The organism is Demequina sp., assembly GCF_049841215.1.
GTDB lineage: Bacteria > Actinomycetota > Actinomycetes > Actinomycetales > Demequinaceae > Demequina.
The window spans coordinates 56234-113437 of sequence record NZ_JASGEO010000021.1; the positions used below are offsets into that span (position 1 = coordinate 56234).

53 protein-coding genes and 1 pseudogene (2 of these 54 only partly in view) are annotated in these 57204 nt (G+C 66.8%); 11 read left to right on the top strand and 43 right to left on the bottom strand.

Annotated elements, in window-relative coordinates:
• The 3 genes from QM618_RS10400 to QM618_RS10410 form a co-directional block, all read right to left on the bottom strand.
• Positions 1–825, bottom strand: the 5' portion of a protein-coding gene (locus tag QM618_RS10400) for a PQQ-dependent sugar dehydrogenase (RefSeq protein WP_428098342.1). Its footprint begins 153 nt before the window's first position; only the first 825 of its 978 coding nucleotides appear in the window; its start codon is at positions 823–825; the stop codon falls past the left edge of the window.
• Positions 826–834: 9 nt separating this feature from the next.
• The gene (locus tag QM618_RS10405) at positions 835–1407 is read right to left on the bottom strand and encodes a hypothetical protein (RefSeq protein WP_428098345.1); all 573 of its coding nucleotides are present in this window, start codon (positions 1405–1407) and stop codon (positions 835–837) included.
• A 106-nt stretch (positions 1408–1513) separates the two neighbouring features.
• Positions 1514–1984, bottom strand: a complete 471-nt coding sequence (locus QM618_RS10410) for a winged helix-turn-helix transcriptional regulator (protein ID WP_428098349.1) — start codon at positions 1982–1984, stop codon at positions 1514–1516.
• Positions 1985–2059: 75 nt separating this feature from the next.
• Here QM618_RS10410 and QM618_RS10415 point away from each other — a divergent pair, with 75 nt between their 5' ends.
• Positions 2060–2572 carry an SRPBCC family protein gene (locus tag QM618_RS10415; protein WP_428098352.1) on the top strand — a complete coding sequence of 171 codons (513 nt, stop codon included), beginning with the start codon at positions 2060–2062 and terminating at the stop codon, positions 2570–2572.
• Between the two features lie 181 nt (positions 2573–2753).
• Here the strand turns inward: QM618_RS10415 and QM618_RS10420 are convergent, their stop codons facing one another.
• Together QM618_RS10420 and QM618_RS10425 are read right to left on the bottom strand one after the other, a co-directional pair.
• Entirely contained in the window at positions 2754–2927 is a 174-nt protein-coding gene (locus tag QM618_RS10420) for a hypothetical protein (protein WP_428098355.1), read from the bottom strand.
• A gap of 474 nt (positions 2928–3401) precedes the next feature.
• The gene (locus QM618_RS10425; protein ID WP_428098358.1) at positions 3402–4112 is read right to left on the bottom strand and encodes a hypothetical protein; all 711 of its coding nucleotides are present in this window, start codon (positions 4110–4112) and stop codon (positions 3402–3404) included.
• A 419-nt stretch (positions 4113–4531) separates the two neighbouring features.
• Here QM618_RS10425 and QM618_RS10430 point away from each other — a divergent pair, with 419 nt between their 5' ends.
• Positions 4532–5896, top strand: coding sequence for an ATP-binding protein (locus QM618_RS10430; protein ID WP_428098362.1), 1365 nt, complete (start codon positions 4532–4534; stop codon positions 5894–5896).
• Positions 5897–6046: 150 nt separating this feature from the next.
• Here the strand turns inward: QM618_RS10430 and pheT are convergent, their stop codons facing one another.
• The 7 genes from pheT to infC all read right to left on the bottom strand — a co-directional run bounded on the left by pheT (position 6047) and on the right by infC (position 13317).
• The gene (gene pheT, locus QM618_RS10435; protein WP_428098365.1) at positions 6047–8674 is read right to left on the bottom strand and encodes a phenylalanine--tRNA ligase subunit beta; all 2628 of its coding nucleotides are present in this window, start codon (positions 8672–8674) and stop codon (positions 6047–6049) included.
• A 1-nt stretch (position 8675) separates the two neighbouring features.
• Complete coding sequence (gene pheS / locus QM618_RS10440; protein ID WP_428098368.1) at positions 8676–9764, bottom strand: phenylalanine--tRNA ligase subunit alpha; 1089 nt, start codon at positions 9762–9764, stop codon at positions 8676–8678.
• Positions 9765–9899: 135 nt separating this feature from the next.
• Entirely contained in the window at positions 9900–10355 is a 456-nt protein-coding gene (locus QM618_RS10445; RefSeq protein WP_428098372.1) for a hypothetical protein, read from the bottom strand.
• Positions 10356–10913: 558 nt separating this feature from the next.
• A complete protein-coding gene (locus tag QM618_RS10450) occupies positions 10914–11750 on the bottom strand; it encodes a TrmH family RNA methyltransferase (RefSeq protein WP_428098375.1) in 837 nt (278 codons plus the stop codon).
• Between the two features lie 9 nt (positions 11751–11759).
• Complete coding sequence (rplT, locus tag QM618_RS10455; protein ID WP_428098378.1) at positions 11760–12143, bottom strand: 50S ribosomal protein L20; 384 nt, start codon at positions 12141–12143, stop codon at positions 11760–11762.
• A 12-nt stretch (positions 12144–12155) separates the two neighbouring features.
• Positions 12156–12353, bottom strand: a complete 198-nt coding sequence (gene rpmI, locus QM618_RS10460) for a 50S ribosomal protein L35 (RefSeq protein ID WP_428098381.1) — start codon at positions 12351–12353, stop codon at positions 12156–12158.
• A 43-nt stretch (positions 12354–12396) separates the two neighbouring features.
• Positions 12397–13317, bottom strand: a complete 921-nt coding sequence (gene infC, locus QM618_RS10465) for a translation initiation factor IF-3 (RefSeq protein WP_428098740.1) — start codon at positions 13315–13317, stop codon at positions 12397–12399.
• A 135-nt stretch (positions 13318–13452) separates the two neighbouring features.
• Here infC and QM618_RS10470 point away from each other — a divergent pair, with 135 nt between their 5' ends.
• The 5 genes from QM618_RS10470 to QM618_RS10490 are packed head-to-tail and all read left to right on the top strand — an operon-like array spanning position 13453 to position 16436.
• Positions 13453–13797: a DUF1844 domain-containing protein gene (locus QM618_RS10470; protein ID WP_428098384.1), complete on the top strand. Its 345-nt coding sequence runs from the start codon at positions 13453–13455 to the stop codon at positions 13795–13797.
• A 3-nt stretch (positions 13798–13800) separates the two neighbouring features.
• Positions 13801–14442, top strand: a complete 642-nt coding sequence (locus QM618_RS10475; RefSeq protein ID WP_428098388.1) for a hypothetical protein — start codon at positions 13801–13803, stop codon at positions 14440–14442.
• Complete coding sequence (locus tag QM618_RS10480) at positions 14439–15200, top strand: trypsin-like peptidase domain-containing protein (RefSeq protein ID WP_428098393.1); 762 nt, start codon at positions 14439–14441, stop codon at positions 15198–15200. The genes QM618_RS10475 and QM618_RS10480 overlap by 4 nt, the downstream gene beginning before the upstream one ends.
• A complete protein-coding gene (locus tag QM618_RS10485) occupies positions 15197–15718 on the top strand; it encodes a hypothetical protein (RefSeq protein ID WP_428098399.1) in 522 nt (173 codons plus the stop codon). Before QM618_RS10480 ends, QM618_RS10485 begins: the two co-directional genes overlap by 4 nt.
• On the top strand, positions 15711–16436 hold the full coding sequence (locus QM618_RS10490; protein ID WP_428098403.1) for a S1 family peptidase: 726 nt from the start codon (positions 15711–15713) through the stop codon (positions 16434–16436). Before QM618_RS10485 ends, QM618_RS10490 begins: the two co-directional genes overlap by 8 nt.
• On the opposite strand, the gene QM618_RS10495 is transcribed toward QM618_RS10490, so the two are convergent.
• The 9 genes from QM618_RS10495 to dnaE all read right to left on the bottom strand — a co-directional run bounded on the left by QM618_RS10495 (position 16433) and on the right by dnaE (position 27568).
• Positions 16433–17164 carry an SseB family protein gene (locus QM618_RS10495; protein ID WP_428098406.1) on the bottom strand — a complete coding sequence of 244 codons (732 nt, stop codon included), beginning with the start codon at positions 17162–17164 and terminating at the stop codon, positions 16433–16435. The two genes, QM618_RS10490 and QM618_RS10495, sit on opposite strands and share 4 nt — an antisense overlap.
• 51 nt (positions 17165–17215) lie before the next feature.
• The gene (gene priA, locus QM618_RS10500) at positions 17216–17959 is read right to left on the bottom strand and encodes a bifunctional 1-(5-phosphoribosyl)-5-((5-phosphoribosylamino)methylideneamino)imidazole-4-carboxamide isomerase/phosphoribosylanthranilate isomerase PriA (protein WP_428098409.1); all 744 of its coding nucleotides are present in this window, start codon (positions 17957–17959) and stop codon (positions 17216–17218) included.
• Between the two features lie 41 nt (positions 17960–18000).
• A complete protein-coding gene (gene hisH, locus QM618_RS10505) occupies positions 18001–18657 on the bottom strand; it encodes an imidazole glycerol phosphate synthase subunit HisH (protein WP_428098412.1) in 657 nt (218 codons plus the stop codon).
• A complete protein-coding gene (locus tag QM618_RS10510) occupies positions 18654–19130 on the bottom strand; it encodes a hypothetical protein (RefSeq protein WP_428098416.1) in 477 nt (158 codons plus the stop codon). Before QM618_RS10510 ends, hisH begins: the two co-directional genes overlap by 4 nt.
• Positions 19130–19729: an imidazoleglycerol-phosphate dehydratase HisB gene (gene hisB, locus QM618_RS10515; RefSeq protein ID WP_428098421.1), complete on the bottom strand. Its 600-nt coding sequence runs from the start codon at positions 19727–19729 to the stop codon at positions 19130–19132. Before hisB ends, QM618_RS10510 begins: the two co-directional genes overlap by 1 nt.
• The gene (locus tag QM618_RS10520; protein ID WP_428098426.1) at positions 19726–20835 is read right to left on the bottom strand and encodes a histidinol-phosphate transaminase; all 1110 of its coding nucleotides are present in this window, start codon (positions 20833–20835) and stop codon (positions 19726–19728) included. Before QM618_RS10520 ends, hisB begins: the two co-directional genes overlap by 4 nt.
• A gap of 41 nt (positions 20836–20876) precedes the next feature.
• On the bottom strand, positions 20877–22562 hold the full coding sequence (locus QM618_RS10525) for a hypothetical protein (protein ID WP_428098429.1): 1686 nt from the start codon (positions 22560–22562) through the stop codon (positions 20877–20879).
• Between the two features lie 136 nt (positions 22563–22698).
• Positions 22699–24003, bottom strand: coding sequence for a histidinol dehydrogenase (gene hisD / locus QM618_RS10530; protein WP_428098433.1), 1305 nt, complete (start codon positions 24001–24003; stop codon positions 22699–22701).
• Between the two features lie 22 nt (positions 24004–24025).
• Positions 24026–27568 (bottom strand): DNA polymerase III subunit alpha, encoded by a 3543-nt coding sequence (dnaE, locus tag QM618_RS10535; RefSeq protein ID WP_428098438.1) that lies wholly within the window; start codon positions 27566–27568, stop codon positions 24026–24028.
• A 260-nt stretch (positions 27569–27828) separates the two neighbouring features.
• Here dnaE and hrpA point away from each other — a divergent pair.
• Positions 27829–31581, top strand: a pseudogene (gene hrpA / locus QM618_RS10540) (ATP-dependent RNA helicase HrpA).
• Here the strand turns inward: hrpA and QM618_RS10545 are convergent.
• From QM618_RS10545 to mraZ, 21 genes are all read right to left on the bottom strand, one after another.
• Positions 31578–32126 (bottom strand): GNAT family N-acetyltransferase, encoded by a 549-nt coding sequence (locus tag QM618_RS10545; protein ID WP_428098441.1) that lies wholly within the window; start codon positions 32124–32126, stop codon positions 31578–31580. The pseudogene hrpA and the gene QM618_RS10545 overlap by 4 nt on opposite strands.
• A gap of 87 nt (positions 32127–32213) precedes the next feature.
• A complete protein-coding gene (locus tag QM618_RS10550) occupies positions 32214–33131 on the bottom strand; it encodes an RluA family pseudouridine synthase (protein WP_428098444.1) in 918 nt (305 codons plus the stop codon).
• Positions 33124–33684 carry a signal peptidase II gene (gene lspA / locus QM618_RS10555; RefSeq protein ID WP_428098449.1) on the bottom strand — a complete coding sequence of 187 codons (561 nt, stop codon included), beginning with the start codon at positions 33682–33684 and terminating at the stop codon, positions 33124–33126. Before lspA ends, QM618_RS10550 begins: the two co-directional genes overlap by 8 nt.
• Entirely contained in the window at positions 33681–34133 is a 453-nt protein-coding gene (locus QM618_RS10560) for a TraR/DksA family transcriptional regulator (RefSeq protein ID WP_428098453.1), read from the bottom strand. The genes lspA and QM618_RS10560 overlap by 4 nt, the downstream gene beginning before the upstream one ends.
• A 116-nt stretch (positions 34134–34249) precedes the next feature.
• The gene (locus QM618_RS10565) at positions 34250–35458 is read right to left on the bottom strand and encodes a DivIVA domain-containing protein (protein WP_428098457.1); all 1209 of its coding nucleotides are present in this window, start codon (positions 35456–35458) and stop codon (positions 34250–34252) included.
• 90 nt (positions 35459–35548) lie between these two features.
• Entirely contained in the window at positions 35549–35833 is a 285-nt protein-coding gene (locus QM618_RS10570) for a YggT family protein (RefSeq protein ID WP_428098461.1), read from the bottom strand.
• Positions 35834–35849: 16 nt separating this feature from the next.
• The gene (locus tag QM618_RS10575) at positions 35850–36302 is read right to left on the bottom strand and encodes a cell division protein SepF (protein ID WP_428098465.1); all 453 of its coding nucleotides are present in this window, start codon (positions 36300–36302) and stop codon (positions 35850–35852) included.
• 52 nt (positions 36303–36354) lie between these two features.
• Positions 36355–37104 carry a polyphenol oxidase family protein gene (locus QM618_RS10580; RefSeq protein WP_428098468.1) on the bottom strand — a complete coding sequence of 250 codons (750 nt, stop codon included), beginning with the start codon at positions 37102–37104 and terminating at the stop codon, positions 36355–36357.
• Between the two features lie 10 nt (positions 37105–37114).
• A complete protein-coding gene (gene ftsZ / locus QM618_RS10585; RefSeq protein ID WP_428098472.1) occupies positions 37115–38272 on the bottom strand; it encodes a cell division protein FtsZ in 1158 nt (385 codons plus the stop codon).
• A 125-nt stretch (positions 38273–38397) separates the two neighbouring features.
• Positions 38398–39411: a cell division protein FtsQ/DivIB gene (locus QM618_RS10590; RefSeq protein WP_428098476.1), complete on the bottom strand. Its 1014-nt coding sequence runs from the start codon at positions 39409–39411 to the stop codon at positions 38398–38400.
• Entirely contained in the window at positions 39408–40736 is a 1329-nt protein-coding gene (murC, locus tag QM618_RS10595) for a UDP-N-acetylmuramate--L-alanine ligase (RefSeq protein ID WP_428098479.1), read from the bottom strand. The genes QM618_RS10590 and murC overlap by 4 nt, the downstream gene beginning before the upstream one ends.
• Complete coding sequence (gene murG, locus QM618_RS10600) at positions 40733–41848, bottom strand: undecaprenyldiphospho-muramoylpentapeptide beta-N-acetylglucosaminyltransferase (RefSeq protein WP_428098482.1); 1116 nt, start codon at positions 41846–41848, stop codon at positions 40733–40735. The genes murC and murG overlap by 4 nt, the downstream gene beginning before the upstream one ends.
• Complete coding sequence (locus tag QM618_RS10605; protein ID WP_428098486.1) at positions 41841–43061, bottom strand: FtsW/RodA/SpoVE family cell cycle protein; 1221 nt, start codon at positions 43059–43061, stop codon at positions 41841–41843. Before QM618_RS10605 ends, murG begins: the two co-directional genes overlap by 8 nt.
• Positions 43061–44422 carry a UDP-N-acetylmuramoyl-L-alanine--D-glutamate ligase gene (murD, locus tag QM618_RS10610; RefSeq protein ID WP_428098489.1) on the bottom strand — a complete coding sequence of 454 codons (1362 nt, stop codon included), beginning with the start codon at positions 44420–44422 and terminating at the stop codon, positions 43061–43063. The genes QM618_RS10605 and murD overlap by 1 nt, the downstream gene beginning before the upstream one ends.
• Positions 44419–45507, bottom strand: coding sequence for a phospho-N-acetylmuramoyl-pentapeptide-transferase (gene mraY, locus QM618_RS10615; protein ID WP_428098494.1), 1089 nt, complete (start codon positions 45505–45507; stop codon positions 44419–44421). The genes murD and mraY overlap by 4 nt, the downstream gene beginning before the upstream one ends.
• Positions 45504–46877 carry a UDP-N-acetylmuramoyl-tripeptide--D-alanyl-D-alanine ligase gene (locus QM618_RS10620; protein ID WP_428098497.1) on the bottom strand — a complete coding sequence of 458 codons (1374 nt, stop codon included), beginning with the start codon at positions 46875–46877 and terminating at the stop codon, positions 45504–45506. Before QM618_RS10620 ends, mraY begins: the two co-directional genes overlap by 4 nt.
• On the bottom strand, positions 46874–48451 hold the full coding sequence (locus QM618_RS10625) for a UDP-N-acetylmuramoyl-L-alanyl-D-glutamate--2,6-diaminopimelate ligase (RefSeq protein WP_428098503.1): 1578 nt from the start codon (positions 48449–48451) through the stop codon (positions 46874–46876). The genes QM618_RS10620 and QM618_RS10625 overlap by 4 nt, the downstream gene beginning before the upstream one ends.
• Before the next feature lie 2 nt (positions 48452–48453).
• The gene (locus QM618_RS10630; RefSeq protein WP_428098506.1) at positions 48454–50238 is read right to left on the bottom strand and encodes a peptidoglycan D,D-transpeptidase FtsI family protein; all 1785 of its coding nucleotides are present in this window, start codon (positions 50236–50238) and stop codon (positions 48454–48456) included.
• A complete protein-coding gene (locus QM618_RS10635) occupies positions 50238–50714 on the bottom strand; it encodes a hypothetical protein (protein ID WP_428098509.1) in 477 nt (158 codons plus the stop codon). The genes QM618_RS10630 and QM618_RS10635 overlap by 1 nt, the downstream gene beginning before the upstream one ends.
• Positions 50711–51685, bottom strand: a complete 975-nt coding sequence (gene rsmH, locus QM618_RS10640; RefSeq protein ID WP_428098514.1) for a 16S rRNA (cytosine(1402)-N(4))-methyltransferase RsmH — start codon at positions 51683–51685, stop codon at positions 50711–50713. The genes QM618_RS10635 and rsmH overlap by 4 nt, the downstream gene beginning before the upstream one ends.
• 103 nt (positions 51686–51788) lie before the next feature.
• Positions 51789–52247, bottom strand: coding sequence for a division/cell wall cluster transcriptional repressor MraZ (gene mraZ, locus QM618_RS10645; RefSeq protein ID WP_428098519.1), 459 nt, complete (start codon positions 52245–52247; stop codon positions 51789–51791).
• Between the two features lie 196 nt (positions 52248–52443).
• Between mraZ and QM618_RS10650 the strand changes: the two genes are divergently transcribed.
• From QM618_RS10650 to QM618_RS10660, 3 genes are read left to right on the top strand one after another with little or no spacing between them, the layout of a single operon-like run.
• Positions 52444–53469 carry an AAA family ATPase gene (locus QM618_RS10650; protein ID WP_428098522.1) on the top strand — a complete coding sequence of 342 codons (1026 nt, stop codon included), beginning with the start codon at positions 52444–52446 and terminating at the stop codon, positions 53467–53469.
• Between the two features lie 13 nt (positions 53470–53482).
• A complete protein-coding gene (locus QM618_RS10655) occupies positions 53483–54763 on the top strand; it encodes a DUF58 domain-containing protein (RefSeq protein ID WP_428098525.1) in 1281 nt (426 codons plus the stop codon).
• The gene (locus QM618_RS10660) at positions 54760–56964 is read left to right on the top strand and encodes a transglutaminaseTgpA domain-containing protein (RefSeq protein WP_428098528.1); all 2205 of its coding nucleotides are present in this window, start codon (positions 54760–54762) and stop codon (positions 56962–56964) included. Before QM618_RS10655 ends, QM618_RS10660 begins: the two co-directional genes overlap by 4 nt.
• Here QM618_RS10660 and QM618_RS10665 read toward each other — a convergent pair.
• Positions 56909–57204: the 3' portion of a DUF3040 domain-containing protein gene (locus QM618_RS10665; RefSeq protein WP_428098530.1), read on the bottom strand. 85 nt of this gene lie beyond the right edge of the window; 296 of the gene's 381 nt are visible here — the last part of the coding sequence; its start codon lies off the right edge, out of view; its stop codon occupies positions 56909–56911. The two genes, QM618_RS10660 and QM618_RS10665, sit on opposite strands and share 56 nt — an antisense overlap.

Consider the following 57204-nt stretch of genomic DNA (forward strand, 5'->3'; position numbering starts at 1 on the left):
GTACTCGGGCACGTTGAGGCCGAGCTGGCCGGTCTCGTCGTCGAAGGGGTAGGGCTGGTTGTCCATCTGGTTGACGCCCGCGAACAGTGTCGTATCAGGGGCGATGGCGAGCGCGAAGCCGTTGCGCACTCCCCTGGCGACCACCTTGTTGCCGTCTCCGTAGATGCTCGCCTGCCAGATGGTGGCGCGCTCGGGGGTCTGCTCGCGGCTTTGGGGGTCGCGGTTGTCCTCCGAGCCGAGGCTGTAGTAGACGATGTCGCCGCTGATCGCGATGCCCTTGGAGCCGTGGCCGGAGGTTGGGAGGTCGCCGACGATGGTGCGCGGGTTGGTGGCGTGACCGTTGGCGTATTCGTAGGTGACGATCTTGTCGCCCTCGCCCACGACGAGGTACTTACCACTCAACGCGAAGCCGAGGCCCTGGGGATTGTTGAGGCCGGTGATTATTGCCTCTTGCTTAGGGGCTTTGCCATCTTCTGTTGGGGTGAGGCGCGTGACGGTGCCGCCCTTGCCGTTGCTCACGAGCAGGCTGCCGTTGGGGTCCCATGCGGCGATCCGCGCGCCCGGAATGCTGGCCCAGACCTCTGCGGTCCAGCCTTGCGGGAGTTTGATGGATTGGCCTTCTGCTGAGCCGGGGTTGGTGCCTTCGGCGACGGTTACCTGGACTGAGACCAGTTGCCCGACGCTGGGGCTGGGTGGTGTGGTGGTAGTCGTATGCGCGACACGGGTCTCGCTCGGCGTCGGATCGGGGGTGCCGATGGGATCCGGAGTGCACCCCACCAGACCCACAAGCGTCATCAGAGCCAGTGCCATCGATCGTATGGCCATGTTCCGAGGCTACTTCTCGCCCGCGCCAACCCGCTTGTGCCAGAGTGCGAAGTCGAAGTCGAGAGTCAGCAACGCCAACGGCCAACGCCCCATGCTGGCCAACACACGTAGGCCGATCGGGGGTTCAAGGTCACCTTCGGGCCACGGCGACTCGCGCGAAAGTATCAGCGCGCGCTTGAGGGCTCTGCGATTTCCATCCTGCATCGTCCACATCACCCTCATGAGAGCCTCGATCGCTGCAACCTGACGACTCCTGTTGTGATCAGTACCGATTCGGGTGGCACCGACTGCGATCCACATCGCGAGTGCCCCATAGCGTCGAGCAGGCAACTGAACCGCGAGTTCCGTCGAGGTCGTGAACACGCGTAGCTGCCAGCCGCCGAAGCCAGAGAGAGGGGTCGGCATCACGATCCAGTTTCCAGACCTCATCAACTCTGCACGGGCTCGTGCTGCTGCCGCCGCGAAAGCCGCGCGCTTCTTGGCCCGCCGATCGACGAATACGCCGATGGCGAAGACAAGCGCCGCAACTAGTGGCGCGCATATCGTCGCTACTAGGGCCGCACCCTGCAGTCCGTTACTCATGCCCGCAATTCTTGATCAACGAACTGACATGCCCTTGACCGCTCTGTCCACTGGCGCGGGCAACGTCACCAGCAACCCGATCACGGCGCCCTCGCCGACGGCACCCCTAGGCGCTGAGCGGCCCCCGCCGCGAAGCCACGTACTCGGCGGGCATGCCGGGACCAAGTCGGATACCGACGTCCTCAGGCGCCACCACTCCACACGCTCCACACACCGCAGCAGTGTGCACATCTCCCCCGCACCCCGCGTGCTCGTACAGAATCGGCGGCTCGATCTCCGACGCCCACTCGTCACCCCACTCCGTCAGCGCGATGAGCGAAACTGCCAGCGCGCGGCCCTTGGGCGTCAGCGCATAGCCGCCATCAGCGTCGGGCGCCATAATGCCGGCCGCAACGAAACCCTCCAGCCGGGACGCGAGCACGTTGGTCGCAATGCCGAGGTTGTGCTGGAAGTCGCCAAAGCGCGTCACGCCGGCGAAGATCGCGTCGCGCAGGATGAGCAGGCTCCACCGCTCCCCCACGTCCTCGAGCGCGCGGGCGATGGAGCAGATCTGGGTGTCGTAGGTCTTTCCGAGCATGCGGCCGACTCTACCACTTGCATCATGCAAGTGGCCGGACTAGGGTCGATGAAACCACCAGCCAAGGAGCCCCTCATGTCCGCAGACTTCACCCGCACCATCACCGTCGACGCCACCCCGCAGCAAGCGTTCGACGCGATCAACGACGTCACGGGCTGGTGGGGCCGCATCACGGGCCGCACCACGAGCGTGGGCGACGAGTGGGTGTACGTGGTCCCCGGCCTGCACTACAGCGGCATGCGTGTCACGGAGCTTGAGCCTGGCCGACGCGTCGCCTGGCTTGTCACCGGCAGTTACCTGGACTTCGTGGAAGACCACCAAGAATGGAATGACACGACGGTCACTTTTGACATCGCGGAGACGGACTCGGGCACGCAGGTCACGTTCACGCACGCGGGGCTCGAGCCGAGGGTGGAGTGCTACAAGGTGTGCTCGGACGCGTGGAGCATGTTCATCGCGGGGAGTCTGAAGGACTTCATCAACACGGGCGTGGGGAAGCCGTATGTGTTTAGCGGGGCTGAAGCGTTGAGTGCGGATGATCATCAGGAGCTGCACGATGAGGTTCAGGCGTCCGCTGCGATGGAGTGACATGCGGATCAGCCCGGCTAGAGCGGGCAGCCATCCTCACAAACTGCGTGGCAAAGTCACTGGTCGCCGAGCCGAGGCTGTAGCACACGGTGTCGCCGCTGATCACGATGCACTCGGGGCCGTGGCCCGAGGTAGGGCGGTCGCCGACGATGGTGCGTGGGTTGGTGGCCTTGCCGTTGGCCTACTCGTAGGTGACGATCTTGTCGCCCTCGCCCAGGACGAGGAACTTGCCGTTAAGTGCGAAGCCGAGGCCCTGGAGGTTGTTGCGACGGCCAAGGATGGTCTCTCGCTTGGGCGTCTTGCCGTCTTCTGTTGGGGTGAGGCGCGTGATGGTGCCTCCTTTGCCGTTGCTCACGAGGAGGCTGCCGTCTGGGTCCCAGGCGGCGATGCGCGCGCCCGGGATCTTTACCCGGACCTCGGCCGTCCAGCCACCGGCGCGTTTGAGGGATTGGTCTTCGGCTGAGCCCGGGTTGGTGCCGCTGGCGAGGTTAGTGGGGCGAGGACTAATTGACCGACGCTGGGGTTATGTGCGGCGGTAGCCGTCGGCTCGCCAACGGTAGCGACGGGACTCGGCGTCGCCGATTGCAAATGGCCCGGCGGCAACGCACATGCGCTCAGCATCAACGTTAGGGGGCAAACGCGGCGATTCTCGCGAGCATTCTGCAGACTACGCGGCGCGACGTCGCCATCCATGTGAGTAGAGCGCTAAGTGGGCTGAGCCGGATGGTCACACGAGGACCCCATCGCCGATGTCCGCATGCCCCAGTTGTGCGGCAGTGCGAAGAGTTTCGTTGCACCACTTCAAGGGAAGCGCGGCGACTTGCGCACTCTAGGAGGTCAGCGAGGTGACCACCATCGTCAGGCCCGCCCCGAGCAACGCCGAGGTGATCGACCCGACGATGGCGACGAGCCAGGCGCTTCGGCGAGTGAGGGACAATTCGCGACTCTCGCGCCGCAAGTAGGGATAGAGCCACGTCCGCGAGTTGCGGCTGGAGGGTTCGATGAGCGACAGGAGCGCCAGGAACAGACCTACGCCAATCGCCGTAAGCGGGAGGACCCACACGACGCTCCACTCCACGTCTCTGTCAGTCGCAAGGCGCACCCCGACAATGAAAACGAGGGCGATCAACGCGACCACGGTGAAGAGCCAGCCAGTCATCGCCCACGTTTGAAGAAACGCGAGGCCACCGTTGAGGCGCCGCGGAGCCAATAGTGATGCGCATTCTTCGGCGGCAGTTTGGGCCTTCACGTTTGATCGACGCCACTGCGAGCGCGAGTGCTGGCGAGTAAGCGAGAGCTTTAGGTCCCCCTGAAACGCCACGATCCTTACTGACCGGAGTTCCTTCGGCGTTGCGTCCTTCAGATCGATGGCCGCGTCAGCTTCGCTATCTCCGGCCAAGAGACTTGGCGCACCATGCTGCCGCTGCAGGTGGTCGAGGACGTCTTGCAAGTCGTCGAGATACAGACGCAGGGTCCCAAGGTTTCGCATTTCCCAATCCGACGGCGGGGCCGGTCGGGTCGGCATACGCTTCAGAGCCATGTCCACATACTGCCGCAACGGGCGGAACCAAGTACGACGGTGCGAAACGCAACTGGCCGCACGCGTGGCCAAGCTAAGGAATTGCTCTGTTAGCAAGACACGTTCGCGGTCCTGCCAGGGCAGGAGCCCGAATCGCGACCGTGGTGCGAGAACTCGGTACAGATCCGGCCTGGACCGAACGGGCAACCACCCTCGCGTACTGCGGGCGGACGCACCCTGACCAGGTGGTTGCGCCTTAGGGGAGCTCACGGCGAGCATGCTCGGGACGGCGCCGCGAAGTCTCGTGAGGTTGTATTGATGAGTTGGTCCCTTGCCGAAGTCCATATGCCCCAGGCTGCGGGAGAGTACGGCGAGTTTCGACGCGTTACTTCAGCTGCAGTAGATACACTCGGCCTGAGGTCGACGCCGAGGGGGTCACGTTGGAAACTGCTCGCATTACGGGAGCGGCTGTCGCGCAACTTGGCCGACTCCACGAGGGGCCGTTCTTCGATCGCAAGTCGATTCGCATCGCGCCGGGCAAGTTGACTAGGACGGCAAGCGCGTTTGCCAACACCGACGGGGGCGACCTCATCATCGGGATTGAAGATGACGGCTCCTGGTCTGGCGCGCCAGACATGGAGGCACTCAACGGTCACCTGCAGGCACTCGAAGCGCTCTTCCCCTACGGAACCGAGTGCATGTACACCTTCCTTCAGAATACCGACGACAGTACCTACGGCCTCCTAGTGACGGTCTCGAAAGCCCGCGAGATCAAGGAGGCATCGGACGGCAAGGCATACGTGCGCCGCGGCGCCCAGTCGCTCCCTGTGAGCGATCTTGCGCACTTGAAGATGCAGAAGGGCATCACGTCGCTTGAGACCGCGACGTTGAACTACGCGTATCAAGACTTAGTCGTCTCTCCCGTCGCGGTCGATTTTGCCAAGAGCGTGGTCCCCACGACCGAGCCAGAACCTTGGCTGCGCAAGCAGAGTCTCATCGTGAACGACCTACCCACGGTTGCCGGCACGCTCCTGTTTCATGAGGAGCCCCAGATTCACTTGCCCAAGTCGTCGCTCAAGCTCTACAGGTATACGACGAGCGACACCGAAGGTTCTCGCGACCACCTTGCCTACGACCCGATCTCAATCGATGGCTGCATCTACGACCAAGTTAAGGCAGCCGTCACGGAGACCGTCCGGCAGGTTGAAACGATCCCGACGCTCGACGCGAGCGGGCTCAAGGCAATCAAGTACCCAGATGAGACCGTTCACGAGATCATTACGAACGCGCTGATTCACCGGGACTACTCGGTCAACGACGACGTGCACGTACGCGTTTTTGACAACCGCGTTGAGGTGCAGAGCCCCGGATCTTTGCCGGCGAACATCACAGCGTCCAACATCCTCGATGAGCGGTTCTCGCGGAACCCCGTCATAGTCCGTCTTCTCAACAAGTTTCCGGATGCGCCAAACAAGGACGTTGGCGAGGGCCTCAACACCGCATTCGAAGCCATGCGCAAACTCGACCTGCGCGAGCCTGAGATTCGTGACACGGGAACATCGGTAATCGTCGTCATTTGGCACGAGACTCTCGCCTCGCCCGAGTCGCGCATCGTCGACTACCTGCGGAAGAACAAGACCATCAATAACTCGCAGGCTCGCGCACTACTGAATCGTCCGGAGGCCGAGAGGACGATCCGGCGTTACTTCGAAGCGCTAATTACGGCCGGCGAAATCGAGCGGGTTCCGCAGAGCTCGGGCCGGGGCGCGAAGTACCGCCTGGTGTCCGCTGAACCGACGGACTAATCCTCAGAGGCGACACCCCTGCAAACGCGAATGACCGAGTTGATTGACGACTTGCCGCGTTGCCCGCCAAGGTGCCACCACATGTCGCGACAGAGGCGACGCGTGCGGTCAGAGCGTTTCGCGTAGTAGCCGGCAAACTGTTCCGCGGCGCTACCGCAGCGCTGCCCCAAACTCGTCCGTAGCCGCTGCGATGAGCGCCGTTCGCACGGCCAGCACCTCGTCGCCCGACAAGGTCCGATCAGGCGCACGCATCACCACGTTCACCGCCACAGACTTCTTGCCCTCGCCGACCTGTGCACCCTGGTAGACGTCGAACACCCGCACGTCCTCAACGAACTCGTGACCCGCGCGCAGCACAGAAACCAAGTCACCGGCCGTCACGGACACATCCACCACAAACGCGAAGTCCTCCTTCGCGAGCGGGTGACCAGCCACGGGCGTAGCCGAGGCAATCACCCCAGCAGACGCCGCCACCAACGGATCCAGCACTAGCTCAAACGCTACCGTCCGCGCCGACAGACCCAAGTCCTCGAGCACGCGCGGGTGCAACTCTCCCGCCACGCCCACCAGCCCAAAGCCCTCCGCGAAGAACGCCGCGCACCTGCCGGGGTGCCACGGCGCAAACTGCTCGGGCGCCACCGTGACCGGCACACCAACCGCAGATGCCACGCGCTCCACGGCGGCCACAGCGTCGGACCATTCAAAGGGAACCGCAGGCCCAGACCAATCAGCTGCCAACCGGGCACCGGTCATGATGCCGCCCACCCGGCGCGGCTGATCGCCAAGCGCCGCATCCAGCCTGGCAATGTCGTCGGGCTCGATCGTGTCGCCCTGGTACGTGCCAGAGATGTCGCCGATGCGCGACGCGCGATACACCCGTCCCACCTCGTAGATGCCCACATCCTGCGCACCACGCGAGAGGTTCACGCGCAGCGCGTCAACCAGAGTCGCCATGATCGACGTCCGCAGCAGCGGCTGCTCCGCCGAGAGCGGATTCGCCAGGCGCACCACGTCGCGGCGGATGTCGCCCTCGGGAATCTGCAGCTCGTCCAGCCGCGCGGGCGACATGAACGGGTACGTGAGCACCTCGGTCAGCCCGGACTCCGCGAGCGTGCGCGCCACCGTGTGCCGCACCCGCTGCTCGTGCGTGTAGCCGCGCCCGGGAGGCGCCACCGGCAGCACCGACGGCACGTTCGCATACCCGTGCAGGCGGCCCACCTCCTCCACCAGGTTGATCGGTGCGACGAGGTCGCCGCGCCACGTTGGCGGCGTCACGAGCAGGCTCTCCGCGTCGCGGTCCACGACGCAGCCCACCTTCTCGAGCGACGCGACCACTGCCTCGGGGTCGTAGTCGACGCCCACGATCTCGCCGGGGAACGCAACATCCATCGCGATCGCCTTGGGCGGCACGGTGTTGTCGATGTCCGTGTAGACGTCCTCGATCACTCCCCCGCCGTACTGCTGCATGAGCGTGAGCGCGCGTTCGATCGCGATGGCCGCCAGCGCCGTGTCCACGCCCCGCTCGTAGCGCCGCGACGCCTCCGAGCCCAGCCGGTGCCGCCGCGCCGTGCGCGCGATCGTGATCGGATCCCAGTGCGCCGCCTCCAGCAGGATGTCCGTGGTGGTCTCGCTCACCTCGGTCTCGAGGCCGCCCATGACGCCGCCGAGCCCCACCGGGCGCGCGCCGTGACCGCCGGTACTGTCGCAGACGAGGATGTCCTCGAGGTCAAGGTTGCGCTCCACGCCATCGAGCGTGGTGAGCTTGTCGCTGCCCGACGCTCTCCTCACCACCAGCGGTGCCGTCACCTTGGCAAGGTCGTAGGCGTGCAAGGGGTGGCCCAGCTCGAGCATCACGTAGTTGGTGACGTCCACCGCGAGCGAGACCGAGCGCATGCCCGCCTGCTCGAGGCGGCGCTTCATCTCCTGCGGGGAGGGGGCGCTGGGGTCGAAGCCGCGCAGGATGCGCGCCGCGAAGCGGTCGCAGCCCACGTTGCCGCGGATGGGCGCGTTGTCTTCGATGCTGACTTCGAAGCCGCCCGACGCTGTGCCCGTCACCGCGATCGCGGCAGGGTCTCGGAACTCCTGCCCCGTCGCGTGGCTGTACTCGCGGGCAACACCGCGAATGGAGAAGCTGTAGCCGCGGTCGGGGGTGACGTTGATCTCGATCGTCGACTCGTCGAGGCCAAGTAGGTGCTTCGCATCCGCTCCCGGCGTCAACGGCATCATTGCCTGCGGCCGGTAGCCCATGCCGTGGTCAAGGGGCATTCGTTGGATTAGGGGCGTAGTCGAAGAAATGTTCAGGTACTCGGTGAGCACGATAATCCCCGCATGCTCATCACCCAGGCCGAGTTCGCGCGCCGAGCAAATCATGCCGTCGGAGATATGACCGTAGGTCTTGCGAGCGGATATAGCGAAGTCTCCCGGCAAAACGGAACCTGGGAGCGCAACCACAACGAAGTCGCCGACCGTGAAGTTATGGGCGCCGCACACGATTCCGCGTCCTGTCCAGTTGGCCTCGGATCCCGGCAACACCGCGCTAGCCATTTGCTCGTTGTAGGGACCAACGTCAACGTGACACCAGTTGATCGTCTTGCCATTCGACTGCCTCTCGGGCACCACGGATTGCACATAGCCGACGACGACAGGGCCGGAGACACCGCCGCCCTCGATGCCTTCTTCTTCAAGGCCAACCCGAGCGAGCGCGGCGGCCACCTGGTCCGCGCTTGCACCATTGAGGTCTACGGACTCTTCAAGCCACTTCAGGGGGATCTTGGGCATGTCAGACCTCCAGGCCAAACTGCTGAGAGAAGCGGACGTCGCCCTCGACCATGTCGCGCATGTCCTTGACTCCGTGACGGAACATGAGGGTGCGTTCGATGCCCATTCCGAAGGCAAAGGCGGTGTAGACCTCAGGATCGATTCCCGCAGCAATCAACACGTTGGGGTGCGTCATGCCGCAGCCGCCCCATTCAATCCACCCGGTTCCCCGGCACGTGCGGCAGTCGGGGTCGCTTCCGCCGCAGACAAAGCAGCGCAGGTCCATCTCTGCTGACGGCTCGGTGAAGGGGAAGAAGCTGGGGCGGAGTCTTGTGACCGCATCCGGGCCAAAGAGGCTGCGGGCGAAGGCGTCGAGGGTGCCCTTGAGGTGCGCCATCGTGAGGCCCTTGTCCACGGCCAGGCCCTCGATCTGGTGGAAGACCGGGGTGTGGGTGGCGTCGAGCTCGTCGGTGCGGAAGGTCTTGCCCGGGCACACCACGTAGATTCCGCGGCCCTCGTTGACCAGGGCGTCGCGGCGGGCGATGGCCGCGCGGACCTGGACGGGGCTCGTGTGCGTGCGCATTACCAGGCCGGCCTTTGGCGGGTCGATGAAGAAGGTGTCCTGCATCTCGCGCGCGGGGTGGTCGGGGTCAAAGTTGAGGGCGTCAAAGTTGAACCACTCGGCCTCGAGCTCAGGGCCATCGGCGACCTCCCAGCCCATCGCAACAAAGGTGTCGCACATGCGCTCCTGGAGCGACTCAAGGGGGTGACGGGCGCCGGCGAGTCCGCGGCGCACGGGAAGGGTGACGTCCACGGCCTCTTCCACGAGCACGCGCTCGTCGCGCTCTGCCTCGAGGGTGGTTGTGCGGGCGGCGAGCGCGCGCCCAATCTCGGCGCGAGCGGCGCCCATGTTCTGCCCTGCCGTGACCTTTTCCGCGGGCTCAAGCGAGCCGATCACACGGTTTGCCAGGGTCAATGGCGCCTTGTCGCCCGTGTGGGCCAGGCGCGCCTCCTTGAGCTCATCCAAACTGGAGGCGGCGGCGAAGGCGGCAACAGCGTCGGACACTGCCTGGGCGATTGCGGCGCTATCGAGGGGGTTTACGTCAGTCATTGGGGGCTTTCCTGCTGGGAATCTGCGGGGTTACGGCCGCCCGCGCGTGGGGGCATGGCTCGTCCTGTCAGGCCAGCAGGGTCTCTGCTGGCCTAGATAAAGGGCGAAAGTGCCGAGCGCGTCACGGGGGTAAGCCTATCCCCAGATGCCGATGCGGCCGGTAATGAGGGTCAAGATGACCGCCGCAGCCACGGTGTTGATGAGGGGCAGTGCGATGCGGAGGCCGCGCGGCATCTGCTGGTTCTTGACGCCCGGGATCCCCATGAAGAACAGAATCAGACCCAATACCAGCCCGAATGGAACCCAGATCAGCAGGATAAGGGGGGCGAAGATGGCGATGCGCTCGGGGAGCTGGACGCCGGCGCCCATGTCGTAGATCTTCTTGTCTTCAAGGTACAGGGCTTGAAAGCCAGGAATGAAGCCTTGTGACTTGATTTTTGCGGTACTTCCGTTGCGCAGCGGGACGCTCCACCCGCCCTTGGTGCGCTTGATGACCTCGCCGCCAACGCGGATCTTGTAGAAGATGCCCTGCGGATTCTCGAGCTCAACCGTCTGACGCGCGCCCGGCACGTCCAGGGGAACGATGTCCATGACTCGCGAGGGTACCAGCGGAGCGAAGGCACCTTGTACTCGGCGGCGGTCGCCGCTTGTGCTCGGCTGCCGTGGCCGCTTGTGCTCGGCTGCAGTGGCCGCTTGTGCTCGGCTGCCGTGGCCGATGCGCCCTCCGCCGCCGTGGCCGCGGGTCCTCGGCCGCCGTGGCCGATGCGCCCTGGCGGCAAGGAGCGCGTCGTAAGCGGCGTTTAGGACCTGTGCCGTACCGCCAGGAGGTTCTGGGGCGGGCGGGCGGGGGCGGGCCGTGGCCGCGTGTCCTCGGATCGGCGGTTGCTGCGTGTCCTCGGCGGCCGTGACGGTGGGTCTTCCGCCGTCGCGGCCGATGCACCCTCGGCCGCCGTGGCCGATGCGCCCTGGCGGTAAGGAGCGCGTCCTAAGCGGCGTTTAGGACCTGTTCCGTACCGCCAGGACGCACTGGGGGTAGATCGACGGTTCGGTTGGAGGTTCACACGCCTGCGTGCGGCGGTCGCGGGACCAGGCGCGCAGGGCGGGGCGGGTCGCGCAGGATCGGGCGGGGCGGCGGCGAGAGAGCTACAACTAGCGCTGAGCCCACGCCGAGGCGTAGAGGCACACGGCAGCGGCCGTGGCGAGATTGAGGCTCTCGGCGGCCCCGTGAATCGGGATGCGCACCGTGTGGTCCGCGAGTGCAGCCTCCTCAGGCGACAGGCCGTGAGCCTCGTTGCCGAACACCCAGGCGGTGGGCTCGGCGAGCAGCGCGCCACACGCGGGATCAGCTGGGTTGAGCTCCACGTCCCCCGTGCCATCCGTGGCCAGCACCGTAAGCCCAGCCGCCCCCACAGAAGAGACCACCTCGGCCAACGTCCCACCGCGCACCACCGGCAGGTGGAACAGCGACCCAGCAGTAGACCGCACCACCTTGGGGTTCGTGAGGTCCACCGATTCCCCCGCGAGCACCACACAGTCGGCACCAGCAGCATCGGCCGCCCGGATCACGGTGCCGGCGTTGCCGGGGTCACGGACGTCGGCCAGCACGGCCACCAAACGGGGCGCGCCAGCCAACGCAGAATCCAGCGACACCCCCTCGGTCGAGACAACTGCCAACACCCCCTGCGCATCCCCACTCATCGCCGCGAGCACCTCGTCCGACCCAAAGTGCACGTACACCCCCGCCTCCTCGGCAGAGGTGACGATGGAGCGATACCGGGCCGCAGCGTCGGGCGTGATGTAGAGGTCACGCACGCGAGAGGAGGCGAACCGCACAGCTTCGCGCACCCCCTGCGGGCCCTCTACCAGGAACAACCCGGCCCTGGAACGCGCAGAACGCCCCGCGAGGGCGGCGACTCGTTTGACCCGCTCGGCCCGCACGTTGGCGAGAAAAGCGGACGAGTCGCGCCCCACGGGGCGTTCTGTCATGCGCGAAAACTACGCCGCAGCGGGCGCGTTGACGTCGGAGGGAAGAGCCTTCTTCGCCACCTCAACGAGAGCGGCAAACGCAGCCTCGTCGTTCACCGCGAGCTCGGCGAGCATGCGGCGGTCAACCTCGATCTCCGCGGCCTTGAGGCCCTGGATGAAGCGGTTGTACGTGATGCCGTTGGCGCGGGCCGCAGCGTTGATGCGCTGGATCCACAGCTTGCGGAAGTCACCCTTGCGCTTACGGCGGTCGCCGTACGCGTAGACCATCGAGTGAGTGACCTGCTCCTTGGCCTTGCGGTAAAGGCGCGAACGCTGACCGCGGTAACCGTGTGCGCGCTCGAGAGTGCTCCGGCGCTTCTTCTGGGCGTTGACCGCCCGCTTAACGCGTGCCATTACATATCTCCCTTACTTGCCCAACAGCTTCTTGATCTTCTTGGAGTCAGCATCCGAGAGGATGTTGTCGACGGCCACGCGACGCTTGCGCGAGTTCGTCTTCTCCTGGAACTTGTGCACGTTCATCGCGGACGCGTGCTTCACCTTGCCCGTGCCAGTCAGCTTGAAGCGCTTCTTGGCACCGGAGTGCGTCTTGTTCTTGGGGCTCATTGGCTCCACCTTTCGCTTGGTCCCACCGGGGTGGGCACACTTGTTATTTGGCCGCTGGCTTCGCAGCCGGCTTTGGCGCGGGCTTCGCTGCCGCCTTCGCCGCAGGCTTAGCTGCCGGCTTGGGCTTTGGCGCCGCCTTTGGCTTGGGCGCTGCCTCCTCAGCAACGTCCGACGCTTCGGCAGGTGCCGCGTCCTCCGTCACCTCGGGCGCTGCTTCTGCCTCGGCTACCTCAACTGCAGGCTCGGCGACCTCGTCGGCCACCTCAGCCACAGCGTCGGCCGCCTTGGGCGCGCGCCGTGCCTCACGCTCGGCACCCGCGGCGGCCTTCTGGGCCTCGCGAGCCTTGCGCTGCTCTTCCTTGGCTTCCGCCTTCTTCTTCAGCGGGCCAAGGACGAGCGACATGTTGCGACCCTCTTGGTTGGGCGCGTTCTCCACCACGGCGAACTCCGCGACCTCGTCCGCGAGCTTCATGAGAAGCCGGCGGCCCATCTCGGGCCGGGACTGCTCACGCCCACGGAACATGATCGTGACCTTGACCTTGTCGCCGCCCTTAAGGAAGCGGATGACGTGGCCCTTTTTGGTCTCGTAGTCGTGCTCGTCGATCTTGAGACGGAAACGCATCTCTTTGATCTCGGTGTTCGCCTGGTTGCGACGCGCCTCACGCGCCTTGACTGCGGCTTCGTACTTGAACTTGCCGTAGTCCATGAGCTTGGCTACCGGGGGTCGCGAGTTGGGCGCCACCTCGACGAGGTCGAGGTCCGATTCCTGTGCGAGCCGGAGAGCGTCCTCAATGCGGACGATGCCAACCTGCTCCCCTGCGGGGCCGACGAGTCGGACCTCGGGGACCCGGATGCGCTCGTTGATGCGAGGCTCGTTGATGGTTGCTCCTTCTGTCTGATTACCAACAGACCGCAGAGCAAAAAAAGAAGCCCCTGCACGCGCAGAGGCCACCATCGAGATCACCGCCAAGCGCGCAAAAACCCACGCGCGCTAGCGCTGAAACCGAGACCCTGGCCCATCTAGTGGCCCGAGGGTGGGAGGTGAACTCCACTTGCGCGTCGCGAAAGCCGCGACCGGTCAATAGACAAGAATAGCACCATGAGCCCAGAAACAGAAGGCGTGGAATCCCTCACACGCGACCTCGCAGAGGTGTCTGCGGTGGAACTTATCACCACCGTAAGCGTTCACCTACTGAGCGCGGCCGCCTTGCGGTGCGGGCTCGCGGAGGACGGCGAGGAGTATCAGGACCTCGACGAGGCTCGCACCATCATCAACGCCCTTGCAGGGCTGGTGACGGCCGCGGCCCCCGACCTTGGGGACACGCACGCGCGCGCCCTACGGGATGGCCTCCGCAGCGTTCAGCTGGCGTTCAGGGAGGCGTCGGTCATTCCGGACGCCCCTGGTGATGGGCCTGGCGAGAAGTACACGGGAGCGGTGAGTTAGTAGATGGCTGAGCAGGAACGGCCCGACGCTGGCACGGGTGTGCCCGCAGACGCGCCTGTTCCTGCCCCCACCTTCCGCGCGGACAACCCAGAGCCGCAGACCATCACCATTCCGGTGGTGCTCCCCCTCAACCAGCACGCTCGCGTGTGGATGCTGCTTGCCGGCGTCTTGGGCATCATGCTTGTGGCCGCCGTGGTCATCATCGGCTACCTCTGGAACGTCAACGGCAAGTGGCAGGCCCAAGTCACGAGTCTCACCGCCACCGGCTACAGCCTTGGCGACCGCATCGCGGAGCACGAGCAGCAGATTCAGCAGCTCGAGGCCACCAACCAGCTCCTCTCCGATCAGCTGGGCACCGCGAAGGACAAGGTGCTGTCGCTGTCCAACGAGAAGGCGCAGTGGAGCGACGAGACCGCCTACGCCCAACAGCAGGTTGACCTCCTCAACGGCCAGGTGAGCACCGCACAGACCGTGATCACCCAGCTAGGGCGCTGCATTGACGCCGAAAAGCAGCTCGCCACCTACGTGGCCGCCGCCGAGGAGTACACGCCGCAGCAGCTTGATCAGTACCGCGCGAGCGTGGATGGCCTGTGCGCCGCCGCAGCGGCGGCCACCACCGACTTTCAGAACTCGCTCACCCCATGAGCACAGTTCGCGCGCGCAACGCTGCAGTGGCCGCCGCAGTGGGTGCCGTAGCCGCCGTCGCGGCCCTCACCATCACGGGCTGCGGGATCCTGCCGGCCGCGCCCAGCCCCGCCCCAACGGACTTCGTTCCGGAGGTCACCGCCTCCCGTGGCGACGCCTCTGGCGCCCTCTCCCCTGATGGCTTCAGCGCCGCTCAGCGCATGAGCGTGCGGGTGCGGAACATCGGCTGCGGGTTCCTCGCCACCGGCTCTGGCTTCGCGCTCGACGACCACACGCTCGTCACCAACCGGCATGTGGTGGACAACGCCAAGCACATCGAGATCTCCACGTACGACGGCCGCGTGGTGCAGGCCACCGCCGCCTCCGCCACCACCATCGCGGACATCGCGATCGTCACTACCAAGGAATCCATAGGTCAGTCCTACGCGGATCTCGCGAGCTCGGATCCCGTGGAGGGAGACGTCATCACCGTTGTGGGCTACCCCAGCGGCGGCCGCCTCACCACCACCTCTGGCGTAGTGATTGGCCCCACCTCTGATCCTCTTGGCCGTGCCGTTGGCCAGGTGCTCGCGTCCACGGCCCAGATTGAGTTGGGCTCTTCCGGTTCCGCCGTGTTCAACGCGGGCGGCCAGGTGGTGGGCGTCATCTACGCCAAGAACGACTCCGACCAGAGCTTCATTGTCCCCATCTCCACCCTTAACTCGCTTCTCGACGAGCCATCACTGCTCGTCCCCGAATCTGAAGGTTGCTCGTCGTGACGTTTGAAACCCCGCCCGACGCCGTGGTGGCGGAAACGCCTCAGCTAGCCAGGCCGTCGGGCAGGAAAGGCCTGGTAATTGGGCTTATCCTGGCGCTGGTTGGCGTGGTGGCACTCGGCGGCTTGAGCGCATACCTGTGGTCTGTGCACTCGCAGTACGTGGCGCAGAACGAGCAGTTGCGGGACGAGGCGGCGACGCTTGGCACCGACGTGGCCACGGAACGTGCGCGCGTGGAGCAGTTGCAGGCGCAGCTCGATGAGACGGCCGCGCAGCTCGAGACGGCCAAGGACACGATCAATGGGCTCGCGAACTCGGAGGCGCAAGCGGGCGATGATCGCCAGGCGCTCATCGACGTGGCGGATGGCCTGCAAGAGTGCGCCAGCGCGCGGCAAGACCTGATTGACCATCTCAACGAGAGCTACAAGTGGACCGCCGCGAGCCTTGCGCAGCGCGAGGCCGACATCACCACGTACTGCAAGAAGGTGACCAAGGCGTACAACGAGATCCTCGATGACTAGGCGCCTTGCCGCGATGGTTGTGGGGTGCCTGACGCTTGCGGGATGCTCCGCGCTGCCTCAAGGTCCCGACCCGCTTCCCTCCACCTTCATCCCTGATGTTGAGGCGAGTGCCGCCCCGGATGCAGACGTCGTTGGCGGCTTCACGGTGGCGGAGCGCGAGGCGCTTCGCGTGCGCGTGCGCACCTGTGAGAGCTACATGACGGGCACGGCCTTCGCCATCGACGAGACCCACGCGATCACCAACCGCCATGTGGTCGAGGGCGCCACCGACATCACGGTGACGGGATACGACGGGCGCTCGTACACGGTCAAGAAGTCCGTTCTCGCGCGCAACGATGACCTCGCGCTACTGACGATCGAGGAGACGTTCCCCAACATCGCCACCCTTGCCGAGGCGGAACCCTCGCACGGCGACGAGCTCACCATTGCCGGCTACCCGCTCGGCGAGGCGCTTGTGGTGCGCTCGGGGCCGTTCACGCGTGACGTCACGGACACCGTGGGGACGTCGGACGACATGGTCTACGAGATCCGCGTGGAGTCCCACCCCGGCAACTCCGGCTCCGGGGTGACCAACGAGGACGGGAAGATCGTGGGCGTGCTCTACGCGTCAAACGATGTGGACACGTCGTACGCCGTGAGCCTGCCCACCCTCAACAACTTCCTCGACAACCTCGACGACGCGCAGCGCAACAGCGCGGAGTGCGAGTCGCAGGGCTAGTACTGAGCGGCCTCGCTGAGGCGCAGCTCAAGGCTGTCGAGACGCTGAGCAACGATGTCGTTGTAGGAGAGTTCGCGCTGCACGCGACCCAGGATCGCGTCGAGTTCCGACTGCGTGAGGCCCGGTACCAGCCTCAGCACAACGGCAACCTCGGCGCCACGGCCGGGAGCAACATCAACCTCTTTGAGCAGGTGATCGAGCGTCACGGCCTGCGCCACGGCGTCCCTCACCTCGTCGTCGACGCGGCCCTCGATCACTGCGGGACGCCAATGCCCGCCTTTGCCGAGCGCCCACACCGCCGGGCGTGGGATGAGCACCGTCTCCATGCCGGGGTTGATGACAAGCGTGCTCCACTCTTCGGCGATGGCCGCGAGCGCCGCGCGCGGTCCCTCTGCCGGAATGGGCCGAGCCTTAGGGTTCCAAAGCCGCATCGCGTCCACGTCGGTAAATACGGGGAGAGCCGCCCTGCCGTCGGGCATTTGCACGGCGACCACACCGGTGGAGGCCACGGCATCTTGCTCAAGCCCGTGCTTGCCCACGTGCCGCTCCTCCCCCTGCGCGAACACGGGGATCAGCACGCGCGCGTACGCGAGCGCGTCCACGACGTCCGTGAGGGGCGCCTTGCCGCGCGAGTAGCGAATCAGCGATTGGGCAAGGCGAGCGTCCGCGGAGCCGTCATCGTCCGCGAATATCGACTCAGGAATGTCCTTGAGTTCGTCGTCGCTCATGGGGTGAAGCCTACGTCGTGGCGCCCACACCGGCGCCCAGAGTGTGGCGAATCAGCCAGCGATCTCGAGCGCCTGCGGCAGCGTGAAGTTGCCGTTGTAGAGGGCCTTGCCCACGATGGCGCCCTCGATGCCAAGTCCCGTGAGCGCGCGTAGGGCGGCGATGTCGTCGAGCGAGCTGATACCGCCCGACGCTACGACAGGGGCGTCGGTGGCGCCGGCGACGTCCTTGAGGAGTTCGACGTTGGGGCCGGAGAGCATGCCGTCCTTGTTGACGTCCGTGACGACGTAGCGGGCGCAGCCTTCACGGTCCAGGCGCGCGAGCACCTCCCAGAGGTCGCCGCCGTCCTTAGTCCAGCCGCGCGCCGCGAGCGTGGTGCCGCGCACGTCGAGGCCTACTGCAACGCGGTCGCCGTACTGGGCGATCGCGCGCGCCGTCCAGGCGGGGTTCTCGAGGGCCGCGGTGCCGAGGTTGACGCGCGTGCAGCCGGTAGCCATGGCGCGCGTGAGGGAGTCGTCGTCGCGAATGCCGCCGCTGAGTTCCACCCTGACGCGATCCTTGACCTGGTCGATGACGTCTTTGAGGAGGTCAGCGTTGGAGCCGCGCCCGAAGGCGGCGTCCAGATCTACCAGGTGGATCCACTCCGCACCCCCGGCCACCCAGTCGAGGGCCGCGCTGAGAGGGTCGCCGTAGCTGGTCTCGGAGCCGGCCTCGCCTTGCGTGAGGCGCACGGCCTGGCCGTCCGCAACGTCGACGGCGGGCAGGAGTTCAAGGCGAGGGGTCTCAGTCACGGGCATAACCCTAGGGCACGGGGCAGGCAGTGCCGGCCCTTCACGGGCTAGAGCCCGGTCACCCAGTTCTTGAGCAGCTGCAGCCCCGCGTCACCAGACTTCTCCGGGTGGAACTGGGTGGCGCTGAGCGGGCCGTTCTCCACGGCTGCGACGAAGGCATCTGACTGCTCCGCCGTGCCTGCGCGCGACCATGTCACGAGGGGTGCGGCAAACCGCCCCGTGTCTTCGGTGGTGCCGAGCGGGAACTCGCGGGCGCCGTACGAGTGGACAAAATAGAAGCGCTCATCCTCGACCCCCTTGAACAGGCGGGTGCCTTCCGGCGCCTCGACCGTGGCCCAGCCCATGTTGGGCACCACGGGAGCCTGAAGCAGTTCCACCACGCCGGGCCACTGGTCAAGACCTTCGGACTCAATGCCGTGCTCAACGCCCCGCTCAAACATGACCTGCATGCCAACGCAAATGCCAAGCACGGGGCGCCCACCCGCGAGGCGACGCCCAACGATCTGGTCGCCGCGGGCCGCGCGCAGCCCGTCCATGACCGCCGCGAACGCGCCAACACCGGGAACTACCAGGCCATCCGCATTCTCGGCCACCGCACGGTCCGCGGTGAGCGTCACGTCGGCACCCACGTGCTCGAGCGCGCGCGTTGCGGAGCGCACGTTGCCAAAGCCGTAGTCGAAGACGCAGACGGTGGGGGCGGTCACGGTTGCTCCTTCGCCTGGCGCTGGGCGTCCTTACTCAACCCGCGCAGCTCGCGGAAGGCCTTCACACGACCCATGCGCGCGTCAAAGACCTTGTCCGGGTGCACGGCAGCGAGGTCGTCCATCGTCTGCGATCCCGTGATGAGCGACACCACGGCGCCAGGTGCGTCGTCCAGGGCAAAGCCGGGGGCGAGCTTCTCCACGGCTACGCCCGCCTGCCACTGCGTGACCGAGATCTGCCCGGAACGGCGTTCCAAGGCAAGGATGGGCCGGTCCTTCACGAAGCCAGAGAGCACCTCTCCCGCCTTCTCCGTGGCGCCATCGGAGGTGTCATCGAGCACCGCAAAGGCGCCCGCAGACGTCTCCAGGACTCGCCCCTTCAGCCCATTCACCGCGCACACGGCCGCCAGCACGCGGCCGTTCGGGATGGGGGTGAACAGCGCGACAGTGTCAGATTCCGCCGGATCAAAACCCACTAGAGAGCACCCTTGGTGGACGGGACGCCCGTAACCCGAGCGTCGGGCGCCACTGCGAAGCGCAACGCGCGCGCCAAAGCCTTGAACTGCGCCTCGACAATGTGGTGCGGGTCGCGGCCAGCGAGCACGCGCATGTGCACGCAAATGCCGGCGTGGTGCGCGATCGATTCAAGCGCGTGCGCCGTGAGCGAGCCCGCGTAGTTGCCGCCAATGAGGTGGGTGGCCTGGCCAACCGGCTCGCCCGTGTGGACAAAGTAGGGCCTGCCGGAGACGTCGACAACGCACTGCGCCAACGCCTCATCCAACGGCACTAGAGCGTCACCAAACCGCGAAATACCAGCCTTGTCGCCTAGAGCCTCGCGAATCGCCTCGCCGATGCAGATGGCGACGTCCTCCACCGTGTGGTGCGAGTCGATGTGCACGTCACCGCTCGCCTGAACGGTGAGGTTCATAAGCGAGTGCTTGCCCAGCGCGGTGAGCATGTGGTCGTAGAACGGCACGCCCGTGTCGATGTTCGTCTCGCCGGAGCCGTCAAGATCCAACTCCACGAGCACCCTGGACTCGCTGGTCTCGCGCTCCACGCGCCCCGTGCGACTCATTGCGTTACCTCCGGCGTCGTTACTTCCAACAGCGCGCTGCGGAACAGCGCCATTTCTTGCGGCGTGCCGATCGACACGCGCAACCATCCTTCCGGACCGGTCACCCTGATGAGGACACCGCGCTCAAGCAGCCCCTGGAAAACGGCCTCGCGATCGGCGAGGGGCCCAAACAAGGCGAAGTTCGCGTCCGTGTCCGCCACGGTATAGCCCTGCTCTCGCAACCAGCCGACGGTGTCGTCACGTTCCGCTCGAATCTCGGCTACCTGCGCCTGCAGTTCCTTGTGGTGGGCAAGGGCGGCACGGGCCGTCGCCTGCGTCACGGCACTCAGGTGGTAAGGAAGGCGCACCACACGCAGCGCGTCCACCACGGGGGCGTGCGCGACGAGGTAGCCAAGACGCCCACCTGCCAGGGCAAACGCCTTCGACATGGTGCGGCTCACCGCCAGATTGGGGTATTCGGGGATGATGCTCGCCGCGCTCGGAACGCCTGCCCTGCGGAACTCCGCGTAGGCCTCGTCCACCACCAAAACGCAACCTTGCGGCACTGCTGCCGCAGCGTCGGCCAGTGCGCGCACCTCGTCAAGCGAGAGCGCCGTGCCGGTGGGGTTGTTTGGGCTTGCCACGATGACCATGCTGGGCGCGATGTCCGCGATCGCGGCCACGGCGGCGTCGATGTCGAGGGTGAAGTCCGCGCGGCGAGGCAGGGTCACGAAGTCGGTGATGGTGTCGCGCGCATACTCGGGGTACATCGAGTACGTGGGCGCGAAGCTGAGAACGCGGCGCCCGGGCCCGCCAAAAGCCTGGTGCAGGTGCAGCATGACCTCGTTGGAGCCGTTGGCGGCCCAGATGTTCTTGGGCTCCAGGAAGTCCACGTGGCTTTCCGCGGCGAGGTAATGCGCAAGGTCAACGCGCAGGGCCGTGAAGTCGCGGTCGGGGTAGCGGTTGAGGCCCTCCGCGGCCTTGCGGACCGCCGCCGCAATCGCGTCAACCACCGACTGCGGCGGGGCGTACGGGTTCTCGTTGACGTTGAGGCGCGCAACAACGTCCAGTTGCGGCGCGCCGTACGGCTCCAGGCCAACGAGTTCGTCGCGCAAGGGCAGGGTCATGGCCGCGATTCTATCGGCGCGGCCATGCCTGCCTTACGCGACTACCTGGGGAAGTCCTCGAACTCGCCGATCTTGGTCATCGAACCGCAGCCCCACATGCCGAAGTACGGAATGGTGGCGTCGATACTCACGATGTCACCGTCTTCGACGGTGCGCTCGAGAGCCAGTGCGTAGTCCTCCTGCGAGGCGTCGGTCTCCCAGGTCAGGTAGCACCCGTCAACGCCGGCGCTCACCTGGTAGACGCCCGTGGCGATGTCCACCCCAGCACGGTACAGGCCTGTCTTGGTGATGGTGGTGGCCTTGGCGCCCGTGCCGTCGTACTTGATCCACGAGCCGCAGCCCTCGGAGTAGAAGTACTCGCCGGAGAAGATCTGCACCATCCAGCGTGCCGGGAACTCGTACCCAACGTAGGGCTCAAAGTCGTCGACGGAGCCGCGCTCCCAGTAGCAGGCCGACGTGGCAGAGTCGGCGATGTAGACGCCCGCTCCCACGTAATACGGGGAGCTCGAGGGCATCTCTGGCGTGTACAACTTCCCGCTCACCATCGAAGCCGTGCGCTTCGCGATGGTGCCCGCGCTGAGGCTGAAGGACTTGGTGGTGTATCCGGTCTTGGTGTAACTCACCTTGACCGTAATCGACTTGCCCGCGTCAACGTTCTTGAGCGCAAACGTGGTGGCCGTGGCGCCAGGGATAGCAACTCCACTGCGGTACCACTGGATGGTGCGCGTGGTGCTCGACGTGGTGGGCGTGTAGAGCTTGAGGCTCAGCGTGTAGCCGGCCTTCTTGGTGCCAGACAACACCGGCGTCTTCACGGAGATGGTCCCCTTGGCTACCACCTTCGTTGCCTTCGAGGAAACGGTCTTGGTCAGGTAGCCGCTGCGAGAGCCGGTGACCTTGACCGTGATCGTTGCCCCAGCGTCGGACCCCGAAAGGGTGCGCGAGCTGGACGTGGCGCCCGCGATCGCAACGCCGTTGCGGTACCACTGGTACTTCAGCGTGGCGGAAGGCGACCATGCCGTGGTCTTGGCGGTGAGCTTGTAGCCCACCTTGGCGGTGCCGGAGACCACCGGCGCGTACGCCTTGGAGAAGACCTTCTTGACGGCGGCCGTCTTGGCGGAGGTCTTCGCGAGCGTGGTGTAGCCGGTCTTGGTGCTGGTCACGGTAACCGTGATGGTCTTGCCGATGTCCTTTGTGGTGGCCTTGTAGGTGGACTTCGTGGCACCGGAGATGCTCGCGCCGCTGCGCTTCCACTGGTACTTGAAGGTGGCGCCGCTCGGCAGACCCTTGACGCTCAGCGTGTAGCCGTACGCGGCCGTGCCGGAGATGACGGGAGTGAAGGACTGCGTGCCCTTGGCGACGGCGTCCGTCTCCGCGGAGGTGGCCTGGAACGGGACATATCCGTCTGCGCTAGCCTCATAGCGCACGGCAACGCTCTTGCCGAGGTCCGCTCCCTGCAGCACGTACGTGGCTCCCGTGGCGGCGTCGACGCCGCCAACAACCCACGTGATTACGTCGCTCGTTGGGGCTGGGGTGAGGATGGGCTTCACCACGCTCAGCTCGCTGCCCACTGTGAGCGTGCCGGTAATGCTCAATTCACCTTCGGAGCTGAAGTTCTCTGTCGGATCGGCGTTCGCGACGGATCCTGCGAAAAGCGTGCCCACAAGGGCGGTGATGACGATGAATGCGATGCGCGCGCTACGGCGCGAGTTGGCTACGACGGCGTTCACCGGAGCCCCCATTTCTGGTCCCTCAGTGCGCGCCACCATGGCGCGCCGCGCCCATCAAAACACCCGTGGTGAGCGCAAAGCAAACGGACGTGACGTACTCAACTCACGTCGGTTCGCTACGGCCCGACGGCGTGGTTCAGTTGCGCTCTAGCCTCGCCTTGATTGCCTCGCCGTGAGCGGGCAGATCCTCGGCCTCGGCGAGGGCGATGACCTTCTCCCCCACCTCCTGGAGGGCGGCTTCGCTGTAGTCGATGATGGCAACGGCCTTGAGGAAGGCGGTGACGCCCAACCCCGAGGCAAACCGCGCGGTTCCGCCGGTTGGCAGCACGTGGTTGGAGCCCGCCAAGTAGTCGCCGAGAGGCACTGGGCTGTACTCGCCAACGAAGATCGCTCCCGCGCTCGTGATGCGCTGTGCGACGTCGTTGGCGTTCTCCGTGTGAATCTCGAGGTGCTCTGCACCGTAGGCATTGGCCACGGCCACGGACTGGTCGATGCCGCCGGTGAGGATGACCGCGCTCTGGCGTCCGCTCAGCGCCTCTTTGGTGCGCGCGAGGTGCCTTGTCTCATCCGCGCGGCGCAGCAAGGCCGTCTCCACGGCGTCCGCCAGCTCTTCACTGTCCGTGATGAGCACGGATCCCGCCATAGGGTCGTGTTCCGCCTGGCTCAACAGGTCCGCGGCCACATACTCCGCTCGCGCCGTGCTGTCCGCGATGACGGCGATCTCCGTGGGGCCCGCTTCCGCGTCGATGCCCACCGTGCCGTTGACGGCGCGCTTCGCGGCGGCCACAAAGACGTTTCCTGGGCCTGTGATGACATCCACGGGGTCGATGCCGTCGCTGCCGTACGCGAGCAGGCCAATCGCCTGCGCACCGCCCGCCGCGTAAACCTCTGTCACCCCAAGCAGCGCACAGGCCGCAAGGATTGTGGGGTGCACCTGGCCACCGTGCGCGCGCTGCGGTGGGCTCGTCACCGCGATGCTCTGTACGCCCGCGGCCTGCGCGGCCACAACGTTCATCACCACCGAGCTGGGATAGACGGCGAGGCCTCCGGGCACGTAGAGGCCCACGCGGTCTACGGGTACCCACCGCTGGCTCACGAAGGCACCGGGCGCTACCTCCACGCGAGTGGGAGGGGGCACCGTGGCCTCGTGGAAGGTGCGCACTCGAGCAATGGCCTCGTGGAGCGCCTCGGCGACTGCCGGTTCCAAGCCGGCCGCAGCGTCGGACAGCGCCCGGGCGCCCACACGCAGACTGGGCGGACGCACCCCGTCGAACCGCTCGCCGTACTCAAGGACTGCATCGGCGCCGCGCTCGCGAACGTCGGCGAGGATCGGCGCGACCACGGCGAGCGCGTCCGCAACGTCCACTTCTGCGCGCGGCATGACGTCGCGCAGTTCCTTGGCGGAAAGGTCGCGGCCGCGAAGATCGATCCTGCTCAGCACGGGGTAAGCCTAGTGCGGCGAACTAGGACGCCAGGCAGGACGGTCCAAACGCCGCCTTCAGGTCACCGTACAAGGCCGACGACCGCGCCACGCGGAACTCGTCGCCAAGCCGCATCGTGACTGGGTCCCCAGAGCCCGTGAGCACCATGCGTACCTCGATCGAACCCGGGTGAGAGCGCAAAATGCCTTTGACCTGCTCCACGAGCGGTGGCGTGACGCGAGCCGCAGGAAGCGTGATGGCCACGGGCGAGGTGTCCACGACATTGGTGTTGGGGACGCGCACCTCGACAGCGGAGAACTGCACGCCGCCGTCGGCCCGCTCGCGAGCGCGCACGGTGATGGCGAGCACAGCGTCTTCCGCGAGGTCGCGGGCGAAGGTGTCGAAGGTCTTGCCGAAGAAGCTCACCTCCGTCTCGCCACTCATGTCTTCGAGGCCAACGATCGCGTAGGCGTTACCCGACTTCGCTATGCGCCTATCCACCCTGGTAACCAGGCCCGCGAGGGTGAGCTGCACGCCGTCGCCAACGCCGTGGGCTGGGTCCGCCGTCAGAATCTGGTGGGTCGCCTCGTTGCGGATCACGTGCTCCAGGCCGGAGAGCGGGTGGTCGCTCACATAGAGCCCAAGCATGTCTCGCTCGAAGCCAAGCAGCGTCTTCTTGTCCCACTCCTCGAGGCGCGGCACCTCCACCACTACCCCGCCGCCGAGGTCTGGGTCATCACCAAAGAGGTCAAACTGACCCGTGGCCTCTTGGCGCTTCACGCCAACCACGGAATCGATTGCCGTCTCGTGGACCGCATTGAGGCCGCGGCGAGTGTGGCCAAGGGAGTCGAAGGCACCCGCCTTGATGAGCGAGTCGATGGTGCGCTTGTTGCACACCGAGGCCGGCACCTTGCTGAGGAAGTCAGCGAAGGACGTGAACGCGCCCTGTTCCTCGCGAGCCTTCACGATCTCTTGCACGACGTTCGCTCCCACGTTGCGCACGGCCGTGAGGCCAAAGCGGACGTCATCTCCAACGGCGGAGAAGAACGCGACGGAGTCATTGACGTCAGGCGGCAGCACGCGAATGCCCATGCGGCGGCATTCGGCGAGGTACAGCGCAGACTTGTCCTTGTCCGTGCCCACCGACGTGAGCAGCGCGGCCATGAACTCCGTGGGGTAGTGCGCCTTGAGATACGCGGTCCAGAACGACAGCACGCCGTACGCGGCCGTGTGGGCCTTGTTGAAGGCGTAGTCCGCGAACGGCAGCAGCGTGTCCCACAACGCCTTGATGGCCGCCGCGGAGTAGCCGCGCTCCACCATGCCCGCGCTGAAGGGCTCGAACTCCTTGTCGAGGATCTCCTTCTTCTTCTTTCCCATGGCGCGGCGCAACAGGTCGGCGTTGCCAAGCGTGTAGCCCGCCACGATCTGCGCGATGCGCTGCACCTGCTCCTGGTACACGATGAGCCCGTACGTGATGTCGAGCACTTCTGCGAGCGGCTCGGCGAGTTCCGGGTGCGGATAGGCCACGGGCTGACGCCCGTTCTTGCGCTCCGCGTAGGCGGTGTGAGACCCCATGCCCATGGGGCCTGGGCGGTACAGGGCGAGCACAGCGGAGATGTCCTCGAAGGAGTCGGGGCGCATCTGGCGCAGCAGGGCGCGCATCGCCACACCATCGAGTTGGAACACGCCAAGGGTGTCTCCGCGACCAAGCAGCGCAAAAGTCTCGTCATCCGCGAGCTCGAGGTCCTCGAGCACCAGCGCGTCCTTGCCGTTCGCCACGATGTTGTCGAGCGCGTCGTCAAGAATCGTGAGGTTGCGCAACCCCAAGAAGTCCATCTTGACAAGGCCAAGTGCCTCGGCCGTCGGGTAGTCAAACTGGGTGATAATCGCGCCGTCTTGCTCGCGGCGCATGATGGGGATGATGTCGATGAGCGGCGCGCTCGACATAATGACGCCCGCGGCGTGCACTCCCCACTGGCGCTTAAGGTTCTCGATGCCCTTGGCCGTCTCCATGACCTCACGCGCGTCGGGATCCAACTCGAGCAGGGCGCGGAAGTCAGCGCCCTCGTTGTAGCGCTCGTGGGTGGGGTCCATGACGCCACTCAGCGGCATGTCGCGGCCCTGCTGAGGCTCCGGGTACGCCTTGGTGAGCTGCTCCCCGAGTGAGAACGGCTTGCCGAGCACGCGCGTCGCGTCCTTGAGCGCCTGCTTGGCCTTGATGGTGCCGTACGTGACGATCTGGGCGACGCGGTCCTCGCCGTACTTGTCGGTGACGTAACGGATGACCTCGCCGCGGCGGCGCTCGTCAAAGTCGATGTCAAAGTCAGGCTTGGATTCGCGTTCCGGGTTGAGGAAGCGCTCAAAGTAGAGCTGGTGGACGATGGGGTCCAGGTCCGTGATGCCCATGGCGTAGGCGGCCATTGAGCCGGCACCGGAACCACGGCCCGGCCCCACCCGGATCTTGTTGTCCTTTGACCATTTCACAAAGTCGGCAACTACCAGGAAGTATCCGGGGTAGCCCTTGTCCGAGATGACCTCGATCTCGAAGTTCGCGCGCTCTTGCACGTGCGCGGGAATCTCTTCGCCGTAGCGGCGGTGGAGGCCCGCCTGCACCTCCTTCACGAACCACGAGTGCTCGTCTTCCCCCGCGGGCACGTCGTACACCGGCATGTAGTCCGCGGACGTGTTGAACTCCACCTCGCACTGTTCCGCGATGGCAAGCGTGTTGGTGAGCGCCTCTGGGTGGCGATCGCCCCACAGCGCCCACATCTCCTCCGCAGACTTCACGTAGTAGCCGTCGCCGCTCAACGCGAATCGCTTGCCGCCTTGCTCGTAGGTGGGTTCGTCAAGCGTGGAGCCGGACTGCACACACAGCAGCGCCTCGTGCGCGTGCGAATCCTCTCGGCGCGTGTAGTGCAGGTCATTGGTGGCGACGAGCGGCGCCCCAATGGCGCGCGAGATCTTGATGAGGTCCTCGTACACCCGCTTCTCGATATCGAGCCCGTGGTCCATGATCTCGACGTAGTACGAGTCCTTGCCAAAGATGTCTTGGAACTCGGCGGCTGCCTTGAGCGCCTCGTCGTATTGGCCCAAGCGCAGCCTGGTCTGGACCTCGCCGGACGGGCATCCGGTGGTGGCGATGATGCCCTTGGCATAGTTCTGCAGCAACTCGCGGTCCATGCGGGCCTTGTAGAAATGCCCCTCGAGGCTCGCGTAAGAACCCAGCCGGAACAGGTTGTGCATTCCGGCGGTGTCGCGCGCCCACATGGTCGCGTGCGTGTACGCGCCACCGGAGGACACGTCGTCGCCCTCTTGGCCGCGCTCACCCCACCGCACGCGCGTCCTGTCGCCGCGCGCGGTGCCCGGCGTGAGGTACGCCTCGAGCCCGATAATGGGCTTAATACCAGCGGCTTTGGCCTTTGACCAGAACTCGTACGCGCCAAAGAGGTACCCGTGGTCAGTGGTGGCTATGGCGCTCTGGCCAAGGCGCTGCGCCTCCGTCATCAGCTCACCGATGCGGGCCGCGCCATCCAGCATGGAGTACTCCGTGTGGACGTGAAGATGCACGAAGTCCTTGCCAGGCATGCCCTCGATTCTAGGCACCCCCACCGACGCGGGAGACCTAAGGCGCGCGGCCCCGCAGCGACACGCCGCAACCACTCTCGCCACTTCTGTCACGTGCGTCACATTGGCCGCGGCCGCCCACGAATCCCAACCACTTTTGGGGCCCTTCCGGGCCTGTTTCCCTCATCAACGTGCCTCTGAGTGGTCATGGCTGTTGAAGGCGAGCGGCGAATCGGCACGCATGCGCCAGGCGACCCGGCTGGCTTGGGACAATAGTCGCCATGTTCCCCATCACTTTCCCGCCTGACCTCCCCGTCAGCGCGCGAAGGGAGGACATCGCGGCCGCGATTCGCGACAACCAGGTGGTCATCGTCTCTGGAGAGACGGGCTCCGGAAAGACCACGCAGTTGCCGAAGATCGCGCTCAGCCTTGGCCGCGAGCGCATCGGCCACACCCAACCGCGCCGCATCGCTGCGCGCGCCGTAGCGGAGCGCGTGGCGGAGGAGCTCGGCACGGAGCTGGGCACCACCGTGGGCTACCAGGTGCGATTCACGGACCGGTCGTCGCGTGCCACAAAGATCAAGGTAATGACCGACGGCATCCTGCTGGCCCAAATCGAACGCGACCCGCTGCTGCGCCCCTACGACACCCTCATCATCGACGAGGCCCACGAGCGCAGCCTCAACATCGACTTCCTGCTTGGCTACCTCACCAACCTGCTCCCCCGTCGCCCAGACCTCAAGCTGATCATCACCTCCGCGACCATCGACAGCGAGCGGTTTTCCCAGCATTTCAACGCGCCCGTCATCGAGGTCACGGGCCGCACCTTCCCGGTGGAGCATCGCTATCGCGAGGTCACCGACGGCGATGTCATGACGGGAATCGTGTCCGCGTGCGAGGAACTCATGGCCGAGGGTGACGGCGACATCCTGGTTTTCCTCAGCGGCGAGCGGGAGATTCGCGACGCGGCCGACGCTCTGGCGGGCTTAGCAACGGACCGACGGGTGGAGCTGCTTCCGCTGTTTTCTCGCCTTTCCGCGGCTGAGCAGCATCGGGTGTTCGAGAGGCACTCGTTGCGGCGCATCGTGTTGGCAACCAACGTCGCCGAGACCTCGCTCACCGTGCCTGGCATTCACTACGTCGTTGACCCTGGTACGGCCCGCATATCCCGGTACTCCAAGGCCACCAAGGTGCAGCGTCTTCCGATCGAGCCCATCTCCAGGGCCTCCGCAAACCAGCGCGCGGGCCGCGCGGGCCGCCTCGCCGACGGCATCGCCATCCGCTTGTACTCCGAGGAAGACTTCGAGGGCCGCCCCGAGTTCACCGAGCCAGAGATCCTCCGCACGTCCCTCGCGAGCGTTCTCCTGAGGATGATCTCCGTTGGGGTCGCTTCCTCTCCCGATGACGTCGCAACCTTTCCCTTCGTCGAACCACCGGACACGCGAGCCATCCGCGACGGCGTGAACCTACTCGCCGAACTGGGCGCAATCGATACGCGAGACGGCCGCACAGCCCTCACCAGCGTCGGGCGGGCGCTTGCCGTGCTTCCCATGGACCCTCGCCAGGCGCGAATGGTTGTGGAGGGCGGGAAGCTTGGGGTGGCACGAGAGGTGGCGATCATCGCCGCCGCGCTGTCCATTCAGGACCCACGAGAGCGCCCGCAAGAGCGGCGCGAAGAGGCCGACCTTGTGCATCGCCGCTTCGCGGATCCGCGCAGCGACCTCATGAGCTACCTCAACCTGTGGCGGTACGTCACGGACAAGCAGAAAGAGCTGAGCGGGAGTGCGTTTCGGCGCCTGTGCCGCGCCGAGTTCCTCAATTACCTGCGCATTCGCGAGTGGCAAGACGTGGTGGAGCAGATTCGGCAGGCGGCGAAGGGCCTGGGGATCGCGATGCCTCGCCTCGGCGAAGGGCAGGACGAGGACGCGATTCACCGCTCGGTGCTCGCGGGGCTGCTGTCGCAGATTGGCGCGCAGGATTCCGGGGAAATCAAGGCTTCAAGCTTTACTCACCTGCGCGGAGAGGCGCGGGCCACCGCGATGCGGCGCGCGCGCAAGCAGGCCACGAACGAGTACCTGGGCGCGCGGGGCGCGCGGTTTGCGATCAACCCAAGCAGCGCGCTATCCAAGAAGCCGCCAGCGTTCGTGATGGCGGCGGAGCTCGTGGAAACCAATCGGCTGTGGGCTCGCGACGTGGCGTCGATCAAGCCGGAGTGGGCGGAGGAGCTTGCCGGGCCACTCGCCAAGCGCTCGTATTCGGAACCGCACTGGTCCAAGCGTCGGGGCGCGGCCGTGGCCACGGAGAAGGTGCTCGTGTACGGCGTGCCGATCGTCGCCGACCGCACGGTGCTGTGGGGGCGCATCGACCCCGCGGACGCCCGGGATCTGTTCATCCGCCACGCTCTGGTGGAGGGCGACTGGGAGACGCATCACGCGTTCTGGCGCGAGAATCAGCGCGCGCTTGCCCAGGCCGAGGATCTCGCGGCGCGCACGCGCAACCTTGGCGCGCTGCTCGGCGACGATGATCTGTTTGCGTTCTACGACGATCGCGTGCCCGCCGATGTGATCTCTACCAGGCACTTTGACCGTTGGTGGAAGGGTGAGCGGCGGCGCCGTCCGGATCTGCTGACGCTCACCGTCGAGGAACTGCTTCCGGGCTCCCACGACGCAGAAGGCTTCCCTGAGACGTGGTCCGTGCGCGGGGTGGAGCTACCGCTCACCTACCAGTTTGAGCCCGGCACCGACGCGGACGGCGTCACCGTGCACGTGCCCTTGGCGCTGCTCCCCTCGCTCGAGCCGCACGGCTTCGATTGGCTCGTGCCCGGCCTGCGGCTTGAGCTCGTGACAGCGACGATTCGCGCGCTCCCCAAGGCCGTTCGCGTCCAGTTGGTCCCAGCGCCCGACGCTGCGCGGGCTATCGACGCCGTGTTGGCTGCCGATGGGGCTGGGTTTCATGAGGCGTTCGCGGCGGCTGCGCTGGCGTTGCGGGGCGTGGTGATTCCCGCGGAGGCGTGGGAGGGCGTGGACGAGCGGCTTCCCGCACATTTGCGCATGACGTTCCGGGTGGAGGACGGCTCGCGTGTGGTTGGCGAGGGACCCGACCTCGAGTACCTGCAGCGGTCCCTTGCGCCCCGTGCCCAGGTGGCGGTGGCCAAAGCCGTGGCGGGCAAGCCCAGCGCGCCGGCGCCAACTCGCATCGGTACAACGGCGCCGTCTCCGGCTCCGGTAGGCGAGGCGATCTCTGCCTGGCCGCACGATCTAGAGGACGTTATCGAGGGATCGGGCGGGGTGCGCGCCTACCCGGCGATCGTGGATCGCAGCGGGGTGCCGACGCTCACGGTGCTCGCGTCTCCCGACGCCGACGCGCACGCGGCCGGCGTGAGGAGACTGCTGCTCACTGAACTCGCGCTGCCAGTGAAACGCGTGACCACCCGCTGGACCGGAACCGAGGCGTTGGCGCTGGCGTCGTCGCCGTATCGGTCAACGGAGGCGCTCGTTGCCGACCTGCAGCTCGCGGCCGTCACGGCGCTCGTCCCCGACGCGGGTCAGATCCGCACCGGCGAGGCCTTCGCGCACGCGCGCGAGCGCGTGCGCGCGTCCCTCGAGGACCAAGTCCATCGCCTCGCGGGCCTTTGCGTCCGAATCCTCACCACGAGCCGGGAGCTCGACGCGGAGGTGAGGGCCGCCACCTCGATGGCACTCTTGGCGACGATCCAGGAGATCCGAACCCAAGCGTCGGGCCTGGTATTTGATGGCTTCCTGGCGCGGACGCCTGCGGACAGGCTTCCCCACCTGCCGCGATAACTGGCGGGCCTGCGGCGACGCCTGGAGGCGGCGCCTAGCAGCGTCAACCGCGATCAGACGCTCGCGTGGCAGGTGCGGGAGGTTGAGGACGAGTGGGTCGCGTCCGGGTCGCCTCAGGCCGTGCGGTGGATGATCGAGGAGCTCCGGGTGTCGCTGTTCGCGCAGACGCTGGGGACAGATGGGTCTGTCAGTCCTCAGAGAATCCGGAAGGCCCTCACGGCGCTGCCTTAGGAGATGTCCTTGTAGGCGTCGTGGTGCGGGATGCCCTCGTCCAGATACCCGTCGCCGTGCACCGTGTAGCCCAGCTTCTCGTAGAACGGCATGGCCTGGTCCTGGGCGCTGAGTTCCACGCGCACGGCGCCGTTGGCGCCGTGGCGGGCCAGTGCCGCCTGCTCCAAGAAGCCCATGGCCAGACGGCCGGCGCCCGTGCCGCGGGCGCCGGCCACCACCGCGAGGCGCCCAATGTGCGGGTTGGCGGGGTCCATGATGCTCCCCTCTCCGTGCACCACGTCCGTGTTGGGCGCGATGAGGCGGCCCGTCGCAAGCGGCGTGCCGGGAGGCGGACCCATGGGCGTCCCCGCCATATAGACGGGGGCGATGTTGCCAAAGAAGTCGTCTTCATCGGTGACTACGAGGCAGTGCAGGGTGCGGGGGTCGTCATCGAGGTGATCGGCCTCGGAATCCGGAGAGACGCCTTGTTCGTCGACGAAGACCTCGAAGCGGATCTCGAGGGCGGCGGCGAGTTCCTCTGGCGTAGTGACGGCAATGACCTTCATGGGGACACACTCTCACGCAACGTCGCGCTGAGACACACACAGGAGACGTGAGGGCGCCGAAAGTGGTGCTGAGGCACACATAGGGGGTTAGGCGCGCAGGAGTTCCAGGGCCGCGGCAAGGTCTTCCGGATACTCCGAGGTCACCCGCACCTCTCCCCCGCGCGTGGGGTGCTCAAAGGCAAGTTCGCGCGCGTGGAGCCACTGTCGCGACAGTCCAAGGCGCCGCGCCAGCACGGGATCGGCACCGTAGGTCAGGTCCCCAGCCAGCACGTGCCGCATCGCGGCCATGTGCACCCGGATCTGGTGCGTGCGCCCCGTTTCCAAGTGAATCTCCACCAGCGACGCGGACGGGAACATCTCCAGCACCTCGTAGTGCGTCACAGAAGGCCGCCCACCCTCAACCACCGCGAACTTGTAGTCACTCGAAGGGTGCCGGCCAATAGGCGCGTCGATCGTGCCCGCCGTGGGGTCCAGGTGCCCCTGCGCCACCGCGTGGTAGATCTTTTCCACGGTGCGTTCCTTGAACGCACGCTTGAGCACGGAGTAGGCCACCTCGGACTTCGCGACCACCATGAGCCCAGAGGTGCCCACATCCAGCCGGTGCACAATCCCCTGGCGCTCCGCGGCCCCAGACGCCGCGAGCGTCACCCCAGCGGCAGCCAACGCCCCAACAACCGTTGGCCCCGTCCAGCCCGGAGACGCATGCGCTGCAACGCCAACGGGCTTGTCCACCACGGCAACATCGTCATCCTCGTAGACCACCCGCAACCCGCCGGGAACGGGAGGCTCGGGCACCGCCGCCCTAGCGTCGGGCAGCTCAACCGTGACGATGCCATCGGCGAGCCGATCACCCTTGCCAAGCGTCCCTAGGCCCTGGGTGACGAGGCCAAGGTCGGCGAGTTCTGCAGCACGCGTTCGGGACAAACCAAGCATGCGTGCAAGGGCAACGTCCGCGCGCTCGCCCACGAGGGCGTCGGGCACGGGAAGGTGACGGGTGTCAGGCACTGCCGTCCGACGCTGGGGAGGCTTCGGCGTCCGCAGTCGCCTCGGAAGCGGGTTCAGCGGGTTCAGCGGGTTCAGTGGGCTCCGCAGGCTCCAGCAGTCGCACCCCAAACGCCGCGAGCACCGCGAACGCGATGGCCGCGCCAACGATCGCGATGTCCGCGATATTGCCCACGAACCAGCCGTTGTAGTTGATCATGTCGACCACGTGACCCTGGCCAAAGCCCGGCGCACGGAACAAGCGGTCAATGAGGTTAGACACCGCGCCGCCAAGGCCGATGCCGAAGATCCACACGGCAAGCGAACTCTGCGCGCGGCGCGCGTACACGATGATCGCGACGCTCACCGCGATGCCCACCGCCGTGATGATCCACGTGTGGTTCTCGCCGAGCGACAGCGCAGCGCCGGGGTTCTTCACCAACTCAATGGCAAGGAAGCGCCCAAGAACCTCGTGAACCTCACCCGGTTGCAGCGTGCTCAGCGCCCACTGCTTGGACGCCTGGTCAACGAGAACTACGCCAAGAGCGACCAGCCACAGGGCTGGTCGCCACGTCAACGCCGCTCCTCGCGCTGCTTGCAGGTGACGCAGTGCGTGGCGCGCGGGAACGCCTGCAGGCGGGCCTTGCCGATGCCGTTGCCGCACACCTGGCATGCGCCATACGTGCCGGCCTTGACGCGACGCAGCGCGTCAACGCTCTGCTCGAGCATCTCGCGCGTGTTGTTGACGATGGACATCTCCTGCTCGCGCTCGAGCGCGGTGGCACCGGCGTCTGCCTGGTCGTCGCCAGCGCCGTCGGACGTGTGGAGCAGGTCATCAAGTTCGTTCTCGTTGGCCTGGAACTCCGCCACAAGGCGCTCAACATCGGCGTTGAGCGTCTTGACGATGTCGCGCAGCTCCGCAACCTTCCACGGCTCGTCGCCGTCGCGGACGGCCAGCTTCTTAACGTCTGCCGCCTTGAGGTCGGCAGGATCCACCGAAATGGTGGTCACATCTGTGCTGGTCATGAGTAGTCCTTCTCTCGGCAGCCGTTGTGCGACTAGTGGAGTGAGACTAGTCCGGTTTGTGGGGGCAAAGCAAAGCGCCGCGCCCTAAGGACGCGGCGCTTCACTATGAGCGGAAACTAGTTGCCCTGCTCCGGGCGCTGCTGGCCGTAGAGGTCGTTGAACATGCGGCTCGACGGCGGCGTGTACGGCGCCGGCTCTTCTTCGGCGGGCGCCACGCTCGGCTCGGCCGCTTGACCGTCCGACGCTGGGGCCGCCTCGGTCTCGGCAGGCTGAGTTACGGGGGCAAACGGGTTGGTTGGTGCACTGGGCACCGCTCCCGTCTGCGGGGCCAACTGAGACTCCCACGACTGCGAGGCGTCGTAGCTCGGCGGGGCGGCAGGGGCCTCCTCCTCAGGCCCTGCAGGCTGGTCACCGGACTGCTCTGGCTCTCCCACCGGCTCAAAGGCCTGCGGAGTGAACTCGGTGGCCTGGCCCTGGTCAGCCTGGGGCTCGCCGTAACCGTTGAGCGCCTCGTCGAACGACACGGGGGTTGCCGTCTCGTACTCCTCGATCACCACCACCTCGGTCTCGCCGTCTTCGCTTTCGTAGACGTCGGCGACGATGGTGTCTTCCACGAGCACGGCGTCAAAGCCACCCTCCGCGGTCTCCGCGCCCGCGCCGTCCTCAGCCCCAGCGTCGGGCTCGTCGGCAGGGTCATCGCCGTTCGCAAGCTCGGACGCCGCGAAACCGGCCGCAACCCCAGCGCCCGCAGCGGCGGTGCCGCTGTGGTCGAGGTCGCCGAGCAGGTTCTCGAGGTAGGTCTTGAGACGAGCACGGTAGTCGCGCTCAAAGCGGCGGAGGTCGTCAATGCGGGCCTCAAGGTCCGCACGCTCCCCGGAGAGTTCCTCCATGCGCGCCTTGGCATCGCCATCGGCACGCTCGCGGATCTCGTCGGCTGCGGTGTGCGCCTCGGCAACGATGCGGTCGCGCTCCGCCTCTCCCGCCTGGACGTACTCGTCGTGGAGCTTCTGCGCCATCGCGAGCATGCCCGTTGGGTTGACGGCGCCCGGCTCGGTGGCAGCAGCAAGCAGGCCCGTGGTGCCGGGCACGCCACCAGCGGACGTGACGGGAGGCGCCTCGGCGGCAGGAGTTGCGGGAGCGGCGGCTGCAGGGGCCGCTCCATTCGCGGCGCGCGCGGCAAGCTCGTCACGCTCTGCGGTGAGCTGGGCGATCGTGTTCGCCACCTCGTCAAGGAAGTCGTCGACCTCATCCTGGTCAAAGCCTTCGCGGTACTTGGTCTTGGAGAACGCCTTGTTCAGAACGTCTTCCGCAGTCAGCAATGCCATGTCGAACCTCGTTTCGCAGTGACCGCCGTGGCGGCCTTAAGACTTACGTGCCACTTTACCTACATCACTATCGGCACGCACTTGAGCCGTTTACAGGCCGTTGAGCACCTGCCACGCAATAGAAACCGCGAAGAACAACACGAGGAACGCGAGGTCGAGGCGAATCTGCCCAATGCTGAGCGGCGGGATGATCTTGCGCAGCGCCTTGAGCGGCGGATCGGTGACGGTGAACACGCCCTCGGTGGCCACGAGGCCCGCACCCTTGGGGTGCCAGTCGCGGGAAAGCGAGATCACGAGCGACAGCACAACGCGCGCCAGCAACAAGATCATGAAGAGAAAAAGCAGCAGGCTCGCAAGGTTGATGAGGACATCCACCCGGCGAGCCTACAGGTCAGGCCTGGTCGTAAAACCCGGTCTCCACCCGCTGCGGCTGCTCGTCAACCGCCACATGCACGTGCTTAGGCGACAGCAGGAACACCGAGGTGGCAATCCGCTCGAGCGTGCCCTGGAGGCCAAACGTGAGGCCAGCGGAGAAGTCCACGAGGCGCTTCGCGTCAGCATCGTTCATCGCTGACAGGTTCATGATGACCGGCACGCCAACGCGGAAGGCCTCGCCGATGATGCGGGCGTCGCTGTAGCTCTTGGGGTTGAGCGTCTGGATGCGGCGCAGTGCCGCGGGGTTGGCACGCTCCGGCTCCGGCGCGGCGTGCTTCGCGTGCGAGCGCACCTCAGAGACGTCATGCAGGTTCGTCACAGGGGCAAGCTCGTCTTCGGTGTAGTCGTACTGCTCGTTGTCAGCAACGTCGAATCCGAGGTACTGGGCCATCTTGCGTACCGCGCTCATGTTGTCCCCAATCACGTTCCACGGCACCCTCGTGCCGCTGTCACAAGTAACGCTACGTTGCCCGCGAGGGCCCTCCCAGGAGCGACACGCCGCACACCACGACGCCGGCCTGCCTGCCCGTCACGCCGTCCCTGCGGTGGGAGAAGAATTGCGCCTCCTCGTGGGTGCACGCGCGCACCCTCACCACTTGCCCAATGCCCAGTTCACCGAGCCGGGTCTCGACTGCTCGCGGGATGTCGAGCGCCGGCGTGCCCCACCGCGTCGTCGAGAACGCTGTGGGGTGGCGCTCGGCGATCTCTCGCCGCATTTCCGCTGGCACTTCGTAGCATTGGCCACAAATCGCAGGCCCGACGCTCGCAAAGATGAGCGCTCTGCTCGCCCTCGCGGGACGCCTGTCGAGCAGCGCGGCCACCGCAGCGTCCACCGCACCTTTCCATAGGCCCTGCCGCCCGATGTGGGCGGCAACGACGGCGCCAGAGGCGCCGTCGTGGAGCAACAGCGGAACGCAGTCCGCGGCGAGAGCGACGAGCGCTATCCCAGCCACATCGGTGACGAGGATGTCGGCTGGCGGAACCACAGCGTCGGGCCGTGAGACGTGGTGAACGGTTGCACCGTGCTCCGCGACGACGAAGACTGGCTCGGCGCCCGCCGCTTCCGCTATCGCGGCGCGATTGAGGTCAACGTGGGCGGGAAGGTCGCCTACGTGGTCGGCGAGGTTCAGCGAGTCGTAAGGCTCAACGCTGACTCCCCCATCGCGCGTGGTGAAGAACGCGCGGACGGGGAGCCCAGCGTCGAGTGCCACGCAGGCGCGACTAGCGAAGGAACTCGGGGACGTCGAGCGTGTCCCGAGTGGTTCGAGTGGCGGAGATGTCGATCGCGTCCGTGTCGGCGTCGGCCTCGACGGGCTGCGGGACGGTGCTGGTCTCGGTGGGAGCCACCACCGGCTCGAGCTCCTCGGCCGCGGGGGTGGGCGCGGCGTTCTCGAAGCCGCCGAGCGCTCCCTCGTGCTTGCGCGTGGTGGGCGCCCCGCCGTCGAAGCCCGCGGCGATGACCGTGATGCGGAGCTCGTCGCCAAGGGCATCGTCGATGACCGTTCCGAAGATGATGTTCGCCTCTGGGTGGGCGGCCTCGCGCACCAGGCGGGCGGCGTTCTCCACCTCCTTGATGCCAAGGTTGGAGCCACCGGCGATCGACAGCAGCACACCGTGAGCGCCCTCGATTGAGGCCTCGAGCAGTGGCGACGCGATGGCGCCTTCCGCGGCCTCGAGCGCGCGGTCCTCGCCGCGAGCGGAACTCACACCCATGAGCGCGGTGCCCGCGCCCTTCATGACGGACTTGACGTCGTTGAAGTCCACGTTGATGAGGCCCGGCGTGGTGATGAGGTCGGTGATGCCCTGTACGCCGCCCTGCAGCACCTGGTCTGCCGCCGCGAAGGCCCCGAGCACGGACAGCTTGGAGTCCGAGATCGACAGCAACCGGTCGTTGGGGATCACGATGAGCGTGTCCACTTCTTCGCGCAGCTTCTCGATGCCCGCCTGGGCCTGGTCCGCACGGCGGCGACCTTCGAAGCCGAACGGGCGCGTCACCACACCAACGGTCAGCGCGCCAAGCGCGCGGGCGATGCGGGCCACCACGGGCGCGCCGCCCGTACCGGTGCCGCCGCCCTCGCCTGCCGTGACGAACACCATGTCGGCGCCGCGCAGGGCGTCAGCGATCTCGTCCTCGTGGTCCTCTGCGGCCTTGCGGCCCACCTCGGGGTCCGCGCCGGCGCCGAGGCCGCGCGTGAGCTCGCGACCGATGTCCAGCTTCACGTCCGCGTCGGACATGAGCAGAGCCTGCGCGTCGGTGTTGATCGCGATGAACTCCGCGCCCTTGAGGCCAACGTCGATCATGCGGTTGACGGCGTTCACGCCGCCGCCGCCAACGCCGACGACCTTGATGGCGGTGATGTAGTTCTGCGGTGCGGCCATGGTGCCTTCCCTTTCAACCTTAACCTTCAACTTGACGGTTATAGTTATGTCAAGCTGTCCTGCGATGACGGTACGGCCGCTTCCGCCGTTATCGGCGTATTGGGCGGGCGTGTCGCGGGGTTGAACTAGTTGTTCTTGGTGATCGGCAGCGTGGGCGCGGAGACATCGATGATGTCCGCCTTCTTCGCCTTCTTCGATTCAAGCAGCACCGTCAGCACCTGAGCCTTGAGGGCCGAGTCCTCTGCGCTCCCCCACTCCACGCGCGGCCCCTTGCTGAGTTTGAAGGACACCGAGTCGGTGGTGGCCGCGGACATCGAGTCCACGCGATTGCGCAATTCGTCGGGAAGCGTGTTGATCACTCCGAGCGCAGCCTGCAGCACCTTCTCGTTGTCCTCCGGCACGGCGAGGCTCGGCAGGTCCTTTGGCGCCTTCGCGGACCTGCCCACCTGAATGCCTTCGTCGTCCACAAGGTCGAACCCACCCTTGGGGTCAGGGATCGCCGCCACGGGTTCGCGCGATTCCAGCGTGATCACCAGGCCGTCTGGCCACGAGCGCTCCACGTGCGCCTCGCGCACGCCGGGGATGTCCTTGAGCTGGCTCGCCAGGTGCCCCACGGAGAACGTCGCGAGCGATGCGCCCTCCGAGGCGTCGACGACCTCGCGCACCTCGGCTGGGTCCACCACGGTGCCGTAACCGGACACCTGCACGTTCGCTGAGTCCAACGCGAACACAGGAGACAGCAGCACCAGCCACACGGCAGCGCCCGCGATGATGACGTACCCCGCGCGGCGCCCCCACACGATCGCGCGCCTACGCTGCTTGGCCTTGCGGCGCTCCGCCTCGCGCTCGTCGCGGCGTTCCGCGAGCGGCGGCACCACCGTGGCCCTCGCCTTCTCGAGCACAACGGTCAGAGCGCTCACCGTGGACTTGCCTGCGTCGGTAAGCGCCGTTCCTGCCCGACGCTCCGGCGGGCTGGCAACGGGAGGCGCGGGCTTGCGCGGGGCTGGCTTGGGTGCGGCGGGCCGCGCGGGCGCTGCCTGTTTGGTGACCCGCGGCTGCGGCGCGGTGGGTGGCGACGTGCTGACGCGCGCCCATTGGGGCGCCGCGGGAGGCCGCGAGGGGCGCGTTGGCTCGCTCATTGCGCGCCCAACTCCGCGAGAATCCAGTCCGGGGACTTGGTGACGGTGCCTGATCCCACCGTCAGCACCGTGGAGCCGGGCCTCGCGAGCGATGCGGCAATGCGCGCGGCGTCCTCGAGCGACTCCGCAACGGTCACGGATCCCACGATGTGCTGCGCGATGAGTTCCGAGTTGACCCCCTCGATGGGGTCCTCGCGGTCGCCGTGTACGGGGGCAAGCACTACGTCGGCGTTGTCCACCGACAGCGCGGCGGCGAAGTTCTGGAAGTGATCGCGGGTACGCGTGAACAACGCCGGCTGGAACAGGATCACCAAGTGACCCGCACCCGCGTCGCGAGCGGCGGACACCACGGCCGCCACCTCGGTGGGGTGATGCGCGTAGTCGTCGATGACGCGCACCCCCCCGGCCTCACCGCGTAGCTGGAAGCGCCGTCCCGTGCCGCCAAAGCTCCCGAGCGCAGCCGCCGCGCGAGAAGGGTCCGCACCCATCTCCACCGCCGCGGCCCACGCCGCGGCGGCGTTGAGGCGGTTGTGCTGCCCAGGCACGGGTACTGCCAAGGGGTGGGTGGCGCCAAAGCCGGACACAGCGTCGGGCGTAACCACCGCGTCAAAGCCATCTCTTGCGCCGTAGGTGAACACGCGCACCCCTGCCTGCGCTGCCCGGCGGGCGATGCCCATCACCACGGGATCGCCGCCGTGCGCAATGAGCACCTCGCACGAGAGGGCGAAGTCCGCGAAGGACTCGTGAAGCGCCTCCACAGTGCCGTAGTGGTCGAGGTGATCGGGCTCGATGCTCGTGACGATGCCAACGTGCGGGGCGTAGCGCAGGAAGGAGCCGTCGGACTCGTCGGCCTCCACCACTCCCACGTCGCTCGTGCCCGCATATCCGCCCGCGACGGCCCCCTCCACGCCAAAGACCCGCGCCCCCACCGCGAAACTCGCATCCACGCCCCCACCGTGCAGGGCGCACGCCGTCATGGCGGACGTGGTGGTCTTGCCGTGCGAGCCGGCCACCGCAACCAGCCGCAGCCCCTCGAGCGCCCACACCAGGGCCTCCGAGCGGTGAACCACGCGAATGCCCAGCTCGCGAGCGCGCGCCAGCTCGGGGTTGGTCTCGCGGATCGCGGTTGAGACCACCACGGCGTCGGCACCATCAACGACCGCCGGGTCGTGGCCAACGCGCACGTCCATCCCGGAGTCTTTGAGCGCCAGGAAGTACGCGCTTTCGCCGCGATCGCTTCCCGTGACGTCCACGCCCTTCGCGGCGACAAGCCGTGCCACCGCGGACATCCCTGAGCCGCCAACGCCAATGAAGTGCCACCTCATGACGCCACCCCCTCAATGAGGTCGGCGAGCCTCGCCGCGCCGTCGGGGATGCCAACGCGAGCCGCGGCCTCCGCCATCGCCGCCGCGCTTGCGGCGTCAAGGATGAGGCGCTCGGCCTCAAGTTCCACACGCGCGGGGGTCAGCTCCGCGTCATCGACGAGCACCGCGGCACCCGCAGCCACGGCCGACCTCGCATTGAGGGCCTGCTCGCCATTCCCAATCGGCAGCGGCACGTACATCGCGGGAATGCACAGCGCGCTGACCTCGCTCACCGTGTTTGCTCCCGCCCTGCACACCACGGCCGACGCTGCGGCAAGTGCGGCGCCCATGTCGTGGGCGTATTCGGAGACTTGGTAGGCGTCGCGGAGGGCCGCGGGAAGGTCGCCTTTGGCACGCAGCGCGGCGTCATCCTTTCCGTGTCCCGTGAGGTGGATGACGTGAATGCCGTGCCGGACGAGCGTTGCGGCGGCCTGCGAGACAGCAGAGTTGAGGCTCGCCGCTCCCAGGGAGCCGCCCGTGACGAGCAGCACCTTGGCGTCCGCCGGCCAGCCGCGGGCCTCGCGCGCGTCCGCGACGCGCTGCTGGCGTTGGGCGGGATCGCTCATGGCCGCGGCTAGTTCCGCGATCTGAGGACGCAACGGCAGCCCTGTCAAGACCGCGTTGGGGAGCGTCGTTCCTGGGAACGTGGTCGCAACGGCCGCGGCGAAGCGGGCTCCGTACTTGTTGGCAAAGCCGGGGCGAGCGTTGGCCTCATGCACCACCACGGGCACACCCGCCTTGCGCGCGGCCCTATAGACGGGGGTGGAGACGTAACCGCCAAAGCCCACCACAGCGTCGGCCCTGGTATCGCTGATGATCCCAGCCGCCTGGGTGGTGGCGCGCGAGAAGTCGCGCGGGAAGGTCACGCTCGCGGCGTTGGGGCGGCGCGGCAGCGGGACGCGATCCACGAACCGCAACTCCACACCCGCGCGCGGCACCAGTTCGGTCTCGAGACCCTCCTTGGTGCCCACGGCCACCACCTGGTGACCGCGACGCTGCAACTCCGCCGCTGTGGCAAGCAGTGGATTGACGTGGCCTCCGCTGCCGCCCCCGGCAAGCACAAAGCTACCCACGCCGCCCCCCGGACAGCACCGTGAGGGAGCGCCGCACCACGGAGGGACGAGCGGCAAAGGCCTCGGCGGCGCCGGGTTCGGCGCGCGCAAAGGCCATGAGCACGCCAATAGCGGTCATGGACGCGATGAGGGACGATCCACCGGAGGAAACCAGCGGCAACGGCAGTCCCGTCACGGGCAGCAGGCCCACCACGACGGCGATGTTGATGCACGCCTGGCCAATGATCCATGCCCCAATGGCGCCGCCCGCGATCTGCACAAAGGGGTCGCGCGAGCGGTGCACGATGCGGTTCACCGCAACGATCATCATGCCGAACGCGAAGAGCACAAGCAGCGTGCCGATGAGCCCAAACTCCTCGCCGATGATGCCGAAGATCATGTCGGAATCGGCAACCGGAAGGCCGCCGCCCCACTTCTCGCGGCTCATGCCTGGGCCAAGACCCCACACGCCGCCCGACGCGAGCGCCCACAGGGCATGCGTGCTTTGCATGCACGCGTCCTGAATGTCGCAGTTCGCGGGGTTGAGCCAGGTCTCGATGCGCGCGGTGCGCGTCTCTCCTTGCGCCACCAGCGCGAGTACCCCGATGAGGCCCACGATTCCTGCCATCACGAAGAAGCGCAGCGGCAGTCCCGCAATCCAGTAGGCAGCGACCACGATCACGACGAGCACGATGGCCGTGCCCATGTCGTGACCGTAGAGCACAAGGCCAATCACGATGGCGGACATGATGCCGCCCGGAACGAAGATCTGCTTCCACGTGGTGAGGTGCTTGCGAAAGCGCGCGAGGACAACGCCCAGATACAGCGCGAGGCCCAGCTTGGCGACTTCCGATGGCTGGAACGTGACCAGGCCCACCTTGATCCAGTTGCGGTTTCCATTGAGCGTCATTCCCGCAGCGGCAACAACAAGCAGCAGGCCTATCGACGAGTAGAGCACCCAGGGCGCGAGCCGCTTCCAGGCGATCACGGGCAACCGCGACCCGATAACGAGAGCGATGAGGCCCACGGTGAACGCCGCGAGCTGGATGAAGAACAGCTTGTACGGGTTTCCGTCAGTCGCTTTGAGCGACTCGATCGAGGAGCTCGAGAGCACCGAGGCAAGGCCAACAATGAGGAGGATTCCGGCCGACGCTGCCAACAGATAGTAGGTAGCGGCCGGCGACTTCCACGCTGACGCCATGGTGCGAGGCTTGGCGGCAGCCGTGGCGGTCATTACCCCTCCATGCGCCTCACCGTCTCGGCGAACGCGTTCCCTCGGTCCGCGTAATCGCGGAACTGATCCATCGATGCACTCGCGGGCGACAGCAGGACCGTGTCACCGGGCCTCGCCAACGAGCGAGCGGCCTCCAGAGCGCGCTCCATGACAGTGTCTCCCGGGGGTATTGCCACCACGGGGATATCGGCGGCGTGTTCCGCGAGAGCGCTCGAAAGTGGCTCTTGGTCCACGCCGATGAGCACCACGGCGTGCACGCGATCGCGGATGGTCTCGACGAGCTCACCGAACTCCTGCCCCTTGGCGAGGCCGCCCGCTATCCAGACCACAGCGTCGGGCCCAAATCCGCCGAAGGCGGCCTTGACCGCGTGGGCGTTGGTGGCCTTGGAGTCATCCACGTAGGTGACGCCGGCAAGCTCGCGCACAAAGGCGGTGCGGTGGTGGTCAAGGGAGAAACCGCTCAAGCCCTCGTGGACGGCCTCCGGCCCCACGCCCACTGCGCGCGCGAGCGCGGCGGCGCTCAGCGCGTTAGTCGCCAGGTAGGGCGGAACTGCGCCCGCGACCAAATGGGCCAGATCGTCGAGGGTTCCCAACTCGATGGCGTGGGTGCGCCGCTCTTGGTGGAAGGCCCTGTCCACGAGATGCCGGTCGACGATGCCCAGTTGCGAGACGGACGGCACCCCAAGGGTGACGCCGATGGCGCGGCAGCCGTCGATGACATCCGCCTCTTCCACCATCTGTTCCACGAGCCGGTCAGCCGCGGGGTAGACACACGCCACCTGAACATGCTGGTAGACGCGCGCTTTCGCCGCGCGGTACGCCTCCAGGGAGCCGTGCCAATCGGTGTGGTCGTCGTCCGCGTTGAGGCACACGGCGGCGTGCGGGGACAGCGTGTGGGTGAAGTGCAGCTGCAGGCTCGCGATCTCCACGGCCACGAGGTCACACTGGGCGCGGGCGGCCTCGATCACTGGGATGCCCATGTTTCCGCACACGCGCACGTCGAGCCCGCCTGCCGCGGCGATCGCGCCCACCATCTGGGTGGTGGTGGTCTTGCCGTTGGTGCCGGTCACGAGCACCCACGGGATATCCGGCCGCCGCACGCGCCACGCGAACTCCATCTCTGACCAGATGGGCAGGCCCGCGGCCTCGCACGCGCGGATCGCCTCGCTATGCGGGGCGAAGGCGGCGGAGGCCATCACCACGTCGAAGGCGGAGAGGTCCACCTCGTCAACCGAGAGGTGATCGGCAGCGCCATTGGCGTCCACCGTCACGGCGGTGGCGCCCAACTCGCGGCATGCGGCGACGGTGCTGGTGCCGGCGACCCCTACCCCCAGCACCAGAACGCGGAGGCCCTCGATCATGAGAACTGCGCGACGAACTCTTGGTAGAAGATCGCCATGCCAAGGCCAGCGGACAGGCCAGCGATGATCCAGAACCGCACCACGATCGTCACCTCGCCCCACCCAAGCATCTCGAAGTGATGGTGAAGCGGCGCCATCTTGAACACGCGTTTACCACCGCTGAGTTTGAAGTAGCCGATCTGAATGACGGAACTCGCAACCACGATGACGAAGAGGCCGCCGATGATCACGCCGAGCAGTTCCGTGCGCGTCATGAGCGTGATGCCGGCGATCGCGCCACCAAGCGCGAGCGAGCCAGTGTCTCCCATGAAGATCTTGGCCGGGCTGGCGTTCCACCATAGGAAGCCAAGGCTCGCGCCCGCGATGGCGGAGCACAGGATCGCGAGGTCGCGGGGGTCACGCACCTCGTAGCACTGCGCCACGTTGTCCGTGAATCCGCACTTCTGGTTGAGCTGCCACAGGCACACCAGCACGTAGGCGCCAAAGAAGATCACGGACGCGCCTGTGGCGAGGCCGTCGAGGCCGTCGGTGAGATTCACGGCGTTTGACCACGCGGTGATCAGGAAGTTGGCCCAAATGATGAACAGCACGAGCGTCACCGCGGGCCCAAATACCGCGAAGTCCAGAGCGGTGTCGCGCAGGAACGAGATAGCGGTGGAGGCCGGCGTCACTCCCGCCTCGTCGGGGAACTGCAGCGCGAGCACCGCGAACGAGATGCCGACCACTGCCTGGCCAAGAATCTTGTAGCGCGCCCGTAACCCAAGCGAGCGTTCTCGCGAGATCTTGATGTAGTCGTCGAGGAAGCCAACGAGGCCAAGGCCAACCATGAGGAACACCACGAGCAGCGATGACACGTTGGGCGTGCGGTCCGTGGCGAGGTTGGCGACGATCCACCCGAGCAGCGTGGCGACGATGATCACCACGCCACCCATCGTGGGCGTTCCGCGCTTGACGTGGTGGGATTCCGGGCCGTCTTGGCGGATGAACTGCCCGTACTGACGGTTGGTGAGGAAGCGGATGTACAGCGGGGTGGCGAACAGCGAGATGAAGAGCGCTATACCGCCAGCGAAGACAACCGCCCTCATGCGTCCTCCCTCACCAGTTCTTCCGCAAGCTCGTACAGCCCGGAGCCATGAGACCCCTTCACCAGCACGGTATCGCCCGCCACGAGCCGCTCCTCGAGATAGGCGCGAGCCTCGCCAATGGTACCGACGAACGCGGCCTCATCGCCCCACGAGCCTTCGCGCACTGCGGCGTCGAAGGCGGGCTTGGCACCCTCCCCCACCACCAGCAGGTAGTCGATTCCCAGACGCACGGCGTTGTAGCCCACATCCCAGTGCGCCTCTCGCGACGCGTCGCCCATCTCGAGCATCTCGCCCACCACCGCCACGGTGCGGCCGCCGTCCGCGACGTCCAGAAGGGCGCGCAGTGCCGCGCGCATCGATTCCGGGCTCGCGTTGTAGCTGTCGTCAATGATGGTGACCCCGTCGCTGCGCTCGGTGACGGCCATGCGGTGTTCACTCACGGGCGCGGCGGCGGCGATCGCGGCCCCGGCTTCCTCGGCGGGAAGGCCGCATTCCACGGCGGTTGCCAAGGCGGCAAGGGCGTTCGTGACGTGGTGCTCGCCAACGAGCGTCAGCGTCACCCTGCTGCCCAACGCTCCCCTCACCACGGGCACAAAGCTCGCCCTTCCGCGGTCAAGGGTGAGGTCACTCGCCTGCACGTCAGCGTCACCGCCCATGCCAAACGTGACCACCCTCTCGGCGTATTGCGCCATCGCGGCCACGGCCGCGTCGTCGGCGTTGAGGATGGCCACGCCACCTGGGGCGAGTCCCTGCACAAGTTCTGCCTTGGCTCGAGCGATGCCATCGGGGCCCTCATAGCCACCAGAGTGCGCCGTGCCGACGATCAGCACCACGGCGATATCGGGCGGCGCGATGGAGGTGAGGTAGGCGATGTGGCCAGGGCCGCTCGCTCCCATCTCGAGCACGAGGAAGCGCGTGGTCTCATCCGCCGCGAGCACCGTGAGAGGCATGCCGATCTCATTGTTGTAGCTGCCAACGGGAGCCACCGAGCTGGGCAGCGTCTGGGCGAGGAGGTCCTTTGTGGAGGTCTTGCCGTTGGAGCCCGTGATGCCGATCACGGTGATCTCGCCTTCGGTGCGCAGTAGCGCCAAATAGGCGCGGGCGAGGGCGCCGAGCGCCACCTCTACGTCGTCAACAAGGATGTGCGGGGCGTCGACGGGCTGGGACACGAGGCACAGCGTGGCCCCCGCGTCCACCGCCGCTCGCGCGTAGGCGTGGCCGTCAACGCGTTCGCCGACGAACGCCAAGTACAGCGAGCCGGGCGTGACGTCGCGAGAGTCCTTGACCACAGACGTCACCACGGCGTCGACGTCGGCCACAAGAGACCCTGCAACCGCGTTTGCCACCCATTGCGCGGTGAGCGGCCTCACGATGCCGCCTCGCGCTCCGCGACGATCTTCGCCTGCGCGGCGAGGTACGCGTCGCGATCGTTGTAGCGGTAGAACACGCCTGCTATCTCTTGGGTTGGCTCGTGGCCCTTGCCCGTCACGATGACCGTGTCCCCTGGCCGCCCAAGTCGCAAGCCGTATTCCACGGCGGCCACGCGCGGCTCCACCTCGTGGACGTCGCGAAGATCGGGGCGCTGCTTCTCGATCCCCTCGCGAATCGCGGCACGAACGGCGGCGGGCTCCTCGGAGCGCGGGTTCTCGTCCGTCAGCACAATGACGTCAGCGAGGCGGGCCGCGATCTCCCCCATGACGGGGCGCTTGCCACGATCGCGATCGCCATCGGAGCCGAAGATGAGGATGAGCCGCCCCGGAGTGATGGGCCGCACTCCCTTAAGCGCGAGCTCGAGCGCGTCCGGGGTGTGGGCATAGTCGACGATAGCGAGCGGGTCCACGTCGGAGCGCTCGATGACGCGCTCCATGCGCCCCGGCACCGCGTGGGCGGTGGCGACTCCCGCGATCGCAAGGTCAAGCGGCACTCCCGCCGCATGCGCCGCGGCGATTGCGACCATCGCGTTGGAGACGTTGACAAGCCCCGGAAGCGGGCTCTCCGCGTTGCGCTCCACCCCGTCCGGCCCGCGGAACGTGAAGGTGGACCCCACGCCATCGAGGCCAACATCGGCGGAGATGACCACCCAGTCCGCCTCGCGCTGCGCGTCCACGAGCGTCGAAACGGTCTCCACCGGAATCTCCACCCGAGCAGCGAGCGTTCGCCCCCACTCGTCGTCAATGTTGATGACTCCCCTGCGCGCGCGCCCAGGCTCAAAGAGCCGCGCCTTCGCGTCCAGGTAGCCCTCCATGGTCTTGTGGAAGTCGAGGTGATCCCACTGCAGATTGGTGAACACCGCAACGGAGAAGTCGACGCCGCTAATACGGTCCAGCGCCGCCGCATGCGACGACACCTCGGTCACGGCGGCCGTGACGCCCTCCTCGAGCATGCGCGCAAGCAGCCCGTGCAGCACAGGGGCCTCCACGGTGGTCCGCGGGGACTCGATCGCCTCGTCGCGCACGCGTAGCTCGACCGTGCCAAGGATGCCGCGGTTGGGGTGCACCTGTGCTAGCGCGTTGTCGATGAAGTAGCTCGTGGTGGTCTTGCCGTTGGTTCCCGTCACACCTACGAATACCAGGCGCTTCGAGGGGTCGCCGTACACCAGCGCGGCCGCCTCACCAATGGCGTGGCGAGGGTCAGCGGAGACAAGCACGGGCACCCTTAGCCCCGCGAGCATCGCCTCTCCCTCGGCGTCTGTCAATACGGCCGACGCTCCACTCGCCACCGCGGCGGCGGCAAACGTGGCGCCGTGTACCTGCAGGCCCGGCAGGGCCCCAAACAGATCGCCGGGGACCACGTCTCGAGAGTCCACGGTGACGCCGGAGACCAAGGTTCCCGCAGCGTCGGGCAGCGACAACCGGGCGCCCGAGCGAGAGGCGACGTCGCCAAGCGACTGAGGGGTCACGGTGGTGGGCCGCAGAGTCATCTCAGGCGGCGACATCTCCTGCATGGTCACTTCCAGGTAGTTGGGTACAGCTTTGCCTTCGACTCCGAAGGCGCCACCCGCAGTTCCTGCAACGCGAAGGTCGCGACGTCCTTGAACACGGGGGCGGCAACCTCACCACCCCAGATGGAGCTCTTGGGGTCGTAGAGGATCACGGTGACGACGATACGCGGGTCGTCGGCGGGTGCCACACCAACGAAGGAGGCGACGATGCACTTGAAGGAGCCGTCCGCACAGGTTGCCTGCGCGGTTCCCGTCTTGCCAGCCACGCGATACCCCTTGATGGCCGCGAGCTTTCCGGTGCCGTCCGTGGTGACGGACTCAAGCATCTTCATGACCTTGGCGGCGGTCTCTTCGCTCACCACACGCTTAGGCTCTTCGGTCTCACGAGCGGTGAAGGTGCCGTCCTCATCGAGGTAACCCTTGACGATGGTTGGCTGCACCTGAACCCCGCCGTTCGCGATGGTCTGGAAGACCTGCGAGGTCTGCACGGCAGTCACACCGAGCGCCTGGCCAAAGAGCACCGCGTACTTGGAGCGGCCATCCCACTTCTTGTAGTCCTTGAGGATGCCCGCGGACTCACCCGGCATGCCGAGGCCTGTCTTGGAGCCAAAGCCGAACGCCTTCAGGTACTCGTAGCGCTGCTTAGTGGTCAGGCGCGAGCCGATCTGCACCGTTCCCGTGTTGGAGGACTCCGCAAGTACGCCAGCGACCGTGAGCTTCTGGGTGCCGTGGTCGTGAGAATCCTTGAATGTCTGCTTGTTCTCGGTGGTGAACTTGTACGGCGCCTTGATGCGCGTGGTTGGCGTGACGAGCCCCTCCTCGATCGCCGCGGCCATCGTGATGACCTTGGCGGTGGAGCCCGGCTCGAAGACCGTGGAGACGGCGCGCGATCCGCGGTCGAGCGGGTTGGTGGTGGCGCCGGGATCGTTGGGGTCCACGCTGTGCGAGTCCACCAGAGCCAGAATCTCGCCCGTCGTGGCATCCTGAACCACCACCGTGGCGCGGGAGGCGCCCGTGGTGCGGAGTTCCTGCGCCACGCGATCCTCCGTGTACCACTGGACGTCGCGATCGAACGTGGTGACAAGCGTCTTTCCTGCTACTGGTGCCGTTTCCTCGTGGACTCCAGTGGGGATGAGGGTGCCGCTGCCGCCGCTTTCATACGTGATGGATCCGGGCGTGCCCGTGAGCAGGTCGTTGTAGGCGAGCTCGAGGCCCGCGAGTCCCGTGGTGCCCGGGCCGTCGGCGGAGCCGCCCATGAAGCCGATGATGTTTCCCGCGATGGCGCCGTTGGGGTAGATGCGCTCGCTCACGGACTCTGGCTGCACTCCGAGGATGTCCTCCTCGTCCACGAGGTTCCACACCTCAGGGGTGACGTCCTTGGCGATGTACACCCACGTGGAATCGCCAACGAGTTTGGCCGCCAGTTCCTCCTCGTCGAGCCCAAGAATGGGGGCGAGAATAGTGGCCGCGTCCATGGGGCCTTCGGCGGTCACCGTACCGTGGTCGGTGCGCTTCCACTTGGCGAGATCCTTCTGATTGACGCCGATGTTGTAGCGATCCACCGTGGTGGCAAGCACCACGCCGTCGCGGTCAACGATGTCCGCGCGCGGCGACGTCACCTCTTTGGTCACGAGCCGCTGCTGCAGCGCCTGCTCCGAGAGCTCCGCGGCCTGCACACCCTGAATCATCACCAAGCGGGCGGCGAATACCAGCAGCAATGCCACCGCCAAGAGAGAGACCGCGCGCTGGCGCACCACAGGATCGCCTACGCGAGCCCTCCCTGCAGCCATCACTTGCTCCCTGATTCGATGACGACCGTGTCCGCCAAGGATATGAAGCCAAACCGGTCAGCAGGCTGCATTCCGAGCTTCCGCGCGTCGGCCCCCAATTGGTCGGGAGACGACTTCTCCTCGAGCGTGGTCACGAGCGCGGCCCGCTGCTCGTGAAGGTCCGCGATCTCAATCTTGAGGTCCCTGCGCTCGTACGCCCCGCTCGCCATCGAGGTGTTGATGAACAGCACAGACGTCAGCGCGCCGATGATGATGAGCGCGCACATCCACGCGAAAGGCACCAAGGACCGCGCCTGCTCCGGCGCGGCGACGGCGCGCAGGTGGTCGCGGCGGCCAGGGGTTGGTCCCGGCCGACGCTGGGGCTGAGTTGAGCGCAACGGCTGGCTCGAGCGCTGGGGCTGAGTTGAGCGCAGCGGCTGGCGTGCGCGCGCGGCAGGCGGGATGGGGCGCGGGTGGCGCGCAGGTGCGGCGCTCATGCTGCCCTCCGTGCGGAAGGAGTCTCGCGCACGCGCTCGACGGCGCGAAGGCGCACGGGCTTGGAGCGCGGGTTAGCCTCCGCCTCCGCTGCGCTTGCCTTCTCCGCTCCGCGAGTGATGAGCCGCAGGTAGGGCTTGTCATCCTCTGGAATCACGGGCAGCCCAACGGGGGCGGTGCTCTCTGCGCCCGCGGCGAAGGTGCGCTTGACGATGCGGTCCTCGAGCGAGTGATACGACATCACCACCACGCGGCCGCCAACCTCTGTGGCTTCGATAGCGCGCGGCATCGCGCGCTCGAGCACCTCGAGCTCGCGGTTCACGGCGATGCGCAGCCCTTGGAACGTGCGCTTGGCCGGGTTGGAGCCAGGCGTGCGGGTGGCCGCAGGAATGCACGCGCGCACCAGGTCAACCAGTTCCGCGCTGCGGGTGATGGGCGCCGTCTGACGGCGGCGAACGATCGACTCGGCGATGCGCGCGGCGAACCGCTCCTCGCCGTAGTCGCGCAGGATGCGGGTGAGCTCTGCCTCGTCTGCGTCGCGCAGGATGTCGGCCGCAGTGACCGGGTCTTGCGAGTTCATGCGCATATCAAGCGGTGCGTCTTGTGCGTAGCTGAAGCCGCGATCCGCCTCATCGATCTGCAGCGAGCTCACCCCAAGGTCCAAGAGAATCCCAGCCGCAGCGTCGGCCCGTGCCACGGCGAGGGCACCCGCGACGTCGTCGTATTCGGCGTGGTGCGCCTTGAAGCGGTCCCCAAAGCCGGCGAGGCGCTCGCTCGCGAGCGCGATCGCCTGCGGATCCCTGTCGATGCCAACCACGGTGGCCTGCGGGCAGCGCTGCAGCAGCGCCTCTGTGTGGCCGCCCAAGCCGAGCGTGCCGTCGATCGCCACGGCGCCAGGGCGCTGAAGGGCGGGAGCGAGCAGGTCAATGCAACGCTCGAGCATCACTGGCGTGTGCCGTGCTCCTGCGTTCACCTCAACTCCTCCACCCTTGGTGTGCCGTGAGCCCCGGTCTCCCTCCGGCTCTCTGGCGGGGGGAAGTCCGTCAGAGCTGCGCGGGAGGAGGCCGCGACTCACGTCACATGTCTTGAAAAACCTCTGCGGCGGTAGCCGCGTAATCGTCTTCGCCGCGTTCCAAGTACTCGTTCCAGGCCGCGACATCCCAGATCTCCACTCGCGAGCCGAGTCCCACCACGGCCACTTCCCTGTCGATGCCCGCGTAATTGCGCAGCGGCGCGCTCAGCATCACGCGGCCTTGCTTGTCAGGAATCTCGTCGCTCGCGAAGCCAAGGAAGTTGCGCAGGTAGTCGCGGGCGTTCTTGTTCTCAAGCGGCGCGCGGCGCAGGCGCTCGTGGATCGCATTGAACTCGTCGATGGGGAACAGAAAGATGCAGCGGTCCAGCCCGCGCGTCATGACCACCCCTGAGGAGAGGCGACCGCGGAACTTCGCGGGCAGAATCACGCGCCCCTTCTCGTCGAGTTTGGGCGTGAACGTGCCGAGGAAGACCCCTGTGGGTCCCAGTCCGTGTTCAGCCACCACGGACCCCCTTTCAGCGCCACGACTCGCCAGATTCCCCCACTTTACTCCACTTCCCTCCACTTCGTCACCGATTTCACAACGTTTCCTCCACCATGAGCGTTCTTTGTGCCGACGCGGTCGCTGGGGTGCGCGCTACCCATTGGGAGGTCCAGGGGTGCGTCGCATAGGCTCGACCCGACAGCGAAGGAGCGTCATGACGAACCCGGTTCCGACCACCGAAGACCTCACCCACGTCGCCCAACTGACGACGCGCGTGCGCGAGACCATCTCGACCGTTCTCTCAGGCCTCGACGGAGCCATCACGGCGACGCTTGCCACCGTGCTCGCAGAGGGCCACGTGCTCCTCGAAGACGTTCCCGGAGTGGGCAAGACGACGCTCGCGAGGGCGCTCGCCGCGAGCGTTGGCGGCTCCGTTGGCCGCATTCAGTTCACGCCAGACCTCTTGCCCTCTGACGTCACGGGCGTCTCGATCTTCCGCAGCGACGATCACCGCTTCGAGTTCCGACCGGGCCCCATCTTCGCGAACGTCGTCATCGCCGACGAGATCAACCGCGCCTCGCCCAAGACGCAGGCCGCATTGCTGGAGTCGATGCAAGAGCGCGCGGTCACGGTTGATGGCGTGACGCGCCAGCTCCCCACTCCCTTTGTAGTGGTCGCCACGCAGAACCCCATTGAGATGGAGGGCACCTATCCCCTCCCCGAGGCGCAGCGCGACCGCTTCATGACGCAGGTGTCCGTTGGCTACCCCAGCGCGCGCGACGAGATGGCGATGCTCGCGAGCCACGACGGCGTTGACCCCTTGGCGCAGATCACGCCGGTGGCGAGCCTCGACGACCTTGCGCGCGCGATTCAGGTGGCGCGCCGCGTCTACGCCGCTCCCGCGATCAAGCAGTACATCGTGGACATCGTCACGGCCACGCGCGCCGATTCCGCGCTTCGCCTCGGCGCCTCTCCGCGTGCGGCCCTGCAGCTGCTCGCGGCTGCGAAGGCGCGCGCGGCGATGGCGGGCCGCAACCACGTGCTCCCCGACGACGTCAAGGCGCTTGCCGTCGCCGTGCTCTCGCACCGCCTGCTCGCCTCCACCGAGTCACGGCTCGCGGGCCGCACCACCCAGCAGATCATGCGTGAAACCGTTGGCCGCACCGCGGTGCCCACCGAGGCTCGCGACGCTCCGGTTGTCCGCGAGCGCGCCGTTGAGCACACCACGGTAGCCCCGTAGATACGGACAGTCCGTGGCAGCCACTGAGGGATCCAAGCGCACCGCCACCGCGTTCAGCGCGCGCGGCGTAGGGCTTGGCACGGCCGGGCTCGTGTTCGGTGGCCTTGGCGTTGGGCTCGCCACGCCCATCCTCGTGTACTGCGGCGTCTTCATGCTCGCCGTGTTCATGGTCTCGTGCATCTGGATGCTGCTGTCCGTCAACACCTTCATCACACGCTTCCCCTACGCTCGCCGCGAAGTAGTGCCGCACCCCCTCACCGCCGGGGTACCAGGAATGGTGACGGTCACCATTAAGTCCGACGGCTCGCGCGCCTCTCGCTGGAGGCGTGCGGTGACGCAGTCGCTGGATATCAGGGAACAGGCCGCCGCCGAGCTCACAGGCGGCATGGGCACCAAGGCGTCCGTGTCTCGAGACGAGACCACGCTGACCCTCTCGTACTCCTTGCTTCCCGCGAAGCGAGGGCGGTGGCCGCTTGGGCCCGCGCTCGTGCATTCGGCGGACCCGTTTGGGGTGCTGTGGTCTGACACGGCGGTTGGCGACGCGGAGATGATCCCCGTCTGGCCCGCCGTGATCGACCTCAGCGGTACCGCGGGCGCGCTCATGGGCCTCGCGGACCGCATCGTGCTCGGCGCGCGCACGCCCTCCCCTGACGACGCGTCCTTGCGCGACTACCGCGAGGGTGATGACCTGCGCCGCGTCCACTGGGCCTCGTCGGCACGGCGAGGGACGATGCTCGTGCGGTCCGACGAGCGCGCGGGCCGCAGGCCCGCCACCGTCCTCATGGACCTCCCGCGAGAACCTGCCGCTCTGGAATGGGCGATTTCAGCGTCGGCCTCTATTGCCTTGTCCGTACTCAACTCCGGCCACCCCGTCCGGATCCTTGGCGCGGGCCTCAACCCCGACGTCTCGCGTCACCTTGGCGAGCACGGCACCGAAGCCGGAAGGGCCGCCCTGCTGGACCAGACCGTCGATCTCACGTCGCCCGTCTCGCAGGCAGCGGCCACCAACCACATCGTGCGTGCCGCGCGTCAAGCGAGCCACGACGCCACCCATGGCGAGGTCATCGTGGCCATCGTCGAGCCCCTCGATGGCGACGCGCTCGACGCCCTCGTGCCCATTGGTGACACGGGACGCGCGTGGGCCCTGGTGCGCACCACGGCCGCCACGGAGCAGGCCGCTCGCGACACCGCGCGGGCGCTGCGCCGTGCAGGGTGGCGCGTTGCCACGGTGGCGACCACGAGCGACCTGACCTCGGTGTGGACCACGTTGCTGTCGTCTGGAGACATCGAATGAACTCCACTCGCACCCCATGGACAGTGACCGCCCTCATGGGCCTCGGCACGTTCCTGGCCATGCTCGCGCTCACCACGCTCATCGACGGCGCCGGCTGGTTGCGCACGGTGCTGTTTGTGCTCGTGGTGGTGTGCGGAGTTGATCTCGCGGTGCGTGCCGCGTCCCGCTCGCGCTTCCTGCCAAGCGCTGCCGCGATTGGCGCCGCCATCATCGTCATGGTGCCGCTGTTTGCCCTGAAAGAGGACGGCGGAAAGCACTTGCTGCCCACGCCGGCGGCCCTTGGGGCACTATGGGACACCTTGGTCGCGGGAGCCGAGTACGCCGCGCGCACCCCAGCGCCCGCGAACCCCACCGTGGAACTGACCGCCCTCGTGGTGGCCTTTGCCGTTGCAGTGTTCGTCGCTGCCGATCATCTGGCGGCCTCATGGAAGGCCGTTGCCGTGTCCGGCATTGTGCTGATCCTGCCGTGGACGCCCGCGATCTTCCTTCAGTACCAAGTGCCGATGTGGGCGCTGTTTGCCACGGCGGCCTGCTGGATGCTCGCGATGGGCGCGGTGCGCTCGTCGCACACCTCGGCGCGGTCGGTGCCGCTCACCGGTGCGGTGATCGCGAGCACTGCGGCGCTGCTGGTGGCCGTTCTGGTGGCTCCCGCCGCCGTGGGAGGCAACGGGTGGGGCGCGATCCCGCGCTTCAACGCGCCGTCCGCGCTCGACACGTCCACGCGCCTCAACCTGGCCCTTGACCTGCGCAATTCGCTCACGGTCAACTCGGCGAAGGTGGTCTTTACCTACGTCTCGACGGGGCGCCACCCCGATGCCCTGCGGCTGTACACGTTGCGTGACTTCGACGGCACCACGTGGACGCGAGAGAAGGACGAGGCCGACGACCTGGTCCCCGTTGGCTCCGACGTGCTGTGGCCGGAGCCGGTGCTTGGATGGGACGACGAGGAGCGCGTCATCCTGTCGTTCGATCTCACGGGCGCCTCCGAGCGTAACCTCCCCATTCCCGTGGTGCCGCGCAGCGTGGACGTCGAGGACGGCTGGCAGTACACCGCGTCGCGCGACGAGGTGACGCAAGAGGACGGCAACACCAACGGGCTCAAATACTCGATCGTTGCGGCGCTCGACTACTTCACGGCAGAGAAGCTCCTCGACACCCAAGGCACCATCGACGCTGGTACCGAGCCGGTCAGCTCCGTCTACACGGAGATGCCCACGTCCGTGGACATTGGGCGCATCAGCACGCTCACGGACCAGGTGACTTCAGAGGCAAATGCGGCCACCCAATACGACGAGGCCGTGGCGATTCAGGACTACTTGCGGGATTCCTCGAACTTCACCTATGACACCTCGGTGAACCCTGCCCGCGGCGGCGATGCCGTATCCCAGTTCCTTGATGACCGCGTGGGCTATTGCGTGCAGTTCGCCACCACCATGGTGATGATGGCCCGCTCCGCAGGCATCCCCGCGCGGCTCGCGATGGGCTACCTTGGCGGCCAACTTGGCGACAACGGCACATGGCAGGTGCTTGGCGGCGACGCCCACGTGTGGCCGGAACTGTACTTCCCCGGCGAGGGCTGGGTGCGTTTTGAGCCCACTCCCGCGGTGCAGACCGGTTCCGCCCCCAACTACACCGTAGAGCAAGGCAGCGGACTGAACCCCAACGTCCCCACGAACATCCCCATCCCCACCACCGTGCCGTCCACCAACCCCACCATTCCGTCGCCCGGCGCAACCTCGCAGACGGGTGGCGACGCGGACGCCGGGGTCTCGGTGTGGGCCATCGTGGGCCTCGTCCTCGTGGTGCTCGCCGCGGTGGCCGTTGGGTGGGTGCTGCGGCGCCGCTCCGCGGCCCACTCGCATGCCCACGGGCCCGAGGCCGCGTGGGAGGCGCTTCGCGACCGGCTTCCAGATCAGCTGCGGTGGGCACCGAGCAGCACGCCCATCGAGGCTGCGTCTCGCCTCGAGCACGAGTTGGACCTTGCCCTAGCTCCGCTCGATGCGGACGGCGCCTCCGCGCTGCGCAATTTGCGCGATGCCGTCAGCGACTCTCGTTATGCGCCACCCGTCGAGGACGGCGCAGAACCCAGCCAGGAATGGCTCATGGAGCAGGTGAATGTGGTGGCGACGCAGGCGAACGAGGCGCTTAGAAGTCGTTCTGATCGCGCCGGCGCTCAAAGCGCTCTTCGACGCGATTCATGAATCCCTGACGCTTCGCCTTGCGCGCGGTGCCGCCCTTGGCGTCACCCTTCGCAGCCGCGGCAGTCGGTGCCTTCTTCGCGGGGGCGAGCATGCCCCACAGCGCGGCGGCAAGCATGAGCGCGAAGCCCAGCACACCCACCACCACGAGTTGCGCGATGGCACCCGCAATCAGCACGCCAAGCCCCGCCACGATGCCGATGAACGCGAACGTCCAGCGGCCGCGCGGGCGCGCGGTCTTCG

Coding starts and splice junctions, on each gene's coding strand:
- QM618_RS10605 (WP_428098486.1), bottom strand. CDS start 43,061: ATGACCGCCACGGCTGCCGCCAAGCCTCGCACCATGGCGTCAGCGTGG.
- QM618_RS10495 (WP_428098406.1), bottom strand. CDS start 17,164: ATGAGCGACGACGAACTCAAGGACATTCCTGAGTCGATATTCGCGGAC.
- QM618_RS10490 (WP_428098403.1), top strand. CDS start 15,711: ATGACTAGGCGCCTTGCCGCGATGGTTGTGGGGTGCCTGACGCTTGCG.
- QM618_RS10545 (WP_428098441.1), bottom strand. CDS start 32,126: ATGAAGGTCATTGCCGTCACTACGCCAGAGGAACTCGCCGCCGCCCTC.
- murC (WP_428098479.1), bottom strand. CDS start 40,736: ATGAGGTGGCACTTCATTGGCGTTGGCGGCTCAGGGATGTCCGCGGTG.
- QM618_RS10635 (WP_428098509.1), bottom strand. CDS start 50,714: ATGAGCGCCGCACCTGCGCGCCACCCGCGCCCCATCCCGCCTGCCGCG.
- QM618_RS10565 (WP_428098457.1), bottom strand. CDS start 35,458: ATGGCATTGCTGACTGCGGAAGACGTTCTGAACAAGGCGTTCTCCAAG.
- QM618_RS10405 (WP_428098345.1), bottom strand. CDS start 1,407: ATGAGTAACGGACTGCAGGGTGCGGCCCTAGTAGCGACGATATGCGCG.
- QM618_RS10590 (WP_428098476.1), bottom strand. CDS start 39,411: ATGAGCGAGCCAACGCGCCCCTCGCGGCCTCCCGCGGCGCCCCAATGG.
- QM618_RS10470 (WP_428098384.1), top strand. CDS start 13,453: ATGAGCCCAGAAACAGAAGGCGTGGAATCCCTCACACGCGACCTCGCA.
- priA (WP_428098409.1), bottom strand. CDS start 17,959: ATGCCCGTGACTGAGACCCCTCGCCTTGAACTCCTGCCCGCCGTCGAC.
- hisB (WP_428098421.1), bottom strand. CDS start 19,729: ATGAGTCGCACGGGGCGCGTGGAGCGCGAGACCAGCGAGTCCAGGGTG.
- QM618_RS10660 (WP_428098528.1), top strand. CDS start 54,760: ATGAACTCCACTCGCACCCCATGGACAGTGACCGCCCTCATGGGCCTC.
- ftsZ (WP_428098472.1), bottom strand. CDS start 38,272: ATGGCCGCACCGCAGAACTACATCACCGCCATCAAGGTCGTCGGCGTT.
- QM618_RS10410 (WP_428098349.1), bottom strand. CDS start 1,984: ATGCTCGGAAAGACCTACGACACCCAGATCTGCTCCATCGCCCGCGCG.
- pheS (WP_428098368.1), bottom strand. CDS start 9,764: ATGACTGACGTAAACCCCCTCGATAGCGCCGCAATCGCCCAGGCAGTG.
- QM618_RS10425 (WP_428098358.1), bottom strand. CDS start 4,112: ATGGCTCTGAAGCGTATGCCGACCCGACCGGCCCCGCCGTCGGATTGG.
- QM618_RS10445 (WP_428098372.1), bottom strand. CDS start 10,355: ATGGACATCGTTCCCCTGGACGTGCCGGGCGCGCGTCAGACGGTTGAG.
- QM618_RS10415 (WP_428098352.1), top strand. CDS start 2,060: ATGTCCGCAGACTTCACCCGCACCATCACCGTCGACGCCACCCCGCAG.
- murD (WP_428098489.1), bottom strand. CDS start 44,422: ATGATCGAGGGCCTCCGCGTTCTGGTGCTGGGGGTAGGGGTCGCCGGC.
- pheT (WP_428098365.1), bottom strand. CDS start 8,674: ATGCCCAAGATCCCCCTGAAGTGGCTTGAAGAGTCCGTAGACCTCAAT.
- QM618_RS10450 (WP_428098375.1), bottom strand. CDS start 11,750: ATGACAGAACGCCCCGTGGGGCGCGACTCGTCCGCTTTTCTCGCCAAC.
- QM618_RS10625 (WP_428098503.1), bottom strand. CDS start 48,451: ATGCAGGAGATGTCGCCGCCTGAGATGACTCTGCGGCCCACCACCGTG.
- QM618_RS10575 (WP_428098465.1), bottom strand. CDS start 36,302: ATGAGCGCGGTACGCAAGATGGCCCAGTACCTCGGATTCGACGTTGCT.
- mraY (WP_428098494.1), bottom strand. CDS start 45,507: ATGAGGGCGGTTGTCTTCGCTGGCGGTATAGCGCTCTTCATCTCGCTG.
- QM618_RS10560 (WP_428098453.1), bottom strand. CDS start 34,133: ATGACCAGCACAGATGTGACCACCATTTCGGTGGATCCTGCCGACCTC.
- QM618_RS10520 (WP_428098426.1), bottom strand. CDS start 20,835: ATGACCCTGCCCTTGCGCGACGAACTCGTTGGCCTGGAGCCGTACGGC.
- QM618_RS10650 (WP_428098522.1), top strand. CDS start 52,444: ATGACGAACCCGGTTCCGACCACCGAAGACCTCACCCACGTCGCCCAA.
- QM618_RS10630 (WP_428098506.1), bottom strand. CDS start 50,238: ATGGCTGCAGGGAGGGCTCGCGTAGGCGATCCTGTGGTGCGCCAGCGC.
- QM618_RS10480 (WP_428098393.1), top strand. CDS start 14,439: ATGAGCACAGTTCGCGCGCGCAACGCTGCAGTGGCCGCCGCAGTGGGT.
- rplT (WP_428098378.1), bottom strand. CDS start 12,143: ATGGCACGCGTTAAGCGGGCGGTCAACGCCCAGAAGAAGCGCCGGAGC.
- rpmI (WP_428098381.1), bottom strand. CDS start 12,353: ATGAGCCCCAAGAACAAGACGCACTCCGGTGCCAAGAAGCGCTTCAAG.
- dnaE (WP_428098438.1), bottom strand. CDS start 27,568: ATGCCTGGCAAGGACTTCGTGCATCTTCACGTCCACACGGAGTACTCC.
- QM618_RS10475 (WP_428098388.1), top strand. CDS start 13,801: ATGGCTGAGCAGGAACGGCCCGACGCTGGCACGGGTGTGCCCGCAGAC.